This window comes from uncultured Kriegella sp., from assembly GCF_963975415.1.
In the GTDB taxonomy this organism is placed as follows: domain Bacteria; phylum Bacteroidota; class Bacteroidia; order Flavobacteriales; family Flavobacteriaceae; genus Kriegella.
This window is the reverse complement of the sequence record NZ_CAXBGN010000013.1, coordinates 1-57,671: the sequence shown is the minus strand read 5'-3', so window position 1 is coordinate 57,671 and position 57,671 is coordinate 1. Positions and strand designations below refer to the sequence as shown.

The window sequence follows — 57,671 nt, the reverse complement described above, 5'->3', positions numbered from 1 at the left end:
TTTATGAAAGAATTCGGCTTTGCATTGATCGGTGTAATCTTGGTAACCTTATTGTTACTTCCGGTTAGAGTGGCATCAGTAGCAGCGGCTACAATACCGATTACCATTGCGGCTACTTTGTGCATCATGTACTTTACAGGCATTGAATTGAATACGGTAACCTTGGCGGCATTAATCGTAGTATTGGGTATCGTTGTAGATGATCCTATCGTAATTATTGATAATTATGTGGAGAAATTAGATGAAGGCATGTCGATTCCCGAAGCTGCGGTAAGCAGTGCAAAAGAATTATTCCCATCTGTATTTACGGCAACATTGGCTATTTCGGCTACGTTCTATCCGTTGTTGTTCTTTATGGATGGTGTAGCATCAGATTTCATTAGTGCCTTCCCATATGTTATCATCATAGCATTGACTTTATCATTATTGATATCGATTTTAATCGTTCCGATGATCAATTCCATTTTCATTAAAAAGGGACTTCATGATGACCCGGAAAATAAAAACAAGGGTGGTAAAAAATCGATGCTTGATCGCTTACAGACGTTCTTTGACTCCGCAGTAAATAAAGCCATGGCACATTATAAAATTACTGTCTTTTCTGGTATTGCGGCCATAGTTATCGGAGTCCTGCTTTTTGGCGGCATTAGTCAGCAGTTGTTTCCAAAGGTCGAGCGCAACCAGTTTTCAATAGAAATTAGTTTAGCTCCGGGAAATAGTTTGGAAGAAACGGCAAAGGTCGTTAACAGTTTTGAAGAGATCTTAAGTGCAGATGAACGCGTTGCCGATTACATCAGTTTTATTGGGCAGAGTTCTCCCCGTTTTCATACGCTTTATGCACCCAATCTTCCCGCAAAAAATTATGCGCAGATTCTAGTAACTACCATCTCTGATGATGCCACCGTTGAAGTCTTGAACGACTATGATGAAAAATATGCAGACATGTATCCGCAGGCATATTTACGGATGAAACAGTTAGATATGGCCGGGGTAAATGCACCAATAGAGGTGCGTATGTATGGCGAGGATATTGATCAGTTGAAAAAATATAGCGATACTATCATCAATATAGCGCGGGCAACGCCAAAAACTATCTGGAGCAGAACCGACTACGGTGATATGAAAGAGGCGGTACAAATCGACGTTAAATATAATGAAGCCGCTAGACTGGGCTTAAGCAATAGAGACATTGCCAACGCCGTTGCGATAAATACTACGGGTTTAAAAGCCACCGAAGTTTGGGACAAGGATTACCCCATTGATGTGAAGATCAAAAGTGAAAATCAGCACCATCAAAATGTAACGAATCTAGAGCAATTGTCAATTATTTCTCCACAGAGGGGAGCTGCCGTTCCGTTACGTCAAGTAGCGGATATATCTTCAGAATGGAATCAAGAAACCATCGTGAACAGAAATGGTATGCGCTGTTTAACGGTTCGTGTAGATATTACCAAAGATGCCGTTGCCAACGAGGTGCTGGCAGAAATGATTCCTAATATCGATGCTATTGAGTTTCCAGAAGATTTACGAATAGAATATGGAGGCGAATACGAACTTCAAATTGAAAACAACAAACCTATGGGGCTTTCCCTGATGCTAAGTGTTGTTTTAATTTTCTTGATTCTATTGTGGCACTTTAAGAGCTTTATGCATGCTATTTTAAGTTTCATTACCATGCCGTTAAGTATTTTCGGTGCGGCTGTCGGTCTGTTATTAATGCAGTATCCTTTCGGATTCACTTCTTTCCTTGGCCTATTGGCGCTTTGCGGAATAGTAGTAAGAAACGGCATCATCTTAATCGATTATGCAGATGAGCTTAGACACGAACATAATTACAGTGTAAAGAAAGCGGCTATTCTTGCAGCGGAAAGACGTATGCGACCTATTTTCTTGACATCTTCTGCGGCAGCGGTCGGGGTAATACCGATGATCGTTAGTCGCTCTAGTCTTTGGGGGCCTTTAGGTACCGTAATTGCATTCGGACTCATGTTTTCTATGGTACTTACCCTTTTTGTACTGCCAGTGTTGTATTGGTTGTTCTTTAGAAAAGAAGATGATGAGACCATTAATGACGAGATCATTAAGGCTGAAGTTTAATAGTAGAATAGTAGTAATGATGTATATAAAAACACACAATACAGTTATAAAAAAAGTCCAGTTGCTTTCCCTAATAGGATGGCTACTTTTCGGGATTCATAACACTTTTGCTCAGCAAATAACTTTGGAGGAAAGTCAAAAGGCTGCCCTTAAACATAGCAATGCGATAAAAAACGGCTTATTGACCATTGAGAAGTCAGAAGCGTTTAAGCGCGAAATGGCAGCCAACTATTTTCCTAATGTTGAGGCAAGCGCATTAGGACTTTATGCCCCGAACGATCTTATCGGACCTATTGAAGGTTTTCTACCCAACGGAATAGATAATTTATATAGTGCCAGTGCCACGGCTACAGAAGTGATTTATGCAGGCGGAAGCATCAGAAATTCAAACGCATTGGCAGATATTCAATTAGAAACTTCTCAAATTAGGGCAGAACAGGCAGTAGATTCCGTTTTACTAGTAACAGAAAATAAGTTTTGGCAGCTCGTACAATTGCAAGAGCAGCAAAAAGTAATTGAGACCAATGAAACTTATTTAGACGAACTTTTAAAACAACAACAAGATTTATTGGAGGCAGGTTTAATTGCTAAAAATCAATTGTTGCAGGTAAAGGTAAACCGCAGCGAATTGCTTCTGAACAAAAGCCGAGTAGAGCATATGCGGAAATTGGCATTGTTAGATTTTGCGCTGTATGTAGGTGTTGCCTACACACCTGATATGGTGGCCAATGCCGATTTCGAAAATATAACTCCACCAGAATTAAAGTATGAGTCCCCAGATTTAGACCTAAGCGGCAACAGCAATTACCGGCTTCTTGAAAAATCGATTACTGCAAGTAGCTTACAAACCAAAATGGCGAAGGCAGATTTATTACCCTCTTTTGCCGTTGGTGTAAGCGCACAAGAATTTGGTGCCATTGATAGTGCTATAGATAGTCAATTTACGGGGTTTGCTTTTGGTAGCTTAAGTATTCCTATCTCCAATTGGTGGGGTAGCGGCAAGCAAAGAGTAAAGCAAGAGAAAATACAGGAAGAGATTACCAAAAACAATAGAGAAGACGGTATTGACCAATTAAAAGTAGCTATTACCCAAAGCTGGTATGATTTGGTTAATGCACATGAGCAGATAACCTATGCATTAGAAAACAAGCAACTGGCAGAAGAAAACTTAAAGGTGAACCGCGATAATTATGATAACGGGTTAAGCGGACTTACAGATTTGCTAGATGCGCAGGCAATGGCGCAAAATGCACAGTCTAATCTTATAAATGCCTATACAAATTTCGAGAACAAAGAAATTACATACTTGTATAGAACAGACCAGTTAACGGCACCAAGTTTAGATAGTTTAAAAGAATAAAAGCATTCTATAGAAACATTTTTATAATCCAATATTTATTAAAACACCACATTGGTTAGGTCTCGCCGTGTCGTATGAAGAAAAAACAGATCATTAGAATATTGACATTGGCCTTAATGTGGTTCATTGCCATCTTGGCGTTTGATATTGTACAAAATATAAAGGTGTTTGAAAGGGGAGATTGGCTTCCGTATTTTCAATACACCCTTACCATAGTATTGCCTATTATCATCGTATATTGTATTACTATAAGTATTAGTGAGGTCTTTTTTACGCGAATGATGCTACGCGATTATCCATTTGCAATAGTGGTTATCGTAAAAACCATTTTGCAATTTGCGGTTATTTATGTCATCCATTTTGCCGGAACTTATGTCATAACCGAATTGATACCGCTAAGCCCTAACAGTAACGTTAATGCCCATTATGCCTATTTAGGAGCATCTCTCAATATCTTTTATGTTGTATATTTTTTCATAGTTAGTTTTCATTTTAGTCTTTATGCGCAAGTTTCCAGAAAGTTCGGTTCAACAAACTTGTTTGATATTATAAAGGGAACCTACTTTAGACCAAAGGAAGATAAACGAATTTTCATGTTTCTAGACCTCAACCAGTCTACTACAATTGCTGAAGAAATAGGGCATTTAAAGTACAGTAGGCTCATTCAAAAATGCTTTACAAAACTAACCCATCATATTGATAATTATGATGCTGAGGTATACCAATATGTTGGTGATGAAGCGGTATTGACATGGCGTAATTCCGATACCAAAGCTGCACGAAAATGCATAGAATTATATGTAGATTTTAGGGATAATTTATTAAAAGCAGCACCAGAATTCCAAAAAGAATTTGGAGTAGCGCCTAAATTTAAGGTCGGGGTTAGTTTTGGCACAGTGGCCATAGCGGAGGTTGGCGATTATAAACGGGATATTGCTTTTCATGGTACCGTTTTAAATACAGGTGCGAGATTATGCCAATTATGTAAAGAAATTAAAGAAGGTATTCTCTTCTCCTCTGATTTTTATAGGCTACTTGAAAACAATTCGAATAATCTTGATTACATTGGAGATTTCATGCTAACCGGAAGACAAACACACGAAAAAGTATATCGGCTTCCGTCATATGGCTATTTTACACCTCCAATAGCTTCCAGTTATGACATTCAGAAAATTTCGACATAGTGATCAGGTTAGTTGAACGGGTATGGGTCAACAGCAGAAGAATCGACAAACGCCATTCTCTCTAAAACATTTTGAATCATAATTAGCTGTAATGATTAACTATGAAAAAAATAAAGCAGAAAGAGATACGGGCTGGGAAAACCATATTTAATCTTTAAATCGACTTCAAAGAGCCAACCTTTTCTATGCCGTTTTGTTACTTTTGGCAGCTTCAAGTTCCAGTCCGTTCTCAAACAGCACTTTTACCCTTCTCGTAACAACTGCGCTATAGCTAAAAAACTTTCTTCGCTTAATGCTTGTTATCTACGCCACTATCTGTCCGTAATAAGGTCAAAAGAATGACTGTTGTATTCACCGGCCATCTCTGTAAGAAGGGAAACCTCGGTCATTAATAATACTTGGTATTGGGTCTTTGAATATACTGGGTCACAGTATAAAATTGCAAAAAGACGAAGAATATCCCAAAGACCCCACCTGCTGATCAAAAGACCAGTAATTTATGTAGTCGAATACAATTGTTTTAAGTGGCGATGAATTAAAATTAACAATTTATTTATACTTTAGTCATTCCAATACTCCAGTATACTGAAATCCCATAGACAAAATAAGAATCTTGATTCCTTAATTCATCTATTGAAAAAAGGTGATAAAATTGCCTATGAGACCCTGTTTAGAGTATATTATGACAAGCTTTTACATATTGCAAAAGGGTACCTCGGTACAATCGAAGATGCCGAAGAAGTAGTTCAGAATGTCTTCTTAAAAGTTTGGGAACGTAGAGAAAATTTTAACAAAATAGTTAATCTTAACAACTACCTCTACACCATGACCAAAAATGCTTGCTTTGATCGGCTCAAGCACGAAAAGGTGAAAAATTCATTCTCAAAAAAATATTATCAGGAAAAAAAGGCGATTCAATATCAGTTTATGATGGACGAAACGGCGTCATCCATTTTAGAAAAAGAATTGGAGAAAAGAATTAACATAGCCATTGAGGCGCTACCCGAAAAATGCAAAAATGTCTTTATCAAAAGTCGGGTCGAGGGAATGAATCATTCTGAGATAGCCAAAGTCTTAGACGTTTCTAAAAGAACTGTAGACAATCACATATCGAACGCCCTGAAGCACATGAGGCTTCATTTGAAAGAATTCTTAACTTTATTTCTGTAATTTTTTTATTTCTTTTAGGTATAGTCGCCTTTTGAATCGTCTATATAGCATAACCCATGCTATGGAGCGTAATAAAATTTTAAAATACCTCGACCATTCGGCTTCCCCAACAGAGATAAAAGAAGTCGAAACCTGGATCAATACCTCTCCAAAGAACAGCAAAGAATTCAACCGCTTAAAGGCAACATATATTGCGGCAACTTTTGATGATACGGCCAAAACTACGAACGTTGAAGATGGCTATTTACGGTATAAAAAAAATATCGGTCAAAAATCGCAAAGTAACAAAACGACATTGTGGACCGCACCGCTAAAATACGCAGCTACAATAATCATAATCATTGGAATTTCGTACCTGTTTTATGATGCCCCTTTCTATGACGATGCAACTGCCATTGTACCGGTTAAAAAGCGTCCCCAAAACGAAGATGCCATTACCCTAAAACTCGAAAATGGGAACATACAAGTTATCAAAGAAGATGGCAGCTCACAAGTGGTCGATTCGGAAGGAAACGAGATAGGAACCCAACAAGGGAATAGCCTTCAGTACAACAACCGCATTATCCCAGATAAATTAACGTATAACACCCTTACCGTTCCCTATGGCAAACGTTTCGACATCATTCTCTCAGACAGTAGTCATGTTGTTTTAAATTCAGGCACTTCACTTAAATACCCCGTAAAATTCATTAAAGGCAAAAATCGTGAAGTATATCTAACCGGCGAGGCCTTTTTCGATGTGGCAAAAAATACCGAACAGCCATTCATTGTAAATACAAACGAGCTCAACATCCGGGTTTTTGGAACGAAGTTCAATGTTTCTGCCTATCCGGAAGACAATGCAACAAATACAGTTTTGGTCGAAGGTTCGGTAGGCCTTTATCAAGAGGAATCTTATGACTCGGCAAAAACTACTTTCTTAACTCCCGGTCACTTGGCTTCGTTGAATAAAAAAAATAAAGGCATCTCGGTCGAAAGTGCCGAAACTGCTATATACACCGCATGGATGACCGGTGGTATTATTTTTAGGCACGTTCCTTTTAAAAACATCATAAAGAAACTTGAAAGGCATTACGATGTTTCGATAATAAACGGCAACGGCGAATTGAATGAAGAATTGTTCACGGCCAGTTTTGATAATCAACCACTCGAGCGTGTGCTAAAAACCTTCAAAGATAATTACGGCATCGATTATACCATACATAATGATACAGTAACTATTAACCATTAAAAACAGCAATGCATATGAATTGAAAAACCCCTGAAATTTTTATCCCTACACCTTATTACTGCTGATTGCAAATAAAAAAATCGGAAAATGCTGGAACATTCCCCGATTCGCGGTGTAGGCAAATTACCTAACCACATAAAGAACTCTAAAAGTAATGAAAAAACGAATTATTAATAGGAAATCTATTCCTATTCAGCTACGCTACGATTTAAAAATGAAACTTAGCATAATCCTTTTGGTATTTTCCCTGTTCCAGATTCACGCGAATTCCTCCTTTGGTCAAAATACAAAGATCACCTTAAACTTCGAAAACGTTAGTCTCGAAAAGGTCTTGAATCAAATCGAAACACTAACTGATTATAAATTCATTTATAAGGATAATGAAGTAAACTATAAAAAAATAGTAACCATCAGCGTTGCTAAAAAACCGTTGCTAACCGTATTGGAAGACCTACTATCTGAAACCAATATCGGCTTTAAGATAGATGGAAAACAAATAGTACTTCGTCAAAAATCACTACTGCAGTCCTATAATATAAATATAGAAGAAGATGCTGTCGAACAACAGCAGCAGTTTCAAGTCAACGGAACAGTCGTAGACGAGAAGGGCGTTCCCCTACCGGGCACCAGTATTGTAGAAAAGGGCACCACGAACGGCACTCAGAGTGACTTTGATGGCAACTTCACCCTTGACTTGAGCGATGAAAACGTTACCCTCGAATTTTATTATATCGGTTTTGCAACTCAAGATGTAGCGGTAAATGGGCAAACCCAAATCGACGTTATCATGAAGGAAAGCGCTTCAGGGTTAGACGAAGTGGTCGTTGTCGGTTATGGTACTCAAAAAAGGGTGAACCTAACAGGGGCGATAACTTCGATAAAAACAGAAGAACTCAACGAAATACCCACTAATAATTTATCAAATACCCTTGCTGGTCGTGCTCCTGGAGTAAACATAACGAACACTTCTGGTTTATCGGGTGCTTCATCGAGCATTAGAATACGGGGAAGCTTTGGAGAACCCCTCTATGTAATTGATGGTATCGTAAGAAGTAAAGAGGCATTTGATGCACTGAATGCCAACGAAGTAGACCAATTGAGTTTCTTAAAAGATGCAGCTACCGCGTCTATTTACGGTTCTAGGGCAGGCAATGGTGTTGTACTGGTCACGACAAAAAAGGGAATCGAACAAAAGCCTGTTTTTAATTTTCAGACTTCTTATACGTCCTCGCTTCCTACGCAGACCCTTCTTTCCGATTTAACCACCGCCACTGATGAACTGATTTACCAGAACCGTGTTGCCGAATTTAATGGCACCACTCCACCGAACGGTCCCGTAGAATTCGACTATTTCGCGAACAAGAGTTATAATGTGAATGATTTTATTTGGCGAAACCCATCAAGTTTAGATTATTCAATGAGCGTTGCCGGAGGTGGCAAAGCAGTAACCTACTACACCCTTGCCAGCTATCGCAGCGAAGAGGGGTCGTTCAAAGGACTCGACTACAACAAGTTCAACCTTAGATCTAACGTCTCGGCCAAACTTTCAAAAAGTATCACCTTAGATGTAAATATCGGGGCAAGCCAACAAAACCACGATCGGTTCTACTGGCCATTTTCCCCTGATGATGATTATGATGTCTCGGATCTTTACCGGGTCACTTTCAACTGGCCAAAAACCTATCCGTTTTATACAGATGCCAATGGCACACCAAGCAGTCAAATTACAGATTATCCCGTGCAGACCCCTATGGGCAGTTGGCTAGCGTGGAGCGTTATCGATCAAATAGTCGGCGATAGATATATTAAGACCAGAAAGAGGCAACTTAGTTCTATAATCTCTTTAGATATTGACTTGGGCAACATTATACCCGGACTATCTACTAAATTTGTCGGCAGCTATTTGGCGGAAGATTATATGCGCAAGCATTTTTTGACCTTTCAGAAAAACTATGTTTTTAACCAAGCCGATCCTGATGGAAACAGATTTATTCCTGGAGCACCCGACCCAAACAAAACGAACACCTTTACCTTTAGCCAAAACCAAGAGTTTTTAAGTTATAATATAAATACCTCTTGGGAATATCAGGCAGATTGGTTCATAAACTACAAGAACACCTTTGGCGATCACGGAGTAAATGCCATGGTCGTATTCGAACAGGCTGAAAATGGTCTTTATGGCGCTTATGCCAAAGCCGAAGACCCAGTGACCAATTATGACCAAGACTTTGTGTATTCCACCGATGCTGAACGAAGATATGGCAACGGATACGAAGAAGTAGGGGCCAGACAATCGATAATAGGGCGCGCCAACTACGATTTTAAAGAACGATATATTGCCGAATTTTCCTTCAGGTACGATGGCAATACTTTATTTCCCAAAGAGGGCAGATGGGGCTTCTTCCCTTCTTTTTCGGGTGCTTGGAGAATTTCAGAAGAGTCTTTTATGTCTAATACCGATTGGCTGAACGAACTTAAACTAAGGGTTTCCTACGGAACCACTGGTAATGACTTAGATGTAAACAACAATAGTATATCTCCATTTTCTTTCATCAACACTTATCAAAATAATGGCAGCTATATTTTTGGTAATGATCTTTACCGGGGTATCGGTCCTGGCGCAACCCCTAACCCAAATCTGACTTGGGCAACTTCTACCACCTACAATGCAGGTATCGATTTTGAAACCTTAGACAGAAAACTGGTAGGTTCTATCGATGTTTTCAATAAAAAGGAAGTTGATATTCTCGGTTCGAGATTGGTCACACTTCCTGACAATTATGGTCAATCATTAGCTCCGGAAAATTATGCCGAAAGATCTTGGCGCGGTGGTGAACTATCGGTAATGTGGCGTGATTTCTCAGAAGATGGAAAGTTTAAATATTCTGTGTACGGAAATATAGGTTATGCAAAAGATCAGTGGGATAAAATAGACCAAGACCCCATTTTTGAAGAAGGTGGTCTTAGGGAATCGGAGTCAAAAATCGGACAGCCCATAAACCGAATTTTCGGTCTAAAATCGTTGGGTATTATACGTACCCAAGAACAGTTAGATGACTTAATAGCACAAGGGTTTACCCAGTATGGCAGAACACCTTATTTAGGTGGTCTTTATTTTGAAGATATCAGAGGAGACGGCTATTCTCCGGGCCCTGACGGTAAAATTGATGGAAATGACTTTCAGCTCCTTTCTGAAAATGCCGCACCGAGAATCAACTATGGTCTTGGTTTTAACTTCGGTTGGGGAAATTTCACACTAGACGCCCATTTCCAAGGGGTAAGCAACTACGATCGTATCATAAGCAATCAAGAAGGAGCAGGAATGCGCCAACATGGAGGAACAGTTCGCCCCTACTATCCCATCTGGGCAAGCGATGTATGGACTCCCGAAAATCCGGATGCTGAATACCCACGGGTTATAGGACGAAATTGGTATGAATCAGGAACGGGAGCGACCTCCTTTTGGATACATAATGGAGCCTACGTAAGACTGAAAAACCTAAATCTAGGCTATAGTCTACCAAAAGCCGTGCTTGAAAACATAGGGGTATCAAGTGTACAAATCTTTCTGAATGGAACAAATTTGTTCGCTATTTCAGATATTACCGAGTTTCATGATCCGGAACAGAAAAATTACGATTCTTACCCCGTCATGAAATCATATTCCCTTGGAATGAACTTTAAATTTTAATCGATCGAAATGAAAAAACTAATATACATATTTGGACTTTTTATTTTTTTGGCGAGCTGCTCAGATGTTCTCGACATAGAAGATATTAACAATTACAGCCCAGAAGCTGTTTGGAATGACGAAAACCTCGCCAATGCCTACATGGTCAACTTATACCCCATGTTCGGCAATTGGAATACCGGGGCCGACAGATTGAGCCAACAATTGGCAGGTATTGAATGGTATGCTGATAGAATAACCATCTCGAATGGAAATTTTAAAAGCTGGGATTATTCAAGAATTCGTCTTATAAACCAGGCTATTTTTGATGTTGAGAACGGAACATTACCACAGCCGGTTAAAGACAATATCACCGGTCAGGCACTTTTTATGCGTGCTTATACTTATTTCAACATGGTCATGTACCATGGCGGGGTACCTTATATCACCATACCTCAAGACAGGTACGAAGACGAGCTTTATGTGCCTAGAAATTCAACTAAGGAATGTTTCGATTTTATTCAAGAAGACCTTGATAATGCTATGGAACTTCTTCCTGATCATATTGTACCGGCTTCAAGTGACTATGGAAAAATAGATGGGAATTTTGCGCTGGCCTTTAAGGCAAAAGTACTTCTTTATAAGGCTTCCCCACAATTCAATCCTACCCAGCCTTGGGACAACGCCTATTGGGAAGAGGCCAATGCTGTTAATAAAACGGCTTACGAATCTTTGCTTGGTCAAGGCTACGGTCTCGTCGATGATTATTCAAATATCGCATTGGAAGAACGAAATAAAGAAGTTGTTTTCTCGGTCATCAACACATACCCCAACAAAACTAGTGCATGGGACAGTGGTGTTCGCCCCGGTTCTGAAAGTAGAGGCCCCGCAAGTGCTTGCCCCACTTGGGAGTTTGTAAAGCAATTTCCTATGAAAGATGGAAGGCTCTATAACGACCCTCTTAGTGCCTATAGCATGTCTGATGATGAGTTTTTACAGAATTATTGGGAAAACCGGGATCCGAGATTTGATAAATCAGTCGTTTGGAATGGAAAGATATATGAGGTTTCCGGTAAAGCTGGTAAAAGGCAGTACACTGCCTTGGGGATTGCACACGAATTGGATGATTTCGGAATCAACCCCAATGCCAATACAAATTCTACCAATTTAGACCGATATACCGGCTTCTTCATTTTAAAGAACAGTCTACTGAACTTAACCCAAGCCGAAGTGCAACAGTACGATTTAGATTATGTCGTGATGCGTTTTGCAGAAGTAATGTTCAACTATGCTGAAACGGCCAATGAAACAGGCGATTCGGCAACAGCATTGCGTATACTCAGAGAGATTAGGGAAAGAGCCGGCATTGAGCCAGGCATTGACGGAAATTACGGAATTACCGCAAGCAGTAAAGAAGAAGTAAGAGAGGCCATACTAGCAGAAAAAAACATCGAGTTTTGCTTTGAAGGACACCGCTTCTGGGACCTGAGAAGACTCCGGTTGCTAGACCGCCTTGACGGAACCACAAAAGAAGGGGTAGAAGCCATTGCAATCGAGGCAGATGAAAGTGAAATGCCAATAGGAAAAGCTCGAGAGATAGCTGACCGGTACGAACTAGAACCGTCGAATTTCAAATATTCCGTACTACAGGTTCCACGATCGGGAGTGCAAGAAAGCACCCTTCCCGAAACCTATTATTTCTTTCCTATTCAAAAAGATGTTTTAGATAGAAATCCTGAATTGGAACAGAATATCAACTGGGGAGGCACTTTTGACCCAACACTTCCTTAAATTTGGATGAACTAAAAATTTACAACAGATGTAAAAGTCTGTTGTAAATTTGAAGTATCGGAGTACATCAAAAAATCCAATAATCAGTAAAATCGAAAATCATGAAAAAGACAATTGTCTTATTGTTATTTGCACTGGTCTTGGCCAGCTGTAAAACCGAAACAAAAAAAGATAGTAAAGCCGCCGAACCCCTAAATGAGGAGATTTCAAAGACGGATGACTGGATCTATCTTTTCGATGGCAAGACGACCACCGGATGGCGCGCCTATAATGGAGATGCCCTTCCCCCAGGGTGGGTGGTCAAAGATGGCGTATTGACCTTTGACACCGAATTGGGACTGGAACAAGATTACAAAGGCGGAATAGATATTATTTATGGTGCGGAAGAGTTTGAGAATTTCGAACTATACCTTGAGTGGAAGCTCCCGGAAGGCGGCAATAGCGGTATATTCTACCATTTAAAAGAAGGCTATGATGGCCCTCCCGAAGTATCGCCCGAATACCAACTTATCGATGACGAGGGCTATGCAAAAATCCATGACCTTACCGCTTACAATACAAGTCTAGGATATACAGAGCATCCAGAAGAGTTAAAACCCTTGCAACAAACCGGGGCCGATTATGCGATGCACCCGCCCGATGCGTCACAAAAAGTTTTGCACCCTGTAGGCGAGTGGAATTCCTCTAAAATCGTATTCACTCCCGAAAAGGTCGAGCATTGGCTCAATGGCAAAAAGTTGCTTTCATTCAAGCCATGGTCGGAAGAATGGTATGAAAAGAAAAATTCCGACAAATGGAAAAATAGTGAAGACTACGGAAAATATAAGACAGGCTATATCGGACTTCAGGATCATTCAAGCCCCATTTGGTTCAGAAATATAAAAATCAAAAAACTATAGTTTAAAACCAATAGCTACTGTAAAAATAAAAGAAGCCGATTTCAAAAAGTCGGCTTCTTTGTTTCAAAAATAATTTCGGCTATCATAGCGTTTCAGCACGACATGCGCTCAAAACCGCTTATTCCACAATTTTAATGTCGACCGAAGTTCTACTTTGCCATCCTGTCGCATCTGTTATAGAATACGAACAGTGGTAATCACCGGTATCAGCATCAATAGGAATGACAATCCTAATGTTTATCTCATAACTGGTCAACCCATCTTCTATGGCATAATTTTCCATGAATATTAACGGATTTACAGCATCCCTCTTAGGCTCTAAATCGCACTCTCCCACTTGATCATCGTGGGTGTGATGATCAAAATTGTGATGGATATCTATACCATAGGATGCCAAAGCCTGATTGTCTGTTACCATAGCCCTAAATTCATAGGTTTCTCCTCTTACGAGTTCTTCACAGCCATGCGGAAACCCTTCGTTATAATTAATGCTAATAGTGGGTTTTTCTTCATCTTTATCAATACCATCATCACTCGAACAAGAAGCCAATAGCACGATGAACAAAAAGTAAAAATATTTTGCTTTAAATTTCATTTAACAATATTAAAAGCCGTATCGCATTGAAACGCTATACGGCGTTGTTATTTTAATTATGCCGTAACATCTATATGTGTTTCATATTCTTTGGTATTGCCATCTTCATCGACAATGGTAAATTCAATATGGTACTCACCTACCGGTGCGGTTGCCGGAACATCTATATGCTCATGAAACTCCCCTTCGGTCAACTCGTGGTATTTTTCAGAAAAATCACCTTCAAAATCCCACTCTTCCTCGCCTTCACCAACAGGTAGGTCATGACCATGCACATCAACTAAAACTTCGTGAATTCCATTTCTTGCGTCAATCATAAATTCAATATGAAAATCTTCCCCTCTATCCACGGATTCATCCATTTCAAAACCGCTAATGGTAATGGTGTCTATGATTTCAACATGACCTTCTACTTCAGTACTATTCCCCAATTCATCAGTTACCAAAAGTTCAATATGATATTCTCCCACTGGGATATTTGCAGGAATATCTATATGTTCATGAAAAGTTGGGTTAATAACTAAGTAATTGGCATCCGTATATACTTGTTCAAATTCCCAATCTACTTCATCCCCTGAAGCTGTTACTTCATCTGAATGAATGGAAACTGTAATACTACTTACCGTAGCTTCGGCTGTAATTTCCGCTTCTAAATGAATGTCTGAACCTCTATAAGCATATGCTTCTACCGAATCATGGTCATGATCTTCATCTCCGTCCTCGTCATGATGACCCTCGCCATATTCAAAATCAGAAATTTCGGGTGCGCTTAAAGCCGGGGTAGCATCATCATCACTACTACAGGAGTGTAAAAAAATACCAAGAAGTGCAATGATTGCTAAAGATTTAAATTTTTTTTTCATAAATTTTTTTTTAAAGGGGTTTAAATTAAAAGTGTTTGTTTTCATGTTCTTAATTTTAATGATTACGGGTTATTATTTATTAAAGGGTACGGTTACCGATATTGATATATTTCTGCCAGGCTCAGGCACCTCTATCAACCTATAGAAACTGGTATGATCAAAGTATTTGGTATTGAATACATTATTGAGTTTGATGCGCATTTGAACAGGTAAACTATTTTTAAACATGTTCATTTCTGTCATAAACGACATGTTTACAACCTGATAGCCTTCCGTTATTTTTTCTGGAGGTACAATTTCATTTTGCGCTGCCGTAATTCGATAATCGGCAATAAGTTGTGGTTTATTAAAGAAAAGAAAATCTTTAAATTGATAATTGGCCGAGAATAACCCTGACAGTGGGGGTGAAAAAGGAAGGGTAAAATCTTTCTTTGGGCCACTGGTCTGTCTGGCAAAAACGTATTCGGCAGAAGCATCTAATTTTAATTTTTTAAGTACTGTAGTACTTGCCCTTAGTTCTCCTCCAAACCTAAAAACCTTGGCTTGTGTGTACTCGTAAATCTGTTGTGTTTCGTTGTATTCCGATGTTGGGTTTAAATAGATATAGTTTTCGAAAAAATTAAGGAAAGGACTAACACCAACGCTAAACAACTCGGTAGTATGGTCAATATCAATATCCAATTGATACGATTCTTCGGGGTCTAAATCTAAATTTCCTCTTTCATAACGGTACATGCTATAAAAAACACCGTCAGAAGCCAATTCATTGGCCAAAGGCATTCGAAAACTCTTGCCCACATTTATTTTATACGTGGTGTTTTTATTTATATAACTAAGCCCAACAGAACCACTGACGTTACCAAAATCCAAGGTTTTGTCTTGAGCTCTTTGTAAATACACATATGAAGTAGAACCGTTGGCATTATCAATGGTAGACGGAAACCAATCGTAATACGATTTACTCTGTATTCGCCCAAAATCATAACGAATGCCAGCTAAAAGATGAAAATTTGAACGAATTTCATATTGATCATAAGCAAATGCTCCGATAGAAAAACGGTTATATTCTGGAATTAAAAATCCCCACCCGTCTATTTTGTTGTCTTGAAATTCTGTATTTATTCCTGCAACCAAATCATGTCTATCACTAGGTTTAAAGGAGTCTTTAGCATTCAATGAAAATGTGTTTTTATGAAACACTCGCTCTTTCGTGTTTGAAGGTTTTGGCATATACCCATGAGGTGTGGGTTCTGTATGTTCTTCCCTATAATTAGATTGATAACCTAGATCGAACATAAGCGTATGATTTTCAAATGCTAAAGTGGTGTTATTCATCACTTTAAAATGATTGACCGTTTGATATGGAAGGTCAATATCTCTATTGGAGCTATCAAAATCTATACTGGAGGCTCTGGCCTCTAGACCATGGGCATTAGCAAAGTAGCCGTTTTTGGCATTTACACTACTCAAGAAAGTTTCTGATTTTATCTTATCTGAAACATAGCCAACACTAAAGCTGGCATTGGCCTCTTTTCCAGCTGTGTTTCTTAAATTATTATCGTGTAAGGTGAAAATGTAATTTTCGTAATTGATTTGATCCGTTGGTACTTTGTAATCTCCATAATCCCTATAGGTTACGCGTGCACGATAAAACCATTTTTCCTTTCTTCCCTGAACACCCGCCGAAACACCCAACAAATCGTTGTTGCTTTCTCCCAAAACGTTTACCTCCCCTGCAAAGGAGTTTTGAAAAGGAATTGCGTTAGGTTGAATATCAACCACACCGGCAATTGCGTCTGAGCCATAAACTAGAGATGCAGGACCTTTTATAATCTGTATATTCTCGATACCATATTGATCTATTTCAAGCCCATGGTCGTTGCCCCATTGTTGGGCTTCGTGTTTAATTCCGTTCTGAACAACGGCAATTCTATTGAATCCTAATCCTCTAATAACCGGTTTAGACTGGCCTGATCCAATGCCTATAGTACTTACCCCAGGAATCTTCTTAAGTGTCTGCATAAGACTGTTTTCCCTATTGTTGTCTAAAAATTCTTTAGAAACGGTATGAGTAACAACAGGGACCTCCATGGCTTCCCTTTTCTTAGTTTTCCCTTTAACCCGTACTTCATCAAGCTCTGTCGTAGACTCGCTTAAGAAAATCTTGAGTTCGTCCATATTTGGTCCCACGTCAACATTAATGGTCCTAGATTCGCAACCAATATGGGATATGGTAAAACTGTACGTACCCTCGACTACGTTATTAATGGTGAAAGCACCTGTTGCCGATGTAACTGCAAAATGATTTTTCCCAACAATATTTGCACCTTCTGCAGGTTGTAAGGTGCCCGCATGTATCACAAATCCTTCTATCTGAAAAGAATCCTGTGCTATCGCAATTGAGATTAGGCTAAAGAATAGCACTACACTCAGTATTTTATGAAACATAATGAGAGAACTATAAGATTAGAATAATTACCCAAAAAATGGGCTATGCCAACCTATACAAATACATGTGAGGAAGTAATAAAAACCTTGCCGTTCTTACGGATTAGAGCTTCCTTTTTTTATCATTAATGAAGTAGAAAATTTGATGTTCTATTATCCAATTATATGAATCCATAACCATATATCGAAAAGCCGACATATTTTTTATGTTCATCAACCATCATAAATAATAAGAATGTATAGGGGTGCCTATAGTAAAAAAGGAGGAGGCCTGGAAAATAGTTGATCGGAATCTAAGGTTCCACTACCAACAAAGGTATAAAGCGTGTTAGGTTCCTGAAGACAAACATCCTCAAACTTATTTATCGTGAAATCCGGTAAATCAGGCGCAATAGCCGGAACCAAGTTATGTGCCGTAGTGTGGTCGCAAATAGCACAGTGTAACGCATCGTCTTTATCATCGGAATGCGACATTACATGCAAGCCTGCCATTTTCACAGAAAGGAAAAAGACAAGCAAGAAATACGAAATGCTATGTTTTAAGGGACCTTTGAGCATATTTTTGCAAACTTACTAAAATAATGTCAACTTCATGTTAATATACTCTTAACGACAAAGTTAAATTCTCGAACCTCGATTTAGACTAAGAATTTTAATATTTAAAGAGGAATAGCATAAAAACGCTCACCGTCTCGAGAAAGACTTGCTTTTGTCTTACCAGAGGTCTTATTACCAAATACAAAGGTTACAGCCCTTGTCATATCAGAAATGCTTCAAGATGTCATGCATTTTAAATTTATTTTTCAACCACACCAAATCAGTTTTCATATAATCTGAAATTTCAGCTATTCCCATGCTCGGGTCTTTCCTACCATGTTCGGCGCCCCCGAAATCATACTCGTAATGAATGGTCGTCGGTCCAATAATTTCATGTTTGATAGCTTCCACAAGGTAAGCGTCAAAATCTACGATACCAGCACCTAATGGAACATTTTCTATTATTGCCTTTCCATTTTCCTTTTTCCAATCAAAGTCTTTAATTGCCGAAGTTTTAATCCATGGAGAGAGAAGGTCTAACCCCAACGACCAAGATTTCGCCCCTTCAACAATTGCATGACGTATATCGTATTGAACCCCTATATATTCGGGATCAAAATCTTTTAAAAGCCAATAAAGGTCCCAAACTGGACCACCTACACCGGCGCCTGCATGATTTTGATAACAGCCTTGAATACCGAATTTTCTGTTTAGTTTTTCAAGTTTGTCAAATATCTTTTTATGTGAATCAAGATTCTCCATAACGGATTTTTTTCGGTCGTACCGTAAATATCCCATCCTGTAATGGCCTATGCCTTGTTCCGAAGCCGTACCAAGTACGCTCTCGGTAAGTGGATCTTCCGGATTAATTATTCCGGTGACCATCATGGGTACTGTAATTTCCAATTGTTTTAGCGTTTTTATCGCCTTTGGAAGATCTGTATTTACATTTTCGGGAAGAACGTGGCCTTTATTCCTTACCGATAATTCTACTGCGCTAAAGCCAATTTTCGCTAATGCTTCTCCAAGTTGTGGATAATCAAGAAATTGTAAGCATTTACTAAAAACACAAATTGGATAAGATTTGGCCGCATGCATTTTCTTTTCACCAGCCAAAAGTGTGGGGGCAACTACCACGCCGGCAGACACTGCCGAAGCTCTTTTAATAAAATTACGTCTGGAAGATTTCATAGTTTGTTATTTTTATTCTTTTGCAGAATATTCGGTACATAAATTCTTGGTTTAAAAGACATTTTTGCAATTCGGGTTAAGGCCATTCGAAAAAAAGGGATATTACACATTGTATTATTCTTTCTTCATGATATAGGCAAACAAATCTTTTACTTCTTCATTGGTCAATTTATCGAGAATACCCTCAGGCATCATCGAGTGCTCTTCAGGTTCCATACTAAGAATCTGATCCATGGAAAATTGCATTCTTTCACCTCCGTATGGCTTTACACTCAGATTCTTTTCGCTTCTTGAAGTGAGAAAACCTACTATCGTTCTCCCGTCTTTAGTTTTCAAAATATAACTGGTATACCCTTCTCGAATATCGGCGCTCGGGTCGACGATTTGCGAAATCATATTGCTATAATTACGCCGTTCGTAACCTGTAAGTTCCGGTCCGACCGACCCACCTTGTTCGAAAAGTCGATGACAAGCACTACAGGCATTTTGGTAAACAGATTTTCCATTGTCCGCATTCCCTTTTCCTGATGCGACAAGATTAATATAACGTTTGATCTCCGTCATTTTTTCAGTAGCTGTCGACCGGATGGATTCAGGCCATATTTTCTCCGATCGTTCCACTAACCTTTTATCACCTAGCAGCTTTATTCGATGAACAAGATCGATCAACACATCACTTTTATCGATTGTCAATTTTTCGTCGATTTCATCCAATAAACTGGCAGCCCATTGGGATCTTGAAACCAAAAGATTAAGTGCTGTCGATCTGACATCGGGATTTTCGCGAAGTACATTTGGATATAACCGCAATACCGTTTGTCCAATACTATCCACATTATAATTTTGAAGCGTATTGAGCACGGCGATCTTGATTGTTTTTGATTCCTCAGTTTCCGATCGTCCGATTATTTTTAATAAAATCGGCACAAATTCAGGGTAATCGCCCTGCCCCAAGATTCGAATATAGCTTTGTCGCTCGGCTATATCGGTTTTGCTATCCGCTATTGCCCGCAAAACTTCGCCTTTCACCTGTTCATCCTTTTGTCGCAAAGCCATGGCCCACTTGCCTTCTCCCTGAAGTTTATACGGACCTATCGCTTTTAGAAGCTCCGCAGGCAAATCGCTATAACTGTTGCCCCTCAGGCCTTCTTCCAGGCCTTTCATCAAACTTGACCCGGTTTCTTCATCAACTGCCAATTTAAAAAGTTCGGTCGCGGTTACATAATTCTCCGTTTCGGGCGACATCATATAGCGTTGTACCAATCGGTTCAGCAAAACCTGCCTTACCAAAGGCACTTCCCATATTTGTTTGTTACGGAACATTTCGATAACCTCAGCACTATTCGATTCCGCCTTTGATTCCAAAGCCCACCAGATTTGTAGTGGAATGTCCGGATCTTTAGAATCATCATGATGCAATAAAAGACCCTTAATAATTTCCAGGGCTACCGAACCTTTCACCCGCTTTGCAGTCGCGGCAAGTTGACTTCGCACTTCGACATGATTTTCGGCCAAACTCACTGCTACCAATGCCTTGGCTTCATTAGCGGATAATTGCTCTCTATCACCCAACAAACGCACGCTCCACAATCGTACAAAAGGATTTTTGTGACGCAACCCTTCTATCGCTATTTCGTCATTAAATTCACCGATGAGATGTATGGCCCATAACGCTTCCAAGGCGACTTGATTTTTTCCGGTTCGGAAGAGTTCTATCAAATCAGGCAATATCGATATATCTTTTTTTTCGCCTATAACCTGTAATGCCTTTTGTCTAAACCACCGATTTTTATGATGTAACAATGCTATCAATTCATTATTGGAATACCGACTGATATCAAAAGATTCATACCCCATTTCACCACCTTCTTTTCTTAAACGATAAACTCGTCCGCTTTTTTTGTACCAGGTATCATTGGGGTCGACATGTGACAAACGGCTATCATACCAATCAGATATATATAAATTACCGTCAGGGCCTGCCTGCATATCGATCGGCCGAAACCACAAGTCTTTCGTATCTACTATTTTCTCTTGGTCGATCGTACGTAAACTTGAACCGTTTTCTATGGTATTAGACATGACGATATCGCCCTGAAGTGGATTCAGGGCAATGAAATTCCCTTCAAAACGACTGGGTAATTCTCCCGATTCATAACGTAATATGGCATGGGTAAAACGCACATTGTCACCTTCAAAACCCATATCGCCTAAATAACCGAACGCATACGGGTTTGTCAATGAACCGTGTTTGCCCCAACTTTTACGGTAATAGGCTCCTTGCTTGAAATAAGGCCCCCTTCCTACACCATTATGCCCTGAAAACAGATTTCCTTTGGAATCGAATTCTACGTTAAAGGTGTTTCCGCCTCCTTCTGAAAATATTTCAAACACTTTAGTTTCAGGATGATATCGCCATATGGCCTGTCCTCGAAAGAAAACATTTTTGGTTGTAGTCGAACTGATGTTGGAAGTTGTCGTACTACCTTGAGCACCATATAACCAACCATCTGGCCCCCATCGAAGACTATTGGCCGCCGCATGCGTATCTTGAATGCCAAAACCTTCTAAATGTACTTCGGGATCACCATCAGGAATACCATCCCCATCAACATCTGGATACGCCAATAGATAAGGAGGGTTCAGAACCCAAATTTTCTTTCTACCTAAAGTTACACTAGTAGCTATGTTCAATCCCGTAATGACATCGGTAGACTTATCGAAAGAACCGTTTCCGTCGGTGTCTTCAAAAACCGTGATCTTATCGGCTCCTTTATTGCCCTTTGGTGGTGCTTCTGGCATTTTATCGAACTGCACCCGAAGATGATTGTCAATCCCTTTTATTTTAAGACCGGCAGGATAGGGGTATTGATTGTATTGCACTACCCACAATCTACCTTTGGTGTCAAAACTGATTTCGACCGGTTGATAGACCGAGGGTTCACTCAAAACAAGGTCGAGCTCTAAATCCGGCGATACTTCAAATTGCTTTATAGCCTCTTCGGCAGGTGTTGGCTCTGACCCATCGGTCAAGGCGCCGCGCCCTTCGAAGGCAGTTAAATGATCTGCAACTTCTTCGTTATCGGCTATCTCTTTCAAGCTTCTTCCCTGTTCCTTATCTATAGCCTTCCGACAGCCATAAAGAGCAAACGCCAGTACGAATAGCAACGCAATCCCTTTCTGGAAATGCCGTACTGTAGACTTGAAAATCGTCTTCCCTGTGTTTCTAGAACTCATAAAACACTTTTTAAATCAAGCATATCCACGAAACATTTATGGTTTCGTTGTCGCTATAGGAACGCACCTCCCATGCCACTGGGAGAAAGAGTACTTCAATCTAGCATAACTAAAACTAGATTTCCTCGAACAATTGTTCATAATGCGACGAAGGAAGAAATATCCCCCCGCTTTGGTCATAAAATGATTTGCTTGTTTGATATACGCCATTTTCGGTTTGGGTCCATTCCGCTCCCGCTCGTGGGTGATAAGTTTCGAGCTTGTCCCAGTTCTTATAATATTGATGGCCGTTGGTTTCCAATAGCCCGATATCCATCATAGGAAGCGGTGCCAAACGGGCGGCGATCGATTTGTTCCAATCCACCAAAATCGGATTTACGGTAAGGTCAGCACTGAAACAAGGCACCTTTCGCTCATGACAGGCCTGTACAATCTTCATGGTCATACTCAAGGTCTTGGCTATGGCCTTTACGACAATGGTGCCGTAACCCTGTTCCATTCGATTTATGGCATCTTGTACGGTATGCGCACTTTCATCAGCCGCAATCGTGACCCCTACATCGCCTACATAAGATTCATCTTCTTCCCGTAATGGCTCCTCAATTACAGCAATCTGGTCGAATGCACCTATTTTTTTGGCATGGTCTAAAAAGCGCAACAAGGTGTCTTTGGATTCATATCTTGCATTGGGATCGATGTAATAGGGAATTTTCCCGTCTTTGGTATGCGGCGTTTCATAATGCCCTATGGCCTTGTGCACATTGGACAGAAACTCCATATCATGGGCCAACATCTCTTTTTGGGTACCCTTGGAGCCCGTTTTCAGTTTCATGATAAAGTAGCCCTCATCGGCTGCCGACTTTATCTTTTCAATTGCTGTACCAACGGGAAAGGATGGAATACTTGCCACCTTTTTATGCCTATATGATAAACCGGGCCTGTATGCTTCCGGAACCATTTCGTCGAACGTTTTTATATTGTTCTCATGGGCATAGAGCAGCCATGCTGCGTTATCGACACAGACCAGGGAATTCAGTGCAAAAGTCATTCTCAGGTCGGATTCCCCCGTTATTTTTTTACCATATGCATGCACCTCGGGCAATATATCATCGAGTAGCTGCACGGGATTGGTAAACGTGCGGCCCTTTGCCAATTGCAAAGCCTTTTCGCTCATGGCGAACATCAATGCATTGGCACCATTTTCAGAATGGTCACCGGCAACGCTTGAATCGGACCATAAAGGACTCTGCGTACCCAGTCCGATTTTCGAAACACCCGAATCACTTTGCAACCAAGCTGCCGTCTGCCAAAGTTGGGTAACGGCACTCCCCTTAAAGCGGTAAGGAAAAAGCGATTCTCTCTCAAAATTCGAGTTTGTGTTCTTGATCTTGATTTTTTTTTGCATTTTTTTCTCTTTTCCGAGTGCATTAATGTTGAATGGTAGCCCTATGGCGCCCATGGCAGTAGCTGCGACGGTTTTATTGACAAACGCTCTACGCTTCATAAGCCTATGGTTTTCTTTTGATAATCATTCATTTTTGTGTTCATTGTTTAGGAATAGCATTTAAGGTATACCACGCCTCGGAAGACCACAGGTTCTGTCCATCGGTGCTCCGAAGATGGCCGGGAATCCTTAAATATACAACATGTTCCCTTTTCAGCCCAGGTATCTCTAAATGCAGCTTCTTACGGTCTTGTGATAAAATTGCTTTCTTTACCGTCAATTGCTCGAAATCCATTTTCGGACCACCGTAACCTTCCGTAGGTTTATACCACCATTGGGTCGTAAAGAATTCGTCTGGAAAGATTTTCGAGGTAGCCTCCAAAGGCTCCGTAAATTCTATCTCGAAACCGTTGGGTCTTGCCCGTACGGCTAACATTTCAAAAGTAGGTTTGCCATTATATTTTATACGCTGCAAGCCATATTTTTTTTCCTTCCAAGTCCAGCCACCGACCATGCCTACTTCTCCAATATAAAGTGCACCATCAGAGCCCCAACTGAGCCGGTTAACCCCCGCCGCAAGGCCTTGGGTAAATCGGAAAACTGCCCCTTGATAGCTGCCGTTTACTTTTTCGATAAAATCTCGCTTTATACCACCATGACTCACATCGCCATGAAGCATTTGCCCCTTGTACGGACCATCTCTCATCATTATGGGCTCTGAAGGGGAATTACCTATTTCAGTATCAGGCAGCCATAGGGTGGGTGGCACCATTTTTGGCGCTTCTTGCGATGCCTCTAAAAGACCCCAAGCCATCCCGTGGTACTCGCCTTTTTTAACATGAATGAGTTTGTTGGCCGGTAGCCATTGACCTTGATTATCAGTGACAAAAAGTTCCCCGTCGACCCCTCGGCCGATTCCATTGGGTGTACGCAGCCCGTAATTGATCCGCTCATAACTTCCGTCAAGCGCTATTTTTATAGTTCTGCCCCGATCCATTTTCTGTTTTTCATTGGCCAATAGACGCATGGCCATCGATAAGGTAATATAAAAATAGCCTTGATCATATTCCAGGCCGAAGGCGAATTCATGGAAATCTTCGGTAACCTGCCACGTATTGCAAATCGCTCTATATTCATCGATGACCTCGTCACCATCGAGATCGATCAGTTGTGTAAGTTCATGCTTCTGAAGTACAAAGATATTTCCGTCAACGACTTCGATACCAAGCGGCTCGTGCAAGCCGGCAGCAATACGTTTTGCCTTGATTTTTGTGCTATCGCCCCCTTGAAACCCATCGAGCACATAAACTCCGCCCTCAGTATCCCATGTGGTAAAAAGTAGTCTACCATCAGGCAAAAAAGCCAATCCGCCTACTTTTGGTTTAAAGTCCCCGCCATGCAGGGTGGTCAAATCATAACTCGGATGCACCGCTTCCAAAGGTTGCCCATGCCCTGGCGTGGCCAGGTATTTTTCGGCCGCTACCGAATAATCCCTTACAAATGGTTTGGAGGAAACGGTGTCGGAGCTATTCTTCAGACTGAAGATATATTCCAACATTGTTTTTAGCTCCCTTTCTTTCAAATTCGGGTGCGGATTCATCACACTTTGCCCCCAAACTCCCGACCCGCCTCGCCCTATTTTTTCGGTCAGTTGCAGAACCGTTTTCTCAGTGTTGGGATAGCGCTGTGCGATCTGGGTAAAGGCCGGACCTATATTCGGTTCATCAACATCATGACAGGTAAAACAATCGCTTTCTTCCATCCACAACTTGCCCAAATGGTCATAAGATGCCTTGGGATCTGGCGGAAACTGTTCAGGAAGGATATCAAAGTAATCTGTTTTGACACTAATATCGTTCGAGGCCAGCCTAAAAACACTAGTGTCTTGTTGCAAAGAAATAGAAGTTCCTTGGGGCAGACCAACCGTTTTAAACCATCTTTCCATTCCAGGTCTTCCTGCGCTGTCCATAACAAATTCGGGGCGTTCTATTACTAGAACGGAGTCTCCCGTTGCTAAGATTAACTGATATTCGAGGTACACCTGATTATCTTTAAACGAATACCCCTTGTTGCTAATTTTTGAGTTGTCTTTTTTTCCGTTTCGCTCCACTACCCACTGTTGCCGTAAACTATCGGAAACATAGGCTGCACCCCATGAAGTCGGTTGGATGTTCTTTTTCGCCGTGTATGGTGCTCCTTCCATAATAACACCACCTTTCCATGCTTTATAAAGTGAACATCGGGCAAGGTCGTAGGCCACGTACAATTGGGAATCCAATGCGATAGTCAACATTCTTGGCTTTTTGTCCAACACTGAGCGAAAGGCCCAAACATCTATCGGTCGTTTGGCATTCATCTTTTCGGTGTCATCGGTACAGCCCAATACCCCACAAAGAACAATGACACCTAAAGTAAAAATTTTATGTCTTAATTTCATATATATTGAACCCGTTACGCACTTAGGGTTTAACAAAAAGAAAGTCGTGCACGCTATTCAACAGCAGTAAATCATTGAAACTACAAACCAATATCAAATACTCAACTTTGGAACAAATTACAATAAATTCTTAAGGTTGTGGGCCACGATTTATGTAAAGAATAGAAAGTTGAAACAAACTGAATGAGCAAACCAAGAAAAAATAATGTTTATGATTGCCCTTTTCACAAGATTTTCCCTTATGGCAAATAAAAACGGAAGTAGGATACTATTTCGTTATCTGTAAATTATACGTTTTTCGACTTCAAATAAGCACCAGACAGCATGTCAATCGATTAAAGACGGAATAATCTCTTTGCATTTTCATATAACAATTTACGTTCAGTTGGTTTAGACACCAACTTACGTATCTCGGCAATATCAAGTATCCCGGAACAACTTTCGGGATCCGATCCTGTCGGATCTGCACAATCACTACCGTATAATAATTTGTCTTGGTGTTTTTCGAGGAAAACTTTGGCATGATTTTCATCCCGTTTAAGCGCATTGAGACCTGAGCCAGCTGAAAGATCCCCGTACATATTGGGATAATCGCTGAGATACCTGTCTGTAATTCCTCCCGGTGTGACAGGGTTTTTAGGATAAAGAATGGACTGATCTAAATGATTTTTATCAATATTTGCCCACCACGTTTGTGCATGGCCGATGAAATTTACCTTCGGATATTTTTCCAACATTTTATAAAAGCGTTCGAAGCCATAATTATACATTTCGTGCTGCCAGTGAATAAGTACTGGTACACTGTAGTTTTGAGCCAGTTGGTAAATCTTTTGCATCTCCGACGAATCACATGCAACTCCAAATTTTAATTCCCCAATAACCACTGCACCCAGTTTTAAATATTTCTCAATCTCATAAAGGCCATCTTTCATATCTGGAACGGCGCAAGCCCCAAAGCGGAACTCCTTCTTGTGTTGGCTTGCAAACAAGTAGCATTCTGCATTCCCCCCAGCTTCTGCCTGCAATCCATTGGCAAGGCCCTGATGTGTGGAAGGTGAATTCACGGGTCGACCAGACGGCAGAAGAATAGTAGTAGTAACCCCCAGTGCCCTTTGATGTGCGAGTAGCTGTTCATCGGTGCGTTGAAGATAGTGCGTGTGCTGATGGATATCAATTATCGGTTCTTTTTTGACACCTGCACTTTCAGTAAAGGCGTTTAGTTTTAGAGAAGTGCCCAATGCAAGCAAACCTGTACCTGCAATAAATTGACGACGAGAGAAACCTTTTTTTGATGGTGACATAAGAACGAATTTAACGGGGAGTTATTAGCACATTTTCTACTTCCTTTTTTGACCTTCTTAATTACGCAGTTACCGCTGCCCATTGAACACAATGGCCCTCGATATAAACAGGACCTTTAAATAGGATACATCCCCCGCATTTTTTTTCTGACTTTGCAGGAATATAGAGTGCGCAGTTTCCACAAGAATTATCAGGAACGGTGGATTGCTTTACATAACCTAAACTTTGGCGCTTTTTAAGTTCTCCGTCACTTAAACTGGTCAGATCATTACAGGGGTCATCAGAAATACTTGGTTTCTTGTGCCCACTTTCATTTCCTGATGATGATTCATTTGTACCACGACAGTTAAGAAAGAGTACACTTCCTAAAAGCACACTGCCACTACTAAAACATTTATTTATAAATTTTCTTCTGGAATAATCTTTACCCCCCATTTTTAAAAATTGTTTTTTACGCCACTGATTGGATACTATTGGCAATTGCTTACATCCTCTCTCAAGGAGCTCATTTTTTCTTGTTATGAATATTTGTTCCTGCTATAAAGCGGTATCCCTTCCAACCAAAAGAATCATTCATTCAGCATTTAATCTTTGTATTATTTTGGTTAAATTACTATCTGCTCCTGATTCAATAGTTTTTAACTTTTGCCCTAACCCATCTCCCAATCCCTGCGATTTTTCTAGTCCTTTGACCAACCCTTCTATACCCGCCGACTGAAATTTCGTTGCATTTGATAACGAAGGTCGAGCAAGGATGCTCACTAAATCAAAAACCTCGCTATTATCATTTCGAGCTCCGATTATATGGGCACAAGTCTCAAAAAATTTCAGTTTCCAAGGCACGGGGTCTTTAAAAAAAGAATTTTTTACTAAAATTTTTATGAGGTCAATACTAGATCCAGCTTCTGAGCTCAATACTGCAGTTCTAAACCAAGAACTTTGCCCATGTAGCTCCAATGCCTGTGCCAGTGCGATTACCGCAGTATCATCTTCAAATTGCCCCAAACTCAAAGCAGCCTGAAAAGCTACCCTTACCGAAGCGTCATTGATCATTTCCGTCAACTGGGGCAAACAACTTGGAAAACGTTCGGAAAGTATTGCGGCATTTTCCCTTACCCCGGGTGAAGGATCTTTCATTGCAGTTTTGACAGTAGCGGCGTCCAAGGCATCCATTCCTTCTAAAACATAAAGCGCATGTAATCTGAATCTTGGATTTTCATTTTCGGCAAACAAAGCGATTACTTCAGGCAATATATTTTTATCCTGACGCTCTAAAAGAAGCCTTTGCGCAGTAAGATTCCACCAGCCATTTTCATGCACCAAAGCCTTAACCAGCTCGGAAGAAGTTGCCTTAGTAAGATTAGGGTTTACCGCTTTATAGGAATCCTCATTTTTAGGTACTATTCTATAAATACGCCCATATTTATCTCCGGCGTCAAAGTCCATAGTTTCTTGCAAATCTTCAGGAATAGACATCGGGGTTTCAATATGTTGCCGATACATATCCATCATATACAGATAACCATCAGGGCCTACTGAAAAATTGGCAGGACGAAACCATGAATCGGTAGTGGCCATGAATTCTTTATCTTTTTCCTTTCCTCCACGTTTAGCCACCATAAAAGGCATACTATCAACAACAGAAAGAACATCACGGTGCACCAAGTTACCCGCAACATCTCCTGTAAAAATACTACCATAAAATGCTGTCGGCAACTTATCCCCATCATAATACGTTCCACCTGAAGCGCCCGTAAAGTGATCTCTTGCGTATTCTACCCTCTTAAGGTTATTTTCCTGAAAATTCTTATTACGCCGGTCCGTACGAACCTGTCTCCAATTAGGTGTTTCGCTTAATTGATACATAAGCGGATCGTGGTCGGAAATATTCTGTATTGCATTTTTAGCCGAAGCGGGCAGATAAGGATTTCTTTCGAGGTATCTTAAAGGCACTACGACCTCTCTAATGTGCAGGGAATTCGCGGTAAAAAACCGGTGCCCCCAATCATCTATAGCCAGACCAAATTGCCCTGGCCCCGTGCTACGTTCAAATGCATTGCGGTCAAGCCGAAAACGAAAATCAGCACCCTGAATGTTTAACCGAGGAGCATCGGGTTTCCGGCTAAAACCTATTTCACCTGCCTGCCCCGCATTATTGGCATAAATCCAGTTGTCAACACCAAAACGAAGATTGGTGATTTGTGCTTCTTCATTCTTGCTGAAAAAACCAGTAAAAAGAACCTCTTTTAGATCTGAACGGCCATCTCCATCAGTATCTTTAAAATACATAATATTAGGGGCGGCACATACAAGAAGCCCGCCCTTCCAAGGCAACACACTGGTCGCCTCCCTAAGACTGTCTGCAAATACTGTGGATGTGTCGGCCCTTCCGTCACCATCATTATCTTTCAACATAATGATTTTCCCTTTTCCTTTTACAGCATCAGGCTTGTAAGCATCTAACATGCCGACGACATAAGCATTTCCATCTCCATCAAACTGCATTGCCACCGGATCTATGACCAAGGGTTCCGATGCAAAAATTTCCGTCTTAACATTTTCGGCGAACTGAAAAGTTTTCATGGACTCTTCGGGACTAAGCGGACCCTCGTACAACGATTCTGTTTCACAAGAAGCCAAGATGCCCATTAGCACTATCAGGAAGGGTACATGAATAGCCAAGTGCTTACACAAGGAATTACATTTATTTTTGATCTGCATACTTTTTTTGACGGAACAATTTATAGTTCTTGTTTCTTCTGAATTAATTATTTGAATTGCAAAAGTTAGGCTTTAAAGTGTAAAATATTGGTGACTGCACCCGAAAATACTAAAAAAAGCGCTTTGAAAATTCAATAAGACAGGGTTTCCGTAGCAGATCAAATTCCTTTGTAGCCTTCACATATGATGTGATGTACCGCAACCCCAAGAAGTGGCATCCCAAAATTGCAAAACTTATTTATTTTCAGCAGTAGAGCAGGTAATGGCTTAAAACGGGCCACATATATCAGAAAGGTAGACATAACAGGAATCACACAAGTTGCTCGAAGTGGACTCCTAGGCAATAAAATTAATTTAGCTTTGAGTCTTTATTCTTGAGAAGCTAACACATACATATTTTACCCAAACAAAAAAAGCCGACTCCTAAAAGTCGGCTTTCCCTTTGTACAGGCGGAGAGACTCGAACTCTCACACCTTGCGGCACTAGATCCTAAGTCTAGCGTATATTTAACCAATCAATACTAAAGTCATTCATTTCCAATTGTTTACGTGATTTCTCATTTTCTTTGATATCATCTAATATCAATTGATTTCAACATTTGTTGTACCTATGTTGTACCTAGAGAAGGTAATAAAAACGTATCTTTATATCGTCTTTTAGTCCAAATGTTGTACCTGATTTGACTTTCGCAACCAAAACAGGTCAATTATGTCATCAAATGCTAAAATCGTTCTTCGTAAAAAGACCAATAAAGAAGGCTTATTCCCTCTAACAATACGTATTACAAAAAATCGTCGATCCACATATCAATATATTGGCCATTATATTGAGTTAGAAGATTGGGATGAAAAGAATATTCGTGTAAAAAAATCACACCACAATTCTGATAGTTTAAATAGTCTGCTATCACAAAAACTTTCAGAAGCTAACAAAGCACTTATTCATCTGCAATCCGAAAAAAGGGATGCCTCCGCTAATCAAATAAAAAGGGAAATTTTTAGTTCAAATAACCAGTTCACCTTTTTTGAGATTTCCCAAGAACATTTAGACGATTTGAAACAATCTGAAAAACTGAATCGGCTTTCTTGCGATAAAGCTTGGATTGGATTTATCTTTAAATTTCACAAATCAAAACAACTTACCTTTCAAGAAATTGATGAACGCTTTCTGAAAAAACTAACGGTCAATCTCAAATCAAAACATTGCCTGTCGGAAACATCAATTATGAACATTCTTGTATTAATTCGATTATTGTACAATAGGGCTGTTAAGCAAAAAATAGTAAACAAAGAACTTTATCCATTTGGTTCTGATAAAATAAAAATCAAGTTTCCGGAAACTACTAAAGTTGGACTTACAACTTTAGAAGTACAGAATATTGAATCGGTCCAAGATTTAACTTTTCGAGAAATACACACGAGAAATGTATGGCTTTTCAGCTTCAATTTTGCGGGAATGCGGGTTTCCGACGTTTTAAAAACTCGTTGGTCAGATATTTATGATAATCGCTTTCATTATAGAATGGGCAAAAACTCAAAAATATTATCCTTAAAAATTCCAGAAAAAATAATACCAATTCTAGAACAGTATATTGTAGACAAAAAAAATGAAGACGACTTCATCTTTCCAGAGCTAAAAAAAGCAGATTTAAATAATGCAAAAGATGTTTTCAATAAATTGAAAACGGCCAATAAAAAATTTAATGACTGCCTCAAATCGATAGCTAAGAAAGCCGGTATTACTAAGAAAATCACCATGCACATTGCTAGACATAGTTTTGGAAATATCGCTGGTGATACTATTCACCCCTTAATGCTTCAAAAACTATATAGACATAGCGACCTTAAAACAACTTTAAATTATCAATCAAACTTTATTCATCGAGATGCAGACTTGGCCTTGGACAGTGTTTTAAACTTTTAAAAAAGGCATACTTATTGATGTGTTTGTAAGAAAAAGCTGTCTAAAGATTGTCATTCCCCCTCAAATTCTTAAAATCATAGTTATAATTGTGACCCTCCTATATGCAGTTGAAGAATATAAATCTGCAAACATGGGAAGGAATGAAGGAAAAATTACTTTTGGCGCAAGAATTACATAGGGAATTAACTGAAATTAAAGATACTACTACTAACATTCTTGAACGCGCAAACCGTTCAATCACACTATGTCGTAATCTACTCAGAAAATTTAAAAAGGATATTTTTATTGATGGATTTCAGTCCGAAGAAGAAGAAATAGACTTTTTCAAACATATAAAGCAAATACCCTTGAGGGAACTGATTTACTTTTCTGAAATTCGTTCCTTTGAAATTCAATTTCCGAAAGCGAATAAAGAAGCCCAATGTAAATTCATCAAGAGGAAAATCAACAAGCTCAATCGATTCTTTCTTTACAACATGGATTTTGGGCAATATGTTGATTCTGGTGCAGCCCATTTTGACAAAGAATATTACACCAGAGATTTTTTGGAGAGCTACCAAATTACCACTTCAAAATTTTACTTTCAAGACCCTGATTTTTTCACACCTCGGGATATGCTCTTGGGGAAATTTAAGGCATATCACGAGTTTATTGTTTACTTGGATGCTAGATTATTTAAGCTTGAACATTCTCAAAATGGCAAAACGATAGTTGATCCAAAAAATAAACTTCATTGGCCATTCAGCAATACGGATTATGTTGAATTGCTATATGCATTATGTTTGAGAGGTTTGGGCAAACAGGACAAACAAAGCATTATGAAAGTATCCCAAAGTCTACAGCAAATAATCGACTTCAAGCCAAAGGATATTTACAAAACCTTTCAGGATATCAAAGGCCGAAAGAATAGCAGGACATTATTCTTGGACGAACTTGCCAAAACACTTCTTATAGAAATCGACAAGAGCGAAGAATGAACCTTAAATTCCTTTCTTGTATTCCCGTTTATAAAATGTTAAATAAAGACCGTACTCCGGTTCACCTCCGGTAATCCGTTTCAAGTTGTATTTCCTATTCAATTTAGGGATGTTTGGTTGCTATTTTTCAAAATTGTATCCACAAAACACATCAAAATGTATCAAATTTCAAGATGTTAAATTTTGACCGTACTACGGTCGAACTGGGGAATAAAATCCAATAATACCAATCAAATTTGTAGAACGAAAGTCAAATCAGGTCAGGGGCTATCAAATTATTTGACAGCGATGCGATAGTCCCTTTCTTTAAAACCGTTCTATTATGCCGACAAGTATTATTACTACCGACGACCTTCGAGAATTCAAAATGGAATTACTCGATGATATTAAAAATCTTCTTGCGAAGCAAGCAACAGGAAAACTAAAGAAGTACCTAAAATCTTCTGAGGTTATGGACTTGCTGCAAGTAAGTCCAGGCACATTACAAAATCTTCGTATCAACGGGACCCTACCCTACACCAAGGTTGGCGGAATAATCTATTATGATGCCGAGGAAATTCAAGATATTATGACTGCAAACCGTGTACAACACGGTCTAAATTCTTAAGCGATGAACTATATAAAGCTACTCAATGCGGCTTTTGAAAAGTTCTATTTCGATGACCGTTTGAATCCAACCCATATCAGTTTGTATATGGCCCTGTTCCAGGAATGGAACAGTAGCCGTTTTGCAGAAGAATTCTACGTGAACCGCAGGGATTTAATGCTTGCTTCGAAGATAGGCTCTAAATCTACCTACCATAGATGTGTTACAGAACTTGATTCTTGGAACTATCTCTTTTACTTTCCCTCCAAAAATCCCTATAAAGGCAGCAAAATAAAGATGGCCATTATCGAGACAAGTGATGAGACGGTTACGGGACGGTACAATCCCATATTAGAACATCTTGCGGAACGGTATCATCCCAAACGTGAACCGGTAACGGGACAGCACCGTCCCATAAATGGACAAGTAGTGGACCCGCACCGTCCCACCAGTGGACAAGCATTGGTATCTACTATAAACAATACCAAACAAGTAAACAATATAAAACAGCCAAAGGGCAGGCAGGCCGTTTTTAATTTTTTTTTTGAAAAAGGTTTTAATGCTGCTGAAGGAAAAAAATTCTTTGAGCATTATGAAACCCGTAATTGGCAAACTAGCGATGGGAAAGAAATTCGTGATTGGCGTGCCTTAGCCCTCAACTGGATGGATAGAACCGTGCTTTTCGATGAAGAAAACAAACCAAATAAAAAACAAGCATCCCAAATCAAGGACAACTTGCGAACCACTAAAAATAAAGACTATGGACAACCCCTCTAAAATCACCGAAGGTGGCGTAGAATATTCACTCGGAAAATTTGATGGCAAAAGCGTCCTGTACGATTTTGACCAAATACTGATTTATCTGAATGCCAAAGGAAAATCGCTCTTTGGTAAGGAATTCAGAATCTATGATGAAGACACAATAATCATCCGCAAACTATGCCACTATTACATCAAGGATAAAGAGAATTGTCAAAAGAACGATATTGACCCTGAAAAGGGCATTCTACTTTCTGGACCAGTAGGCTGCGGAAAAACCACTTTGATGAAACTACTACGACATATCGTCCCACAGCAAAGACCTTACGAAATGATCCCTTGCAGGAACGTTGCCTTCAGTTTTAACCACCTCGGTTTTAAAACCATTGAAGACTATGGGAACACTAAATTTTTCTGTTTCGATGATCTGGGCATTGAACCTACGGGTAGATTCTATGGTAAGGATTTGAACGTAATGGGTGAAGTCCTCTTATCTCGATACGAACTGTATCTTCAGACCAAATATAAAATTAAAACGCACGCTACTACAAATCTCAATGCTGAAGAACTAGAAGAGCGTTATGGGAACCGTGTGCGCAGCAGAATGCGCAAATTGTTCAATCTGATTGCCTTTGATAAGGGAGCTGGGGATAAGCGGTAGTAGTTCAACTTCTGAAAGATTTATATAACAAAATCACTTCTGAAATAAAATGTTCAATAATTGCCTTAAGACTTTTGGTTAGTACTAAAAACATAGCTTTCATAGTTTCAATATTTTTGAATAATTAATAAAATTGATAATGCCGACAATCGTATGTTAGAGAGATTTGAAAAATAATTGTTTTCATCTCGATTACTCAAAAAACCCAATTCCAAAAGCACAGCTGGAAAATAATCTAAAGTTTCTCGTAATACCTGAAAATTTCCAAATTTCACACCTCTACTTTCAAATCCTAACTGCCTTTTGAACGAAGCTTGCAACTCAAAAGCCAACCAAGTGGTTTCTTTTGAATGTTGTGATATAGTATTTGCCACATACATTTCAATGCCTCTAGCATTCGGATTTTCCGAATGATTACAATGCAAGGAAATAAATATATCTGCTTTTAGAGCCTTGGCCAACTTGGTTCTATCCGATAACGAAATAAGTGTGTCACTATATCTCGTCAAGTAAATGTCAAATGGCGTTTTAGATTGTTTGTTTGAGCTCAAAATTTCCAAAGCAATGTCCAATACAACATCCTTTTCCTGCATGCCATTTATTCCGATGGCACCGGAATCTTTTCCTCCATGTCCAACATCAATTACAATTCGTTTTTGAACACTCGCATGCTGTCCTAAAATGACACACATTTTCAAGAGCAAAAAGACAAAACTGACGTTTTTGAGCACTTTTTTCATTTCTATTTTTCAGATTATTAACAACTTGGTCTTAAAATTTCATAGAATTTGATGCAAAATAATAGCAACTGAATTCAATTGAATACAAATAATATTTTATTCACAAATATTTGATTATCAATATATTATAACCAAATATATGTAAATTTCCAATCACGAAAACGAATCAAAAATCAAAACTTTTCTGTTATGAAAAAATCAATCTATTTGGCAACATTTCTTTCGCTTCTATCCACTTCGCTTTTTGCTCAAATTGGTGGCATTGAAGATTCTGTAAATGATGTTTCTGATACCATTAGAACAATTTTCCCCATCATTTTAGGGGTCATATTCCTTATAGGTTTCCTATTTAACGCAGGACACTTCTTTGGGGAAAACGCTGACCTTAAAAAAGGAATTACAAGGGTACTGGTGTTCGTTTTAATTGCCGGTGCTGTCGTTGGAATCTTTACTTACCTGATCGGAATCGTAGTCTAGCCCTCAAAGAGGGGTTTAATTTCCAAGCACTATGAAAAAATTCGAGGTCTATAAAAATATTAGGAAGCGGGCAGTCATATTTGGCCTGCCCATTTCTCTATTTTCTTTAATGATGGTTTCCATTCTTGCCTCGCTGTTGCTCATCATATTCTCTTTCAGCTTTGTACTGATTATCGCCATACTGATTTTAAATGCTGGATTATATATCGCATTAACAGGAATAAACCAAAACCCACAACTTTTTCAGATGACCAAGGCCTTCCCAAAAATCATAAGTAACAAAAGAAATTCAGGATTTGATTATGAACAAGATTAACCTTTCGGCATATCAACCAATTGCAGATATTCAGGACAATATCGTGTTTGCCAATAATGGCAATGTGGTCTTGTGCTATGAAGGTAACCTACCTGAAATCTATTCCCTTTCGGCATCCGATTTTGAGGATATGCACGGTGCCTGGTTTCAAGCTTTGAAATCCTTGCCTTTCGGAACTGTGGTTCACAAACAGGATATCTACTTGAAGAAGTCTTATTCTTCAGAACAGCTTCCGAATAAAACCTTTTTAGAAAAAGCCACACACGAGCATTTCAAAGGTCGCGGACATATTGAGCACAAGTGCTATTTGTTCTTCATTTTGACTAAAAATAAGGCGCTCAACAATCCAAAATATGTCAATCCCTTCCGTAAGGTTTCCAAGGGAATTGTTCAGGATCTGGATGATAACATAAAGAGCTTCGCCAACTCGGTAAACGACTCGGTTTCTTTTATAAACAATAGTCGAAAAATGGCATTCCTTCCCCTGACCACTGAAGAGATTCAGACGCTGACAAGTGCCTATTTTAATGGCTTCAACGAAGGCTTTGACACCGACATTATACTAGACAAAAAAAGCGTCAATATTGGCGAAAATCATTTTGATGCCCTGGCCATCAATAGCGAACTGTGCTTTGGCGAAAGTGTACAGAGTAGCAAGACCAATGAGAAATTCACATCTGACGATTTTGTGTTTCATCAAGGGTTTATTGATGGTCTAGGGCTTACGCTTAATGAAAATCATATTGTTAATCAGATTCTATATCTAGACGACAAACAAAAGTGGCGAAAGCTGCTTGACAAAAAAATAGAGGAACTTAACAAGAGTTCCAATTTCGGTTCACAGAATAAAGTGGTACTTGGAAAAATTCAACACATCCTTGACCAAATCAATGCAGACGATAATGCTCGCATTGTTCGTGGTCATCTCAATATTATCTATTGGTCAAAAGATGCTAAAGAGTTGGATAAAATAACCTCAAAGATTAAAACCGAATTTAAAGAACTGGACATAATCCCCTACTATCCACGAGGCGAAGAACGCAAGAATTATATACTGAATAGTTACTGCTGCTTTTCTTCCAACTTTTCAAATAACGATTTATACGTTACTGATTTGAAACACGCACTTTGCTTGTTTATTAATAACACCAATTACAAATCGGATGCTACCGGAATCATCTTTAATGACCGTGAACATAATATTCCAGTTTTAAAAGATGTTTGGGACGAACGGAAGAAACGCATAAAAGCACGGAATTTTGCCATTTTCGCTCCTACAGGCGAAGGGAAATCATTTTTGGCCAATAATATTCTACGTCAATATTTTGAAAGTGGCGTTCGCTTGGTCATTATTGATTTAGGTGGCTCGTATACTAAATTTGCGAAGCTATATCCTGAACAATACACCGTACTACGATACGAAAGCGGAAAGAACTTAGGTATTAATCCATTTTACATCAGCGATGTAAATGACCTGACACCGGAACGTCTTGAAGATTTATCAGTATTTCTCTTTGAACTGTTTGCTTCGGATTTAAAAGTGACTAAGGCACAATCGGTTTCCGTCAAGAAAATACTTCTGCACTATTACGATAGCACTTCCAACAATCATTCTTTGGAAGGCTTCTACAGCTTTATAGAAAGGAATCAAGAGGATCTTCTTGATAACCTAAAAATCCATCCCGACTATTTCAATGTCACTAGTTTTTTGCACGTAATGTCAGAATACGTCGGCGATGGTCTATATAGTTTTCTATTTGAAGTCAGCGAAGACCAGACTTATAAAATTGAGGACAAACGTTTGATCGTTTTTGAGTTGGATGAAGTTAAGGATAACAAGGAAATTCTATCCGTAATGCTGAAGCTGATAAAATCGGCTATCCAAAGAACCATATGGAAGAACCGTGCTGAAAAAGGTATTATACTTTTTGATGAGTTTGCTAAGCAATTGAAGTTTGAAAATGTATTGGAAAGCGTAGAATTCTATTATCAAGCCATACGTAAACAGAACGGAGCAATTGGGATTATACTGCAATCCATCAATCAGCTTCCGAATAATTCAACGTCAGCGAGCATATTGGAAAACACTCAGGTCATCTATAGCCTTAACAACGAAAAGGGATATGATGAATTGGTCAAACGTCTTAACCTTTCGACCCACGACCTAAACCAATTAAAGTCTATCAAGAACAATCTTTCCGGACCACGGAAGTACACTGAAATGTTTATCAAAATAGGAAAGGAAAGCAACATCTTCCGACTCGAAGTTCCTAAAAAAGTCTATGCAGCTTATCTAACGGACGGAACGGAAAACGAAGAAATAATGAAGCTCTACGATGAGCATCAGGATATGGAAAAAGCAATAATTCAATTCACATCTAAAACATAATAGTATGAAGACAAAAATTAAAACAATCATGTTCGGGCTAATCTTAACGGTTACCATCTTATTGCCTGGCGGTGCTACCGCCCAGGGAATGCCTACTTATGACAATACCAATTTTATCAGTTTGGTAAAACAACTGATAGAATCAGGAAAGCAAACCGCTAACATCATAAAGACCGTACAGTTCTTAAAAACACAAAAAGAGAACATTGAAAAAGTCAATAATGTGGTTAGACAATTAAAAGCTGTCCGTGAAATTGGACGCAACAATCAACGCCTTATCCAAATGATGCAAAATGATTTAAGAGATATCCTTGATAGCCCATATATCAAACCAGATGAAGTTTCAAGAGTTTCGGAATCCTTCACTGCTATTGTTGAGAATTCCTTGGACACAATGGATTTTATAGATGAAATTCTATCAAGCGATTACCTAAAAATGAGCGATGCCGAACGCGCAGAAATTTTGAAAGAAAAAGAATTGGAATCGAAAGAAATGGTTTCCAATATCAAAACTAAAACTAGACGTTACAAGGACATCATTTCCTTTAGAAAAATGCAGGATAAAATCAATAACCGTGAAATAAATTATTAAAAAATGACAGCGACCATTCTTTTAGGAATAGGACTGGAATATATCGATACGGTTTTCCAGACCATACAGAACAGCAGTTTCTCGCAATACACCATTGCAGGAATGAAAACGCTTGCTGTCCTATTTTTTTTGGTCAATATTCTTAAAAAGTATAATGAAGGTATCGCTGATAAAGATGGTTACACTTGGGGACTAAGCCCTGGAGACCTAGCCAAGAATTTTGCAATAGTAATTCTTGTCATTTTTTCGACGCAAGTACTAGGCTTCTTTGATAGCATACTTGTTTCCATAGAAGCACAATATCGTGGTACAGCACCAGCATTGTTGCCATTGCAGATGCAGGACATTCCCATTGAAGAAGACGTAAGTATAATTGAAGTTGCACAAGCAGCAATGACACTCTTATATGAAGCCTTAATAACACCACTTTATGGTTTTAAAATATTTGCTTTCATTATTAGTCTCTTTCTTTGGATTTTGGATTTATTTATCTATCCACTATTTCTTGCAGAACGTTATTTTTTATTAGGAATAATGCAAGCCTTTTTTCCATTGGTCATAAGTCTAGCAGTTTTTGAAAAATTCCGTTCACTCGCCTACACGTTTTTCAAATTGTACGCAGCTGTTTATATGCTTGTACCTGCATTCTTTTTAGTCAATGTATTTGTAAACGCACTATACACAGAAATAAACACAAATTTCTGGACGAATCTGTTTGGAACAGATGTGGGGCAAAGCTTTTTCGCACCAGTTGTACAATTAGGTTCGGTAGGTTTTATTGTCTTCCTAAAATTCAAGCTATATAGACGTGCCACATCTTTCACCCTCAGATTATTTACTGCCTAAGGCAGATTAAAAATGCAACTATGAAAACACCCTATAAAAATATTTATAATGTCCTAAAATTAAATCGATTCATCGTTTTGGCGGTTGTTGTTTGTGGTTTAGTATCCAGTACCTTTTCGGTTTGGATGGCATTCACTACCAATAAAAATGCACTCAATAGTGCGTTTGCCATTAATACGGATGGCAGCATTATTCCGCTAAAACTTGTTACTCAAAAAGAGAATTTTAAGGTCGAAGCGCTGGCGCATTTAGATCTGTTCCACAACTACTTCTATAACATTGATGCCAGCAATTACGAACGCAATTTGGAAAAAGCACTTTGGCTGGGCAATAGTACAATTGATAATCTATACCGACAGAAAAAAGCGGATGGTGTTTATAATCGGCTATTACAATATTCATTGGTTCAAAAAGTCTTGAGTATCAATTCAAAAGTTATAGAGAATAAGAACTCTTACAGTTTTACAACTACAACCATATTTGAAATAAATAGAGGCTCTATTGTCGATACCTATGAACTAGTTTCAACCGGAAACCTAATTATGGTTGACCGAAACTTCCCAAACAATCCGCACGGATTATTGATTACCGATTACTTCGAGAACACTTTGAAAAAACTAAATGATGAAAGTTGAAAGCCCATAATGGGCATTTAAAAACCACTATTATGAAGATTGAAAAGAACAAAATAGTATTTGCAGCAGTATTGGCTGTGATTTTCATATTCCTGATTTCATATTCCGTGATGGTAATGGGCGATGATGAAAGTGAAAATGAAAACCTTGAACAGACACTCATACCCGATTTAGAGGAAAATCAAAAGGAATATGATTCTAGATTGGATGCCATAAATGATTTGAAAGAAGTGCGTGAGAATAACGCACCTAGCATTTATGATGAAAAACTGATTGATTCCTTGGGCTTTTATGACCCAGACCTTCCGGAACGGGAAAAAGAACGTATTGTAGATAGTATTTATGATGCTGGAAAAATCAAATACTCTGAAAAGAAGTACAGAAACCTTGGACAAAAGAAAGTTACTCAAAATAATATCGAGCAAATTGATTCTGCTGAAATAAGGCGAGAACAAAAAATTGAAACCAAAGAATTGGGTCTGGAACATCAACTATTCTTTGCAGCTTCGCCTAAACCTAATACATTTTCTAGTATTGGTAACACAGATGAAAGTATCTATGCAGTAGTCGATGGCGACCAAATCGTAACGGCAAATACTAGATTAAGAATGCGCCTTACTAAATCGGAAACTATCAATGGCAAGCTAATACCAAAGAATGCAACAGTTTTTGGGTTTATTAGTTTTAAACCAAATCGAGCACTCATTGAAATCGAAAATATCAATCATCATCCTACAAAGCTCAAAGCATTCGATTTACAAGATGGCAGCGAAGGTATTTATATAGAGAACAATTTTAGAGCAGAAGCCACCACAGAACTACTGGACGACATTATAGGAGACATTAATATACCGTCTGTTCCGCAGGTAGGCGGAATTACGCAAGTGCTTAGACGCGGCAATCGGAACGTAAAAGTAACGGTATTGAACAATTACAAATTAATTCTAAAAGCCGATAATCGGCACTAATTATTCACTCTTATGAAAAAGTATATTCTTATTTCGACGCTTATTATTTTCGCCTTTGCACCTCCACATTGCTCGGCACAGACCACAAATCAACTCCTTGACACCATTTATGCCAATGACACCAAGAATGTGGCACTATTCTTCCCAGAACCCATACGGCAAGGGGTTACTGGCGCAGATAATTTTGTCTTTACCTACAATCGTGAAAAAGAACAGTATTTCGGACTGCTACAGGCCACACCTGGGGTAGAAAGCAATCTATTGGTCATCAATGGAGACGGATTTGTTTTTTCCTATATCCTCCGCTATAAAAAACAGCTGTCAAAACTCAATTACTTTATTCCCTTGACCAACAGCATCGGTAACGAAAGACCTATAGTACAAGATTCGGTTCGTTCCCAATCCCTTGATATCGTTAAGACAAAATACGACTACCGAAAATTCTGCAGCGCCCTTTTAAAACGAAAGCCACAAAACAGTATCCTTAAAAGACGGAACGAGGGGATTGTATTAAGCGTGGAACGTATCGTCTTTGATAGGGCGGCCCTTTACTTTGTTCTAGAGATCAAGAACAATTCCACCTTGGATTATGATATGAATTTCTTGGAACTTTTTATCGAAACCCGACAGAAAGGAAAAAAGAAATCGGCACAACGGCTGTTTCAAAAACCGCTTTACACCTACAACCTGCCTTCAAAAATTCCAAAAAACGAAACGGTGCGTTTTGTTTATGTCCTGCCCAAATTCTCGCTTTCAAACGACCGAAGGGTGGTTATGGAACTGTACGAAGAAAACGGGGAGCGATCCGTTGAACTGAAGATACCACATCGGTTTATCAATAATCCTGATTAATGGGAACCTTAAATGACAGGAATACAACAAGAACATAAAAACCTTAAACTTTTAAATAATGGCACTGAACAATTTTTACAGAATAAATCTGCCCTATGGCATTAAAAGAAACCGTAACGGGCATTGGGCCGCATTTAATAGAGAATATAAACCTTTAGGAAATAACGACCCTTTTGAACATATTGGCCAGGAAGAATTTATCCATATCAATTATGGGAAACTTTCCGATAGATTTTCAATGGATTTAGCTGATGACCCTACCGCTATTCAGATGGATGAAAACAATATCATCACAAAAGTATTTTTATATGATGATGCCACGAATCCATCAAACCATCTAAAAAATTAAACTGAGCTTTGGGAAAGGTACTTCAATAAACTTAGACTTTTATCAAGGCAAAAGTGTGATTCGAGTATTTGAAATGTATCCTTTATTTGAATTCTAAAAATATCTATGCTATTTAACAACTTCCCTTAATCAAATAACATTTTAGAGCTAGATACTCGTAAAAGTTATATGTATTCTTCAATTTGCCGACAAACGTAAAATGATTTTTGAAATTGCGTAATTGTATATTCTGAAATATACTTAAAGAATCTTGAAATATTACGTTTAGCAATTTATTTTGATTTTCTCGTCTGTAAAAATTCAAGAAAATTTTTCCTATAGTCAGAGGGCGATTTACCATACTCTTCCTTGAAAATTTTTGAGAGATAACTTTTACTGGACAAACCGGACATATCTGCAATTTCAGACATGGAGTATTCTGTATTTAACACAAAGTCCTTGATTAAATCTAAACGAACTTTCTGTATGTATTTGTTGACCGTGGTCCCATATAAATTTTGAAATCCTTCTTGTAATTTATTCTGACTCAGACCTACATCACCGGCAATATCGGAAATATTGTTGAGTTCTGAAATATGTATTTTTATCAAATACGCTGCCATCTCGACTTGTTTTATTTCGGTTCTTCGAAGAATACTTCTTTTGGAAGAATCAAAAGAATCATCTTCATATTGCAGAATTTGCTCGGTTAACATCTGAAAGGCTTTCCCTTCCAAGAAAAGTTTTTTAATAAAATCCTTACCTTCAAACGATTGCATTTCCCTAAAAAGATCGGCTAATTTTAAACTATAATATCCTTCATGATAAAATAATTTTTCTGCTTTTATATCATTGAAAAGATTTTGCAAATCAATATTCATGGTAATCAATTCGCATTTTATCTTTTTCTGAAAAACATTGCGGGTGATTTCCAAACTATTGATAACAGTCTTCATGTGGGCTTGAAACGTTAAAATATGACCACTATGAAAATCACTTGAAACGATAGCTTCTTGATATTGGTCAATTTCATGTACTTCTTCCGAGCCTTCAAAACGATGTCTCAATTGACCCTCCAGACAATATAGAAATTTGACCGGATGAACTTCTTTCACGGTGAATTGCAACTCAACATCTTGGTTGAATAGGCAATCATATTGTAAAATTCCCATTCCTCCATCGAAATTCACTCCTTTAATATTACCTTTTCCAATTTCAGAAGGAATATTTAAAAAGTATTCGCCACAACTCACACTAAATGTGGTATTGAAGGCCTTGGAAATATCGGACATAACTTCCCCGATGGGGAGGGAATTAACTTCTATTGCTATCATGTTATATTTTGAAGTAACAACCAAAAATAACTATTTTAGAATAGGCCAAATCAAAATTCTCAATTCTGTCAAAAAAATCAATCGATACGAATATCTAATAATTAAAATATGGGCCAACGTAGAATTTTTTCGTCAACTTAAAATTAATTATCTCCAATTTAAATTTTACAACTGGGGCGAGCTGATCAAAAATTTAATTCTTGTCCAAAAAAGCCTCGCGGTAACATTGGCAGGCTCAATCAAATCTCCTAATAATAGGAGGTTTCTCTTAAATTGCTCGAATTCTTGGTCATTGGTGTTATTTTCATCTATCGGATAATAGGCCATTCCCCAATTGGAAAAATCCCTTTTTTGGATTTTTTCGGTGGAGAACATATAGATATTTTTATGCCTAGAATCTTTTCTTATTATTTCATAAAGTCTCCAGATAATATCTTCCTCCCCTTCCAATACCTGAACAAAACCACCCATATAATAAATGAGACACCCAGTTACAGCCAATTTCATATTGTTAGAACGTGCAGTTGCCAAAAGTCCATCCATTTCTTTGGCGCTTAATATTCTTTCTGCGACCGATTCATATGTCAGGGTAAATAACATAAATAAAGTTTGAAATACAAATTTCAGTTAATCGTTAAGCGAATGCTAACAAATTCAAATTTATTAGTAACAATAATAAAATATTCCCGTGTCAAGTAAAATGAAATAATAGTCGCTCAACAAAGCATTAATCGTTATTGTCTCTTGCAAATAAAAATTATTGGATGGATTATTTTGAGTATGAAATCTTGCTTAACTACATTAACTTATAATGAATCTTATGTATCTTCTATGCATCTCCAGACGTTTAATAATCGGGCATTGAATAAAATTTTCCATAATTATTAATATATCAGTCAAATCTATCGACTAATGATAAGTTTGTAATTCTACTTCGAGCTGATGAAAGTAGTCAGCCAAGTTTTATACGGAATTCTTTATAGTCAATCTTGTTTTTTATAATGTTAAAACACGGAAATACAATTTATATATTGTGTCAAAATAGATTAGACAATGCTTGGACGTAATATATTGCTTAAGATAAATGTTGAAGACTTTTGTAAAGCAATAGAATTTTATACAAAAAAATTGAATTTTATTTTGGTGGAGGATTTTATCCAAGCTGATACAGAAAATAGATGGGTCATAATCTCACCGCCAAATTCTGTACAGATTGGAATAGTTTTAGTCAAGAAAAAAAAGATATACCTAGAAAAACGGAATGATGCAGGTAATGGGCAAAATACTTGTTTATGTTTGGATACACTTGACTTTTGGGAAGATTATAATAGAATGTTATTAGCGGAAATTGAGTTTGTCAAATCACCACAATTTTGCGATTTTGGTATAGTAGCATCTTTCAGTGACTTGGATGGTAATTATTGGAATTTATTACAGAATAACAACAAAGATAGCACTATTAATTGCTGATTATTTTAGGCTAAAAAGCCTCATCGGATAAATCTAAAAAAAAATCGTTTTGATTTGCAACAGTTGAATTTTAAGCCAACTACTAGTTTGGTCTTATACTCGAAAAAGGGACTCGCCCAAACGTCTTTTAATCGAATTTGTTCTTTCTTCATATTGACCGTCATGATTAACGACATGGTGTCCTTACTTATCCTTTATTTGAACTTTGGTATTAAACTTCCTTCCTTAAATGTTTTATATAGTTATTCGAAAGCCCCTTTATTTGTTCAGCTGCAACTGGATTTGCAGAATTAGCTTTAAAATTTAGATTTCTTAAGTCTAGTCCAGATTTATAGACTAGCCATTTAGCTGCGGCTAATCCGTTTGGGGCAACTTGGCCATCTTCACCTAATTCAAGTTCATTGTCGAAATTTATATAACTTGGAAGTTCATTTTCTACTATGTATCCAACAAACTCATGATAAGTGCTAACAATATCGAACTCGCGTTCCGCTGTTTAATCATATACAATTTCAATAGTTCTTTCATCATCTAAGAATAACTTCTTTAATTTTTATAACTTTTATTTATACTCTTGAAATTACGACATGATGTCCTAACTAATTGTTTAATTGGATTTGTGAGTTAGCACGAAATATGAATGCCATTGCAAATCCTTAAAATTAAAAAGAGTTATTAAATTGAAAACAAGGTTTTACACAACGAACTCATTCAGCGTGGTCCTAAGCTGAACTACCATTTTTCTAAATGATAACTCTTTGGTCAAAAACTGGGATGCACCTAATCTATTTACCCTATCCCTATCATTTCCTGACCTAGAGGTCGAATAAACGATAACAGGGATCTTAGATAAGCTCGAATGTTTCCTTATCTCCGACAGGCATTCATAACCGTTCATTACCGGCATATTCAAATCTAAAAAAATTAGTTTCGGAATAATATCTTCAGAAACATCATTCAACATTTGTTCCATAAAATTTGCACCGTTCTCAAAAAGTCTTAAATCAGCACCGGGAAAAATTTGATTTATCGCTTCTACAAAGAATAGTCTATCATCTTCATCATCATCAATATATGCTAAGGGACTAATTGCTATAGATTTTTCCATTACTTATTCCAAAGGGGAAGTTTTCCTTCAGGTATCAAATGTATTAACGATCGGAAGGAGTAGATAACACTTTTGACATTTGTTCTAACGTTTTAGAAAATCGAGCAATAGGATTGCCGGTATAATCGACCAGTTTTCAGAACTGTAAAGATAACAGAGGGGCTTTTGACCTATCCTGGCTATTAGTGGTCGCTTATGAAACTAAAAATTACAGAGGCATTATCAAATGCCAAGAAATTTTTCCTGCAAAGAATGTTGGGCCCTTTGCCATGCCTATAATAATCCTAGCGATTTTATCGTTTTCAAGAATTTATATTTGACTCGAAACCTAATTATGAAACCACATCATCTGCCCCATAATCATTTTAGAGCGTGCCCATAATGATTTGCAACTATTAAATAAATGTTATAAACGATACTAGACATATAAATCTCTAAGAAAAAATAATCGATAACATCGTTTAATTAGACTTTACAAATTACGACACGGTGTCCTAACTCAATCTTTATTTGAACTTTAAGCCATGATACCGTGTTCAATTCTTCCTAAAGCATACATAACCTTCTGTACGCCTCTTGCACTCTTTAAAAGTGATTCAGGGGTTATCCCGCCCAAGGCTTTTGACTTTGTCTTTAACCACTTTTCAAAGTTAGTTTTATCCTCGAAAACTGATTCGCCGTATTCCTTTAATCGAATTTGTTCTTTCTTTAAGTTTTCCATTCTTTAATTTGATGGTTATGATTAACGACGTGGTGTCCTAACTTATCCTTTATTTGAACTTTAATGAACTGGACTAGGGCTTTTCATAGGAGCCGTTGTTATGCAAAGTTATCTAATAATCCCTTTTCTAGCCCAAGATGGCCTAATTGAAATTATGTATTGTTTTTCTTCATCAGTTGGATTCTTTGGTAAATCTACATGATGTGGTCGAATATATTTCTCAGTATACTTACCCATGGAAAGAGCTGCAAATCTTCCAGAAACTATTGCGCTATCACCAAATTGTCTGTTCATTCTAAGAAGCCCTGCATCCATTAGGCCACCTACAACAGGATCATCATATGGCATTTCAATTGATCTTTGGCCACAAATCATAAATTCGCGAAATATTGCTTTTTCATGATCGTCTAATTCAGAAATTCTTTTTCTAAGTTTTCCTTTTGCCTGGAAAAAATGCCACTCGAAATTTATCTTTTTTCCAATCCAGATAAAAACATTTAAAAGAGTTAATCCAGCAGAAATTGCAAACACTAATCCAATAATGGGCCCATATGTATTTTTAATTGAATCTAATTGAATTTTTTCTAATAACAATTCATTTGCAAAAAGTATGAAGCCTGTAACTAAGGCAAATAAGACGAAGAATTTTGCTGGTAATTTAGATAAGTCAAATAATCCCTTAAACAGGTCCATATTGCTGTATTAATTTTTCATAACGGTTTTGTATATGAAAAGTGCGATTATTGAATGCACAAATCTTTCAGCCGTGATTGTTTTTTAAAAATAGGGGAGAACTCAAAGATAGCCAAATCTTGAGCATTTTTTATATACGTCTTAAGTTTGATTCTCAGTAAATTGTTGCTATAACTAGAAAGAACAAAAGAGAGAATTAAGGTTAGTATACACGGTGAAGCTTTAGACTTCGACAACATTGATAATCCTCTCTCTTTTACTACTTAAATCACGTTCAGTTCTGTGAGACCTTAGATCTCGTTTTCAAGTTGTTGTGAGCAGAAGTAGCCGGTCCTTTCATAAATCATTTCTTATGAATAAATATAAAGAAACTTTTGGAGTTGACATCAGTAAAGATGTTTTTGATGTACATGGTAGTAACAAAGGTCACGACCAGTATAAGAACGATGAAATTGGATTTAAGAAATTCCTTAAGGAATTACCCAAAAGTTCATTGGTCGTTATGGAAGCTACCGGATATTATCATTACAGACTTGCACAGTTTCTTTACAAGAATGGAGTAGTAGTTTCAGTAGTAAACCCATTATCGATAAAGCGATTCATTCAAATGAAACTTGCAAAGGTAAAAACGGACAAGAGCGATGCCAAGGCTATATGTGAATACGCCCTGATCAACGAGGTTCCTGTTTACAATGCCTTGACGGATACCTAGAGCGAATGTTTACAGTTGTTCCGGTTATTGGATACCTATTTAAAACAACGTACGGCAACCAAGAACAAGATACATGGGGAAGCTGTTTTAGGTATACCCTCAAAGTTTGTTTATCGTTCCTTGATACGTAACAAGAAACAGCTCAATAAAGAGGTAGTCGCTATCGAATCAAAGATTCTATCATTGGTGAAAGAGGATCAACAGGAGCAATTGACTTTATTGATGTCAATACCTGGTATAGGTCAAAAGACTGCATTGTTCCTAATAGTGGTCACCGATGGTTTTAACAAGTTCGAAACGGCATCACAGCTTTGTAGTTATGTAGGTATAACCCCAACGATACGTGAGTCGGGGAGCAGTGTAAGAGGTCGAGCGCGAATAAGTAAGGTCGGCAATAGAAAGCTTCGTAATCTATTGTTTCTATGTTCTTTCAATGCCTGTAAACATAACAAGGCATGCAGAGAGGTATATGAGCGAATCGTGAACAAGGGGAAGAGCAAGAAATTGGCATTGATAGCAGTTGCCAACAAACTACTGAAACAGTCCTTTGCTATCGCAAAATCTGGCAGACCATATGATGAAACCTACGTTTCTGTATTGCCTAGATAAATAGCGGATTAATTGAATAAAAAAAGCTCAAGAATCTGATTTTAGAATCCATGAGCCTAGAATAATATTGTCTCAGATTAAAGAAGAATTTGTTTGTTTTTTACCTCAGTTCTTTGTTATGTGCATACTGGATTCAATAGTAATGCTTTTCTGAAAATCGTCCATGCCATAGTAATAAATATCCATTCCACAGTCCTTTGTTTCACCCCAAATTTGCACTGTAACAAAAAAACAAGAAAAATGAAAACTACAATTCCATTAAAATTAGTACTCCTAGTTTTTTTACTAGGATTTACAACTCAATCATTTTCAAAAACTAAAAACACAAACATTATGAACAGTACAAAAAATGAAACAATCGGATTATTAGTAATTATGAAAGCAAAACCAGGAAAAGAGCAAGACGTTAAAAACTTTTTGCTTGGTGGATTAGCACTAGTCAATCAAGAACCTCAAACAGTATCTTGGTTTGCCTTTCAGATAGACAGTAAAACTTTTGGTATCTATGATACCTTTGAAGTAGAAGAAGGTAGGCAAGCTCATTTAACAGGCGAAGTTGCAAAGGCATTATTAGCAAATGCAGGTGATTTATTAGAGAACTTTGATCCTAGCACAGATATTCAAGCAATAGATGTATTAGCATCTAATCATAAATCCGGATTGCAAAACAAGGGCTTACTTGTTATTATGAAATCTAAAGAAGCAAAGGCTAAAGATGTAGAAAACTTCCTTAATGTCGGCAAGCAATTAGTTGGTGATGAACCAAAAACTTTATCTTGGTATGCTATAAAAATAGATGCTACTACATATGCAATCTTTGATACTTTTGCAGATGATTCTGGTAGAGATGCACATTTAACAGGAAAAGTTGCAGCTGCACTTATGGAAAATGCGCCTGTTCTTTTAGATGGTTTTGAAGCATCAGCAATTCAAAAAATAGATATTATAGCTTCCAAATAATTTATATCTTTAGAAAAGAGTGTAAAGCACTCCTTTCTTTTTATATGTAATATTAAATAAAGAAATATATTCTTATGGCTCAAATTATTATAGATAAACAAAATGGTGAATTAGCCTTTAGACTAGAAAGGTTTGAAAATCTTAATCAATTTGATCATTTACAAAGAAAACATTATTATTCTATTATTTTACTTAACGCAAGCAACTATAAGTTAAGTGTAGACCTTTCTAATTATGAACTGCAAGGTTATCAAATGATTTGCTTGTCGCCTTATCAACCATTTATGCTTTCTTCTGAAGAACCTTGTCAAGGCTGGTTATTAAATTTTCACCCTGACTTTTTTTGTACATATCGTCATCAAAATGAAATTGAAACAGAAGGCGTTCTTTTTAATAACTTTTATGGATTACCACATTTTCAAATTTCTGAAGAAGGGCTGTTTTTTAATCTCATAGACCAAATTTCTAAAGAGATGGATAGAGATTCTATTGCTCAACATGAAGTTCTTGTGGCTTTTTTAAAGGTATTTTTGATAGAAGCAGTAAGACAGAAAAAACAATTCGATAAAGAGATAGTTCCAAAATTTTCTGATGGTCAATCAGAAATCCTACAAAATTTAGTAGATTCTATTGAGAAAAATTATTGTGAATTACATTCTCCGAAAGATTATGCAGATGTTTTGTGTGTTAGTACAAAAACATTGGCAGGGATTGTAAAAAAGTATTTAAAGCAAACACCTAGCGATTTAATTTCTAATAGAATTGTTATAGCGGCTAAACGAGAACTATATTTAACATCAAAACCTTTGAAACAGATTGCAGCTGGACTTGGCTATTATGATGAATTTTATTTTAGTCGATTTTTTAAGAGAAAAGTAGGTGTTTCTCCAGATAATTACAGAAGGACAGTAGGTTTCGCCAAACTAGAAAGGCTATAATTATCATGTGGTCTTAAGTTGCACATAACGGTTAGTATATGAAAAGTAGGCAATTTCGAAGCACTGAACTTTCGGCTAAGCACAAAGTTTGATACGAGCCAAAACCTTTGATTTTACTACTATTTCGCCTATTTTTTATATACATTGTTAGCTGCAGTTTTTCTAGTCAAACTCCCACCTTACAAATGGACCAAAATTGCTATTAAAAACTTTGTTCGGTCCAGCCCAGTCCAAATTTGCACCTAGTCCGAATATAAATTGTTTTCTTTGCATTCCTGCTCTTAAATAAATATAACTAATGTTATGTTCATTGTAGTTAATACTAAAATTATGAATGAATTGTAGCCTACTATAAAATTTCCAATCATTGTTAATTGTTGGGTGGTACTCATATAAACCAAATAATTTGGCATCAAACGCATCATTAAGAAAAAAGGATAAATTGGTTACGGCTAAAAATTTCTTATTAGCAAAACTATGTTTAGGACCTATTATTGGAGAAAATCCCGCGAATGAATTAAAATCCAGTCCAGCCATTACTCCGAAACCTTTTTTAAAATTATATCCAACCTGAGAAATAATTATCGCTCTATTTTCTTCTACATCATTCTTATAATTGGCAGTATAAGTTGCTAGACCAAAAAAATCAAAATTACTGGTTGGGCTGAAAAACTTTTTTATAACAAGCTGTGAATATACTTCCTTATTGCCTGTCATTACCTCAACAGGAACCGGTGGTTCAGGGTTTTGACCAAAAATTTTTAAAATGCTAAATGAAAGAATAATTAAATAGGCAATGTAAATTTTATATGATTTCATATTTAAGATTATAGTTCGGGGCTAAATTATGAACCTTAATAAGAAGAAAAATTGCTCTAGAGCAACAATTAAAGTTTCGCTTTCAAACGGCTTAATGTGTAAGGAGTGATTCCCAAGTATGAAGCAATCATTTTATTAGATAATCTGGACAAAATCATAGGTTGATAATTCATCAGCCATTTTAGTCTTTGTAGTGTTTCTTCTCCTTGAAAGTTATAAATCCTTTTCACTGAGGTTACATAAGCCATCTCTAAGATATCTAGATAAATCAAGTTTATGGAAGGCTCTGTTTTAACCAACTCATAAAAATCCGACTTATTTATATATAGTATTTCAGACTGTTCGATTGATTGTATATTTTCTTTGGATGGTTCGTTTGTTATTAAGCTTGTAAGGTCAGTTCCAAATTTACCTTCAAAAGCGAAGTATCTAGTTAATTCTTTGCCTTCTTCATTAAGATGAAAAAATCTCAAGCATCCTTTATTTACAAAATACACTTTTGAACAAATTTCTCCTTCTCTTGATACCGTTTCGTATTTCTGTAAATTTTTAACTATAAAGTAATGAGAAAACCGGTTAAACTCTTCCTGATCGATATTCGCCTTTTGCTTTATGTATTCAAATAAGATAGGGTATTTCATTTGTAAGCAAATTCATATTTTAAAATTGCAGCTAACGGTCTTGGCTATGGTTTCGTTGCGGAATGGTTCGACAGAACTATTCCGCCGTAAACCAAAGTTAGCAAACACGCAGGAATTTCCGAGAGGAAATTCCGCCGCAATGAACTATAGCCGTTGTTGTAAACAGTTATTTTTTTATTCGTTTTAATTCAGTTAATCGGTTTTTATACATTTCAAATATCACATCAGGATTCCATTCTTCGTCTTCCGTTTTTCCGTGTCCAAGTGACATTAGCGCAATCAACTTTCCATTTTCCGCATAGAATTCGCAATTCCAACTCATTTGCGTGAAATGGTTTTTCGGCATATAATTTTCCGTTTCTTTTGCGTAAATCAAGTCGCCATTTTTCTCAAAATAGATTTCTTGATAATATGTATCTTTTTTATGCGAATCAATCCTAATAATTCGGTTTCCGTTTTTCAGTTCGCAAATATTCCAAAATTCCGTTTTGTCATTAAAGTCTGAAACAGCATCAATTCCATTTGTGCAATTCGATGAGTTTTTGTCAAATTCTGCGTTGATTTCAGAACGTATTTTTTCTTCTTTCTCACGTTGACTTTGAGCATTACAACTCAAAATTCCGAATGTCAATATTAAAGTCAGAAGTGCGTTTTTCATAATTGTTTACAACGTCTCGGCTAAGCGTAGTGCGGAAGCAAGGAAACTTTTCGTTTCCGTCTGCGCACGAAGCTAAAGCTTTTGGTTTAGTTTTATTTTTTCTTGTCCAAAGCTAAATCCATAAGATTTAGCGACCTTATAAATATACACAGACCTTTCGGTTTTGCATTAAAGTCCGCATTACGTTTAGGTATTGTTACCAAACGTTTTTTTTCGCGTGGAGATTTTATACTCCAGTTTTACTTTCTAATACCAACTTAATTTTCGCAAACTTGCTAAGAAGTCAATTAGCTTAACAGTCCCATTTGAGTGGTGTCCGTCTGTATTCATTTTTGAAGTTTCATTCAATATTACCGCTCTCCCTTTTTTCCCTCTTTTCTTTAAAATGTAGTTTTAAGCCGTAAATGGCAAATATTCCACCAATTATCGAAAAGAATACATCCACCTCAAAATGTTCGTCCAGATAGTCCACAAATCTATTCATTCGCATTAATAGTATTCCGATTATTATGAAAACCTTAGATGATAAGGTCTTCCAATCGAAATTCCAATCTTTGGAAATAGATAAGATTTTGTTGTCCATTTTATAGTGTAGGAAAGCACCATAAATTAAAGCAAATCCACCAGTCAAGAACGAGACCCAAGATGGAATTAATTTTCCTGTATTATCTCCAAAACCTAATAGGATTACAAATAAACCAAAGTAAATAAGCTGGGATGAAGTTTTCATTGGTTGATGGTTGGAGTTATTAGACGTAATCTCCAAACGTTCAATGAATTTCAATATTGTTTAAATGTTTGGTAACGTCTAATGTATGATCTGTACGGGTTAGAAATCCGCAGGATTTCCCGCCGTACGATAAGAATCTAAATATACGTAGATTTTCCGACGGAAAATCGGACAGTATAGATTATACATATTGTTAGCAAACGTGTTGCAGCGCAAACCTTTGCCTGGTCGCAGAACACTGATTTTTTCCCCAAACCCTTTTAAAATGGTTTCTTTTTTTAAGTCCGTCGAACCTAAATAGTAACCGATTTAAGTTTTTCGTTTTCGAACAGAAAATAGCAAATAAGTAGCAAGTCCGTTCGCGCAACAGTTGCGTCTGAGTAAAGTCCGCCCGAGCGAGAACTTTGGCAAGGTTATTTTTAATTAAATATCTGAAGTTTGAGAAAGTAACAAGCCCAAAGAAACCATTTTAAAAATGCTGGTTTACCCGAACCAAACTCTTCTTTTTAAATATTCAGGCTAATTGCTGAACGATTTAATTTTTATGGCAATATGTTTGCTAACGGTCTTGTATATGAAAAGTAGCAGATTTGTATGTGCCATTTTTCAGTTGAAAACAAAGATAGCAGAAAAGAACCAAACTTTTAGTTTAGCTCTTAACTGCTATTTTTTATATACGTTGTTACCCACTGGCTTTATTCCGTTCTGCTTTTCAATTCCGATATTTTCTTAAATGTTCGGATTGAGCGTTGGCAAGACATACTCTTTTGCAATTTTTGATGGCGTGGTGGCTTTGAGCGAATTGCAAATGTGTATGGCTTTTAGTAGGGATTAACTCGCACAACAACTCAATTTAGAAACATCTTTTCCAAACGTAATTGCTGCTAATTTGATTCCTTCTCCAAGTGTCAAGTATGGATAAAAACTTTCAGCCAAATCTTTTACTGTTATACCAAACTTTATAGCCATACTTAATTGTTGGATGAGTTCACCTCCTTCTGGTGCTATTACTCTTGCACCTATTAATTTATCCGTTTCCGTATTGCGAATTAGCTTTATAAATCCTCTGGTATCTTGAGCTGCTAAAGCTCTTGGAACGTGAATTAAATCTAATTTAGATACTTCAAAAGGGATGCCTGATTTTTCGGCTTCTACTTCGTCCATACCTGCTCCTGCAATTTGTGGATCTGTAAATACTACCCAAGGTAACGATGTATAATCCACACTGTTTTTTGATAATGAAAAGGCGTTATTTACTGCTGTACTTCCTTCTTTTGCTGCTGTATAAACAAAAGGTGGTGTGTTTGTTACGTCACCTGCTGCATAAATATTGGAAATATTAGTTTCCATTTTTTCGTTAACTAAAATATGTCCTTTTTCTGTCAGGTTTAAGTCAATATTTTCAAGACTTAATTTAGATGTATTTGGTTTTGTTCCTGTAGCTACAATAATATGGCCTTCTTCAATTATTTGAGTGGTAGAGCCATCAGGACATTTGCAATGAATAATAGTGTTGTCGCCATCTTTTTCAAATTTAATGGCTCTGAAATTTGGAAGGATTTCAATCCCTTCACTTATCATTTGTGCTTCTAAAACATCTGTAATATCGTTGGTTTGACTACGTAATGGTCTATCTGTAAATTCTATGATACGAACTTTTACTCCCAAGCGGTTATATGCCATTGCAATTTCCAATCCAATATATCCAGCTCCCATTATGGTCAAGCTTTTTGGTTTTTCCTCTAAATCGAATAAAGATACATTTGTTAAGTAGCCTACTTTATTTAGTCCTTCAATGTTTGGAATGTTTGTTGTTGCTCCTGTTGCTATAATGATGTTAGTTGCGGTGTATGTGTCTTTTCCATCTACAAGAATGGTTTTATTATCTACAAATTCTGCCCAACCTTTAAGCATTGTTAAGTTTTTGAAATCACTTACCACATCCATATATTTATGTTGTTGTAATGTGGCAACTATTGCTTTCTTGTCTTTTATAATTTGAGTAAAATCAATTTCAACACCTTTTGGTTTAATTCCTTTAAAATTAGAATGTGTAGCGTGATATGCTGTTTCGGCAGCTCTAATCAAATTTTTAGAAGGAACACAGCCAACATTGACACAAGTGCCACCAAAATCTAATCCATCATTTACCATTAATGTTGTTAAGCCAATGCTTTCCGCTTTTATGGCTGCTGAAAATGCTGCTGAACCACCACCAATAACAATTAAATCGAATTTATTCTTTCCATCATAATCTTTGGCATTTGTAACACAGCAATCTTCCTTTTCGATATCCTCAATAACTGAATAATTACCGACATTGTTTACTGCATTAATAACATCTTGATTGCTTAACTTATTGGTGTCATATACAAATTTCCCTTTTCCTGTTTCGTGATTTACAGTACTATTTACGATTCCGTCTTTAACGTTTAAATCTTTTTCGATATGTGATGAACACCCAGAACAAGTCATTCCGTTGATGTTTAAATTTATTGTTTTATTACTCATTTTTTTCTTTATTAATTACTTTATATCCTGTTGAGTTTATTGCTTTTTCTATATCCTCTTTAGTCGTTTTTGTATTATCAAACTCCACTTCTGCGTTTGCCTTTTCATAGGAAGCATTGATATTTACAATACCTTCTAACTCATTAACTGCGTGTTTAACGTGTTCTTCACAAGAGGCACAAGTCATCCCTTTAACATCAAAATTTAATGTTTGAATATTGGATTGATTGACTATAACCACTTCTTTCTTATTATCAGGATAAAAAATATGAGCATAATAAGGGAAAGCAATTGAAACAGTTGCAAACAAAGTAATACCAACTAAAAATCCTTTTGTTTGAAACCATTTTGGTTTTGCATCAACTTCACAACCACAATCATCAGCGTTTTTTGGTTTTAAATAATTATACCAAGCATATCCAATTGCTACAATAGCCAAACCAATTAAATAGGGTCTAAAAGGTTCCATCCAAGATAGGGCAGACGCACTTCCTCCAACGCCAGCTATTAATGCTATAACAGGTGGTATGCAACAAGATG

At 37.6% G+C, this 57,671-nt stretch carries 48 protein-coding genes and 2 pseudogenes (1 of these 50 running past the window's edge); 26 read left to right on the top strand and 24 right to left on the bottom strand.

Features of this window, described 5'->3' with window-relative positions:
- The 8 genes from AACZ88_RS20705 to AACZ88_RS20670 form a co-directional block, all read left to right on the top strand.
- On the top strand, window positions 1-2,097 hold the 3' portion of the coding sequence (locus AACZ88_RS20705; RefSeq protein WP_339714708.1) for an efflux RND transporter permease subunit. The gene continues 1,023 nt to the left of window position 1, outside the view; 2,097 of the gene's 3,120 nt are visible here — the last part of the coding sequence; its start codon lies beyond the left edge, outside the window; it ends in the stop codon at window positions 2,095-2,097.
- Between the two features lie 16 nt (window positions 2,098-2,113).
- Window positions 2,114-3,457, top strand: a complete 1,344-nt coding sequence (locus tag AACZ88_RS20700) for a TolC family protein (RefSeq protein ID WP_339714705.1) — start codon at window positions 2,114-2,116, stop codon at window positions 3,455-3,457.
- A gap of 74 nt (window positions 3,458-3,531) precedes the next feature.
- Window positions 3,532-4,641 (top strand): adenylate/guanylate cyclase domain-containing protein, encoded by a 1,110-nt coding sequence (locus AACZ88_RS20695; RefSeq protein WP_339714703.1) that lies wholly within the window; start codon window positions 3,532-3,534, stop codon window positions 4,639-4,641.
- Window positions 4,642-5,223: 582 nt separating this feature from the next.
- Window positions 5,224-5,811 (top strand): RNA polymerase sigma-70 factor, encoded by a 588-nt coding sequence (locus AACZ88_RS20690; protein ID WP_339714882.1) that lies wholly within the window; start codon window positions 5,224-5,226, stop codon window positions 5,809-5,811.
- 61 nt (window positions 5,812-5,872) lie between these two features.
- The gene (locus AACZ88_RS20685; protein WP_339714700.1) at window positions 5,873-7,042 is read left to right on the top strand and encodes a FecR domain-containing protein; all 1,170 of its coding nucleotides are present in this window, start codon (window positions 5,873-5,875) and stop codon (window positions 7,040-7,042) included.
- A gap of 154 nt (window positions 7,043-7,196) precedes the next feature.
- On the top strand, window positions 7,197-10,733 hold the full coding sequence (locus tag AACZ88_RS20680; RefSeq protein WP_339714697.1) for a TonB-dependent receptor: 3,537 nt from the start codon (window positions 7,197-7,199) through the stop codon (window positions 10,731-10,733).
- Between the two features lie 9 nt (window positions 10,734-10,742).
- Window positions 10,743-12,503 (top strand): RagB/SusD family nutrient uptake outer membrane protein, encoded by a 1,761-nt coding sequence (locus AACZ88_RS20675; protein WP_339714694.1) that lies wholly within the window; start codon window positions 10,743-10,745, stop codon window positions 12,501-12,503.
- Window positions 12,504-12,604: 101 nt separating this feature from the next.
- The gene (locus AACZ88_RS20670) at window positions 12,605-13,402 is read left to right on the top strand and encodes a DUF1080 domain-containing protein (RefSeq protein ID WP_339714691.1); all 798 of its coding nucleotides are present in this window, start codon (window positions 12,605-12,607) and stop codon (window positions 13,400-13,402) included.
- A gap of 118 nt (window positions 13,403-13,520) precedes the next feature.
- Here AACZ88_RS20670 and AACZ88_RS20665 read toward each other — a convergent pair whose 3' ends face one another.
- From AACZ88_RS20665 to AACZ88_RS20615, 11 genes are all read right to left on the bottom strand, one after another.
- Window positions 13,521-13,997: a DUF4625 domain-containing protein gene (locus AACZ88_RS20665; protein WP_339714688.1), complete on the bottom strand. Its 477-nt coding sequence runs from the start codon at window positions 13,995-13,997 to the stop codon at window positions 13,521-13,523.
- Window positions 13,998-14,053: 56 nt separating this feature from the next.
- Window positions 14,054-14,860, bottom strand: a complete 807-nt coding sequence (locus AACZ88_RS20660; RefSeq protein WP_339714685.1) for a DUF4625 domain-containing protein — start codon at window positions 14,858-14,860, stop codon at window positions 14,054-14,056.
- Window positions 14,861-14,932: 72 nt separating this feature from the next.
- Window positions 14,933-17,308: a TonB-dependent receptor gene (locus AACZ88_RS20655; protein ID WP_339714682.1), complete on the bottom strand. Its 2,376-nt coding sequence runs from the start codon at window positions 17,306-17,308 to the stop codon at window positions 14,933-14,935.
- Window positions 17,309-17,557: 249 nt separating this feature from the next.
- A complete protein-coding gene (locus tag AACZ88_RS20650) occupies window positions 17,558-17,866 on the bottom strand; it encodes a hypothetical protein (protein ID WP_339714679.1) in 309 nt (102 codons plus the stop codon).
- Between the two features lie 204 nt (window positions 17,867-18,070).
- Window positions 18,071-19,036, bottom strand: coding sequence for a TIM barrel protein (locus AACZ88_RS20645; protein ID WP_339714677.1), 966 nt, complete (start codon window positions 19,034-19,036; stop codon window positions 18,071-18,073).
- 114 nt (window positions 19,037-19,150) lie between these two features.
- A complete protein-coding gene (locus AACZ88_RS20640) occupies window positions 19,151-22,273 on the bottom strand; it encodes a PVC-type heme-binding CxxCH protein (protein ID WP_339714675.1) in 3,123 nt (1,040 codons plus the stop codon).
- 115 nt (window positions 22,274-22,388) lie between these two features.
- A complete protein-coding gene (locus tag AACZ88_RS20635; protein ID WP_339714673.1) occupies window positions 22,389-23,777 on the bottom strand; it encodes a mandelate racemase/muconate lactonizing enzyme family protein in 1,389 nt (462 codons plus the stop codon).
- A 40-nt stretch (window positions 23,778-23,817) separates the two neighbouring features.
- Complete coding sequence (locus AACZ88_RS20630) at window positions 23,818-26,154, bottom strand: c-type cytochrome (RefSeq protein WP_339714670.1); 2,337 nt, start codon at window positions 26,152-26,154, stop codon at window positions 23,818-23,820.
- Window positions 26,155-26,489: 335 nt separating this feature from the next.
- A complete protein-coding gene (locus AACZ88_RS20625; protein ID WP_339714667.1) occupies window positions 26,490-27,455 on the bottom strand; it encodes an amidohydrolase family protein in 966 nt (321 codons plus the stop codon).
- 61 nt (window positions 27,456-27,516) lie between these two features.
- On the bottom strand, window positions 27,517-27,891 hold the full coding sequence (locus tag AACZ88_RS20620) for a hypothetical protein (protein WP_339714664.1): 375 nt from the start codon (window positions 27,889-27,891) through the stop codon (window positions 27,517-27,519).
- A gap of 138 nt (window positions 27,892-28,029) precedes the next feature.
- A complete protein-coding gene (locus tag AACZ88_RS20615; RefSeq protein WP_339714661.1) occupies window positions 28,030-30,150 on the bottom strand; it encodes a PVC-type heme-binding CxxCH protein in 2,121 nt (706 codons plus the stop codon).
- A 736-nt stretch (window positions 30,151-30,886) separates the two neighbouring features.
- Between AACZ88_RS20615 and AACZ88_RS20610 the strand changes: the two genes are divergently transcribed.
- The 5 genes from AACZ88_RS20610 to AACZ88_RS20590 all read left to right on the top strand — a co-directional run bounded on the left by AACZ88_RS20610 (window position 30,887) and on the right by AACZ88_RS20590 (window position 35,084).
- Entirely contained in the window at window positions 30,887-32,101 is a 1,215-nt protein-coding gene (locus AACZ88_RS20610; protein WP_339714658.1) for a site-specific integrase, read from the top strand.
- 140 nt (window positions 32,102-32,241) lie between these two features.
- Window positions 32,242-33,078, top strand: coding sequence for an RteC domain-containing protein (locus AACZ88_RS20605; protein WP_339714655.1), 837 nt, complete (start codon window positions 32,242-32,244; stop codon window positions 33,076-33,078).
- A 322-nt stretch (window positions 33,079-33,400) separates the two neighbouring features.
- Window positions 33,401-33,685 (top strand): helix-turn-helix domain-containing protein, encoded by a 285-nt coding sequence (locus AACZ88_RS20600; RefSeq protein WP_339714652.1) that lies wholly within the window; start codon window positions 33,401-33,403, stop codon window positions 33,683-33,685.
- A gap of 3 nt (window positions 33,686-33,688) precedes the next feature.
- Window positions 33,689-34,441: a hypothetical protein gene (locus tag AACZ88_RS20595; RefSeq protein WP_339714649.1), complete on the top strand. Its 753-nt coding sequence runs from the start codon at window positions 33,689-33,691 to the stop codon at window positions 34,439-34,441.
- Window positions 34,425-35,084 (top strand): ATPase, encoded by a 660-nt coding sequence (locus tag AACZ88_RS20590; protein WP_339714646.1) that lies wholly within the window; start codon window positions 34,425-34,427, stop codon window positions 35,082-35,084. The genes AACZ88_RS20595 and AACZ88_RS20590 overlap by 17 nt, the downstream gene beginning before the upstream one ends.
- A 107-nt stretch (window positions 35,085-35,191) precedes the next feature.
- Here the strand turns inward: AACZ88_RS20590 and AACZ88_RS20585 are convergent, their stop codons facing one another.
- Window positions 35,192-35,824, bottom strand: a complete 633-nt coding sequence (locus AACZ88_RS20585) for an N-acetylmuramoyl-L-alanine amidase (protein ID WP_339714643.1) — start codon at window positions 35,822-35,824, stop codon at window positions 35,192-35,194.
- A gap of 189 nt (window positions 35,825-36,013) precedes the next feature.
- Between AACZ88_RS20585 and AACZ88_RS20580 the strand changes: the two genes are divergently transcribed.
- The 9 genes from AACZ88_RS20580 to AACZ88_RS20540 are packed head-to-tail and all read left to right on the top strand — an operon-like array spanning window position 36,014 to window position 43,248.
- Entirely contained in the window at window positions 36,014-36,301 is a 288-nt protein-coding gene (locus AACZ88_RS20580; RefSeq protein ID WP_339629188.1) for a hypothetical protein, read from the top strand.
- A gap of 31 nt (window positions 36,302-36,332) precedes the next feature.
- Window positions 36,333-36,617, top strand: a complete 285-nt coding sequence (locus tag AACZ88_RS20575) for a hypothetical protein (protein WP_339714641.1) — start codon at window positions 36,333-36,335, stop codon at window positions 36,615-36,617.
- Window positions 36,604-39,006 carry a TraG family conjugative transposon ATPase gene (locus tag AACZ88_RS20570; RefSeq protein ID WP_339714639.1) on the top strand — a complete coding sequence of 801 codons (2,403 nt, stop codon included), beginning with the start codon at window positions 36,604-36,606 and terminating at the stop codon, window positions 39,004-39,006. Before AACZ88_RS20575 ends, AACZ88_RS20570 begins: the two co-directional genes overlap by 14 nt.
- A 4-nt stretch (window positions 39,007-39,010) precedes the next feature.
- Entirely contained in the window at window positions 39,011-39,598 is a 588-nt protein-coding gene (locus AACZ88_RS20565; protein WP_339714636.1) for a conjugal transfer protein, read from the top strand.
- A gap of 3 nt (window positions 39,599-39,601) precedes the next feature.
- Entirely contained in the window at window positions 39,602-40,444 is an 843-nt protein-coding gene (locus AACZ88_RS20560; protein ID WP_339714633.1) for a hypothetical protein, read from the top strand.
- Window positions 40,445-40,464: 20 nt separating this feature from the next.
- Window positions 40,465-41,079 (top strand): conjugal transfer protein TraK, encoded by a 615-nt coding sequence (locus tag AACZ88_RS20555; protein WP_339714630.1) that lies wholly within the window; start codon window positions 40,465-40,467, stop codon window positions 41,077-41,079.
- 32 nt (window positions 41,080-41,111) lie between these two features.
- Window positions 41,112-42,047 carry a conjugative transposon protein TraM gene (gene traM / locus AACZ88_RS20550; RefSeq protein WP_339714627.1) on the top strand — a complete coding sequence of 312 codons (936 nt, stop codon included), beginning with the start codon at window positions 41,112-41,114 and terminating at the stop codon, window positions 42,045-42,047.
- A gap of 12 nt (window positions 42,048-42,059) precedes the next feature.
- Window positions 42,060-42,899, top strand: coding sequence for a DUF4138 domain-containing protein (locus AACZ88_RS20545; protein WP_339714624.1), 840 nt, complete (start codon window positions 42,060-42,062; stop codon window positions 42,897-42,899).
- 58 nt (window positions 42,900-42,957) lie between these two features.
- Window positions 42,958-43,248: a hypothetical protein gene (locus tag AACZ88_RS20540; protein WP_339714621.1), complete on the top strand. Its 291-nt coding sequence runs from the start codon at window positions 42,958-42,960 to the stop codon at window positions 43,246-43,248.
- Between the two features lie 272 nt (window positions 43,249-43,520).
- Here the strand turns inward: AACZ88_RS20540 and AACZ88_RS20535 are convergent, their stop codons facing one another.
- Complete coding sequence (locus AACZ88_RS20535; protein ID WP_339714618.1) at window positions 43,521-44,561, bottom strand: helix-turn-helix transcriptional regulator; 1,041 nt, start codon at window positions 44,559-44,561, stop codon at window positions 43,521-43,523.
- A 165-nt stretch (window positions 44,562-44,726) separates the two neighbouring features.
- Window positions 44,727-45,161, bottom strand: coding sequence for a BLUF domain-containing protein (locus tag AACZ88_RS20530; protein ID WP_339714616.1), 435 nt, complete (start codon window positions 45,159-45,161; stop codon window positions 44,727-44,729).
- Window positions 45,162-45,614: 453 nt separating this feature from the next.
- On the opposite strand from AACZ88_RS20530, the gene AACZ88_RS20525 reads away from it, so the two are divergent.
- A complete protein-coding gene (locus tag AACZ88_RS20525; protein WP_339714614.1) occupies window positions 45,615-46,031 on the top strand; it encodes a VOC family protein in 417 nt (138 codons plus the stop codon).
- A 211-nt stretch (window positions 46,032-46,242) separates the two neighbouring features.
- Here AACZ88_RS20525 and AACZ88_RS20520 read toward each other — a convergent pair.
- The 4 genes and pseudogenes from AACZ88_RS20520 to AACZ88_RS20505 all read right to left on the bottom strand — a co-directional run.
- Window positions 46,243-46,509 (bottom strand): annotated as a pseudogene (locus AACZ88_RS20520) (cyclic-phosphate processing receiver domain-containing protein); the annotation flags it as partial.
- Window positions 46,510-46,725: 216 nt separating this feature from the next.
- On the bottom strand, window positions 46,726-47,139 hold the full coding sequence (locus tag AACZ88_RS20515) for a response regulator (protein WP_339714612.1): 414 nt from the start codon (window positions 47,137-47,139) through the stop codon (window positions 46,726-46,728).
- Window positions 47,140-47,656: 517 nt separating this feature from the next.
- On the bottom strand, window positions 47,657-47,860 hold the full coding sequence (locus AACZ88_RS20510) for an MbcA/ParS/Xre antitoxin family protein (protein WP_339714609.1): 204 nt from the start codon (window positions 47,858-47,860) through the stop codon (window positions 47,657-47,659).
- A gap of 108 nt (window positions 47,861-47,968) precedes the next feature.
- Window positions 47,969-48,553, bottom strand: coding sequence for a super-infection exclusion protein B (locus AACZ88_RS20505; protein WP_027066624.1), 585 nt, complete (start codon window positions 48,551-48,553; stop codon window positions 47,969-47,971).
- 352 nt (window positions 48,554-48,905) lie between these two features.
- Between AACZ88_RS20505 and AACZ88_RS20500 the strand changes: the two are divergent.
- The 3 genes and pseudogenes from AACZ88_RS20500 (at window position 48,906) to AACZ88_RS20490 (ending at window position 51,772) form a co-directional block, all read left to right on the top strand.
- Window positions 48,906-49,874: pseudogene (locus tag AACZ88_RS20500) on the top strand (transposase).
- Window positions 49,875-50,114: 240 nt separating this feature from the next.
- Complete coding sequence (locus AACZ88_RS20495; protein ID WP_339714602.1) at window positions 50,115-50,834, top strand: hypothetical protein; 720 nt, start codon at window positions 50,115-50,117, stop codon at window positions 50,832-50,834.
- Window positions 50,835-50,908: 74 nt separating this feature from the next.
- Window positions 50,909-51,772 carry a helix-turn-helix domain-containing protein gene (locus AACZ88_RS20490; protein ID WP_339714600.1) on the top strand — a complete coding sequence of 288 codons (864 nt, stop codon included), beginning with the start codon at window positions 50,909-50,911 and terminating at the stop codon, window positions 51,770-51,772.
- Window positions 51,773-51,934: 162 nt separating this feature from the next.
- On the opposite strand, the gene AACZ88_RS20485 is transcribed toward AACZ88_RS20490, so the two are convergent.
- The 6 genes from AACZ88_RS20485 to merTP form a co-directional block, all read right to left on the bottom strand.
- Entirely contained in the window at window positions 51,935-52,591 is a 657-nt protein-coding gene (locus tag AACZ88_RS20485; protein WP_339714597.1) for a hypothetical protein, read from the bottom strand.
- 68 nt (window positions 52,592-52,659) lie between these two features.
- Window positions 52,660-53,232: a Crp/Fnr family transcriptional regulator gene (locus tag AACZ88_RS20480; protein ID WP_339714594.1), complete on the bottom strand. Its 573-nt coding sequence runs from the start codon at window positions 53,230-53,232 to the stop codon at window positions 52,660-52,662.
- 166 nt (window positions 53,233-53,398) lie between these two features.
- On the bottom strand, window positions 53,399-53,890 hold the full coding sequence (locus AACZ88_RS20475; protein ID WP_339714592.1) for a hypothetical protein: 492 nt from the start codon (window positions 53,888-53,890) through the stop codon (window positions 53,399-53,401).
- 340 nt (window positions 53,891-54,230) lie between these two features.
- A complete protein-coding gene (locus AACZ88_RS20470) occupies window positions 54,231-54,620 on the bottom strand; it encodes a hypothetical protein (RefSeq protein WP_339714589.1) in 390 nt (129 codons plus the stop codon).
- 831 nt (window positions 54,621-55,451) lie between these two features.
- Window positions 55,452-57,131 carry a mercury(II) reductase gene (merA, locus tag AACZ88_RS20465; protein ID WP_258543739.1) on the bottom strand — a complete coding sequence of 560 codons (1,680 nt, stop codon included), beginning with the start codon at window positions 57,129-57,131 and terminating at the stop codon, window positions 55,452-55,454.
- A partial coding sequence (merTP, locus tag AACZ88_RS20460) for a mercuric transport protein MerTP (RefSeq protein WP_339714585.1) occupies window positions 57,124-57,671 on the bottom strand: 548 nt, incomplete at its 5' end. The genes merA and merTP, both read right to left, overlap by 8 nt.

Excerpts from the sequence above, each read along its gene's own strand:
- AACZ88_RS20700 (WP_339714705.1), top strand. The coding sequence starts at position 2,114 with ATGATGTATATAAAAACACACAATACAGTTATAAAAAAAGTCCAGTTG.
- AACZ88_RS20695 (WP_339714703.1), top strand. The coding sequence starts at position 3,532 with ATGAAGAAAAAACAGATCATTAGAATATTGACATTGGCCTTAATGTGG.
- AACZ88_RS20685 (WP_339714700.1), top strand. The coding sequence starts at position 5,873 with ATGGAGCGTAATAAAATTTTAAAATACCTCGACCATTCGGCTTCCCCA.
- AACZ88_RS20680 (WP_339714697.1), top strand. The coding sequence starts at position 7,197 with ATGAAAAAACGAATTATTAATAGGAAATCTATTCCTATTCAGCTACGC.
- AACZ88_RS20675 (WP_339714694.1), top strand. The coding sequence starts at position 10,743 with ATGAAAAAACTAATATACATATTTGGACTTTTTATTTTTTTGGCGAGC.
- AACZ88_RS20670 (WP_339714691.1), top strand. The coding sequence starts at position 12,605 with ATGAAAAAGACAATTGTCTTATTGTTATTTGCACTGGTCTTGGCCAGC.
- AACZ88_RS20665 (WP_339714688.1), bottom strand. The coding sequence starts at position 13,997 with ATGAAATTTAAAGCAAAATATTTTTACTTTTTGTTCATCGTGCTATTG.
- AACZ88_RS20660 (WP_339714685.1), bottom strand. The coding sequence starts at position 14,860 with ATGAAAAAAAAATTTAAATCTTTAGCAATCATTGCACTTCTTGGTATT.
- AACZ88_RS20655 (WP_339714682.1), bottom strand. The coding sequence starts at position 17,308 with ATGTTTCATAAAATACTGAGTGTAGTGCTATTCTTTAGCCTAATCTCA.
- AACZ88_RS20650 (WP_339714679.1), bottom strand. The coding sequence starts at position 17,866 with ATGCTCAAAGGTCCCTTAAAACATAGCATTTCGTATTTCTTGCTTGTC.
- AACZ88_RS20645 (WP_339714677.1), bottom strand. The coding sequence starts at position 19,036 with ATGAAATCTTCCAGACGTAATTTTATTAAAAGAGCTTCGGCAGTGTCT.
- AACZ88_RS20640 (WP_339714675.1), bottom strand. The coding sequence starts at position 22,273 with ATGAGTTCTAGAAACACAGGGAAGACGATTTTCAAGTCTACAGTACGG.
- AACZ88_RS20635 (WP_339714673.1), bottom strand. The coding sequence starts at position 23,777 with ATGAAGCGTAGAGCGTTTGTCAATAAAACCGTCGCAGCTACTGCCATG.
- AACZ88_RS20630 (WP_339714670.1), bottom strand. The coding sequence starts at position 26,154 with ATGAAATTAAGACATAAAATTTTTACTTTAGGTGTCATTGTTCTTTGT.
- AACZ88_RS20625 (WP_339714667.1), bottom strand. The coding sequence starts at position 27,455 with ATGTCACCATCAAAAAAAGGTTTCTCTCGTCGTCAATTTATTGCAGGT.
- AACZ88_RS20620 (WP_339714664.1), bottom strand. The coding sequence starts at position 27,891 with ATGGGGGGTAAAGATTATTCCAGAAGAAAATTTATAAATAAATGTTTT.
- AACZ88_RS20610 (WP_339714658.1), top strand. The coding sequence starts at position 30,887 with ATGTCATCAAATGCTAAAATCGTTCTTCGTAAAAAGACCAATAAAGAA.
- AACZ88_RS20605 (WP_339714655.1), top strand. The coding sequence starts at position 32,242 with ATGAAGGAAAAATTACTTTTGGCGCAAGAATTACATAGGGAATTAACT.
- AACZ88_RS20600 (WP_339714652.1), top strand. The coding sequence starts at position 33,401 with ATGCCGACAAGTATTATTACTACCGACGACCTTCGAGAATTCAAAATG.
- AACZ88_RS20595 (WP_339714649.1), top strand. The coding sequence starts at position 33,689 with ATGAACTATATAAAGCTACTCAATGCGGCTTTTGAAAAGTTCTATTTC.
- AACZ88_RS20590 (WP_339714646.1), top strand. The coding sequence starts at position 34,425 with ATGGACAACCCCTCTAAAATCACCGAAGGTGGCGTAGAATATTCACTC.
- AACZ88_RS20585 (WP_339714643.1), bottom strand. The coding sequence starts at position 35,824 with ATGAAAAAAGTGCTCAAAAACGTCAGTTTTGTCTTTTTGCTCTTGAAA.
- AACZ88_RS20580 (WP_339629188.1), top strand. The coding sequence starts at position 36,014 with ATGAAAAAATCAATCTATTTGGCAACATTTCTTTCGCTTCTATCCACT.
- AACZ88_RS20575 (WP_339714641.1), top strand. The coding sequence starts at position 36,333 with ATGAAAAAATTCGAGGTCTATAAAAATATTAGGAAGCGGGCAGTCATA.
- AACZ88_RS20570 (WP_339714639.1), top strand. The coding sequence starts at position 36,604 with ATGAACAAGATTAACCTTTCGGCATATCAACCAATTGCAGATATTCAG.
- AACZ88_RS20565 (WP_339714636.1), top strand. The coding sequence starts at position 39,011 with ATGAAGACAAAAATTAAAACAATCATGTTCGGGCTAATCTTAACGGTT.
- AACZ88_RS20560 (WP_339714633.1), top strand. The coding sequence starts at position 39,602 with ATGACAGCGACCATTCTTTTAGGAATAGGACTGGAATATATCGATACG.
- AACZ88_RS20555 (WP_339714630.1), top strand. The coding sequence starts at position 40,465 with ATGAAAACACCCTATAAAAATATTTATAATGTCCTAAAATTAAATCGA.
- traM (WP_339714627.1), top strand. The coding sequence starts at position 41,112 with ATGAAGATTGAAAAGAACAAAATAGTATTTGCAGCAGTATTGGCTGTG.
- AACZ88_RS20545 (WP_339714624.1), top strand. The coding sequence starts at position 42,060 with ATGAAAAAGTATATTCTTATTTCGACGCTTATTATTTTCGCCTTTGCA.
- AACZ88_RS20540 (WP_339714621.1), top strand. The coding sequence starts at position 42,958 with ATGGCACTGAACAATTTTTACAGAATAAATCTGCCCTATGGCATTAAA.
- AACZ88_RS20535 (WP_339714618.1), bottom strand. The coding sequence starts at position 44,561 with ATGATAGCAATAGAAGTTAATTCCCTCCCCATCGGGGAAGTTATGTCC.
- AACZ88_RS20530 (WP_339714616.1), bottom strand. The coding sequence starts at position 45,161 with ATGTTATTTACCCTGACATATGAATCGGTCGCAGAAAGAATATTAAGC.
- AACZ88_RS20525 (WP_339714614.1), top strand. The coding sequence starts at position 45,615 with ATGCTTGGACGTAATATATTGCTTAAGATAAATGTTGAAGACTTTTGT.
- AACZ88_RS20515 (WP_339714612.1), bottom strand. The coding sequence starts at position 47,139 with ATGGAAAAATCTATAGCAATTAGTCCCTTAGCATATATTGATGATGAT.
- AACZ88_RS20510 (WP_339714609.1), bottom strand. The coding sequence starts at position 47,860 with ATGGAAAACTTAAAGAAAGAACAAATTCGATTAAAGGAATACGGCGAA.
- AACZ88_RS20505 (WP_027066624.1), bottom strand. The coding sequence starts at position 48,553 with ATGGACCTGTTTAAGGGATTATTTGACTTATCTAAATTACCAGCAAAA.
- AACZ88_RS20495 (WP_339714602.1), top strand. The coding sequence starts at position 50,115 with ATGAAAACTACAATTCCATTAAAATTAGTACTCCTAGTTTTTTTACTA.
- AACZ88_RS20490 (WP_339714600.1), top strand. The coding sequence starts at position 50,909 with ATGGCTCAAATTATTATAGATAAACAAAATGGTGAATTAGCCTTTAGA.
- AACZ88_RS20485 (WP_339714597.1), bottom strand. The coding sequence starts at position 52,591 with ATGAAATCATATAAAATTTACATTGCCTATTTAATTATTCTTTCATTT.
- AACZ88_RS20480 (WP_339714594.1), bottom strand. The coding sequence starts at position 53,232 with ATGAAATACCCTATCTTATTTGAATACATAAAGCAAAAGGCGAATATC.
- AACZ88_RS20475 (WP_339714592.1), bottom strand. The coding sequence starts at position 53,890 with ATGAAAAACGCACTTCTGACTTTAATATTGACATTCGGAATTTTGAGT.
- AACZ88_RS20470 (WP_339714589.1), bottom strand. The coding sequence starts at position 54,620 with ATGAAAACTTCATCCCAGCTTATTTACTTTGGTTTATTTGTAATCCTA.
- merA (WP_258543739.1), bottom strand. The coding sequence starts at position 57,131 with ATGAGTAATAAAACAATAAATTTAAACATCAACGGAATGACTTGTTCT.